The sequence below is a fragment of the Streptomyces sp. NPDC033221 genome, assembly GCF_055577005.1.
This window is the reverse complement of sequence record NZ_JBVIQN010000010.1, coordinates 226055-281707: the sequence shown is the minus strand read 5'-3', so window position 1 is coordinate 281707 and position 55653 is coordinate 226055. Positions and strand designations below refer to the sequence as shown.

The window sequence follows — 55653 nt, the reverse complement described above, 5'->3', positions numbered from 1 at the left end:
GACCTCGTACGACTCGTGAGCGCGGCGGCCACGGAATGCCACCGGGCCCGTTTGCTGCGCGGTCGTCAAGCTCGAAGACAAACGGATCGCGGGTACGGCGGTCAGCCGTTCGCCTTCTCGAACGCCTCACGGATCTCCGCGGGCACACGACCGCGGTCATTGACGTTGTAGCCGTTCTCCTTCGCCCACGCGCGGATCTTCGCGGTGTCCGGGCTGCCGCCGGAAGACGCGCGGGCCTTGCCGCGGCCACCGGAACGGCCACCGGTCTTGCGGCCCGCCTTCACGAACTCGGCCAGCGACTCACGCAGCTTCTGCGCGTTGTCGTCGGACAGGTCGATCTCGTAGGACTTGCCGTCGAGGGCGAACGTCACGGTCTCATGGGCCTCGCCGCCGTTGAGGTCGTCGACAAGAAGAACCTGAACCTTCTGTGCCACCGGTTTCCCTTTCATCGAATGCGGATTACGACGGAAAGCAAACCGCTTTTCCGGGAAAAACACAAACCCCTGGGTAGGGTTCAGTTGCGGCACGGCCGGGGAACCCTTGCTTCCACAGCTATGAGATAGGGGCGCGATTCGGACATAGAACGCTGATCACAGGTGCAGAAGCATCCGGCTGTTGCCCAGGGTGTTGGGCTTCACTCGTTCGAGACCGAGGAACTCGGCAACGCCCTCGTCATAGGAACGCAGCAGCTCGCTGTAGACATCGCCGTCGACGGGCGTCTCACCGATCTCCACGAACCCGTGCTTGGCGAAGAAGTCCACTTCGAAGGTGAGGCAGAAAATGCGCCGCACTCCGAGCCAGCCCGCGGTGCGCACCAGCTTGTCGAGCACGTGGTGGCCGACTCCGGTGCCCTTGAGCCGCGGGTCCACCGCCAATGTGCGGACCTCGGCCAGGTCTTCCCACATGACGTGCAGTGCTCCGCAGCCGACAACCTCGGCGTCCTCGTCCCGCTCGGCCACCCAGAACTCCTGGATGTCCTCGTAAAGCGTGACGGTGGCTTTGTCGAGGAGGATGCCGTCCGGTGAGTAGGCGTCGATGAGCCGGCGTACGGCCGGTACATCGCTGGTCCTGGCACGGCGGACGGTGAGTCCATTTGTCAGCGGCGGCATGACGTGACGCTATCGCCCCGGGTCACCGGGTCCCGTCGCGGGTAGTTCCGCCGCGTCCGCTTCCCCCTCTTCTGCCTGTTCGGGCGGTTCGCGTTCCGCACGCGCGTCCGGTGGCGGGGCCGGTGCGGGTTCCGCCGGTTCGTCTCCTTGCACCATCCGTACGGCATCCCGCAGGGCGTGGCGCTGTTCCGGCGACATCATCCCGAAGAAGGCGACCAGGGCCGCCGCGGGGTTGTCACTCGCGGACCACGCTTCGTTCATCAGTGCGGCCGAGTAGGCGGCACGAGTGGAGACCGCCTCATATCGATAGGCGCGCCCTTCGGCTTCCCGGCGCACCCAGCCCTTCTGATGGAGGTTGTCCAATACGGTCATCACCGTTGTGTAGGCGATCGACCGTTCCTTCTGCAGATCTTCCAGGACTTCCCGAACGGTGACCGGGCGGTTCCACTCCCACACCCGCGTCATGACCGCGTCTTCCAGATCACCCAAGCGTCGTGGCACACCAGCACAATAGTGGGAGATGTCGCGAATGCCGGTTCTTACCCGGTTGATTTACCCCGGAAAAAGGCGATACGGCCCGAGATGCTCAATCTCGGGCCGTACAGACGTGTGTGGTGCGCAAGGCCGACCAGGCCGCCGAACGGATGGACGAACACCGTCGGCACCCGGGGCCGGGCGGCAGCGGCCGGGACGGGCCCGGCCGGCGCCGGTCAGACGCCGTGGGCCTTGGGCTCCTGGCGGGCGCCCTCGGCGCGGGCCAGCGCGGCGTCGACCGCCGCGTCCTCCTTGGACTTGTTCTCGCCACCCTGGCTCTTCACGATCGTCACGATGAGCGCGACGAATGCCACGGCCATCACCACGGGCGGTACCAGCGCTGCGACGTAATCCATGACCAGGGTCCTCCTTCGGGAGTGAGGCTTCCAGAGTACGCAGCACTCACGCGGACCGGGCCGCGGGGGGCTGCACGGGCTTGCGGCGTGGCGGGAAGACCTCGCCGGGCGTCGGGACGGGGCGGTCCGGGCGCGGCGCCTTCGGCTGCGGGCCCGGCGCGGGCCGTCCCGGCCGCGGAGCAGGCTGCGGGGCGGGCTGCGGCTCGTCCGCAGTCCTGCCGCCCGGGAGGGCGCGCAGGCGGGCCCGTACAGAGCGCTCGGCCAGGCTCTCGCAGCGGCGCAGCAGGGCGGTACGGCGCGCGTGCTCGACCGGTCCCTGCTGCTGTACGCACAGGGCGCGCAGGGCGGCGAGATCTGCGGGGACGGGGTCGTAACCGGCCGCCAGGGCCTCCTGGAGCTGCCCCAGATAGCCGCCGGCAGAGCCGGGCAGGGCCGCCCGGTAGCGGGCGAGGTCGGCGAGGAGGAAGGCGCGCAGCCGCCCGCCCTCGCGCACCGCCTCGTCCACCGCCTCGGCCAGCCGCAGATATTCCTGGACCTCTTGGGCACCGTCGGCGTCATAGCCCGTCGGGGCGTCCGGGGCACCGGTCGTGTGGCGCGTCGGCTGGAGAGCGGCGGCGAGCGCGCGCCGCAGGACGCGCAACTCGTCGGCGCTGAAGGCCATACCGCCGCGGGATCCGTATGGCATAGGCATGGAACGACCTTACGTCGCCGACGGACAAAATCCGCTTAACACGATTAGAACGTCGCAAGTGTCGCGGAAGTCGCGTTAGGGAGTAAAAGCCACTTCAGGTCGATTGGGGGGCACAAAGGGGCTAACTGAGCAATTCGCGCTCGGAGTCCGGGGGTGGCGGAGGGGCCGGACGTCCCGGCGGGCCGGGGAGACCGGGCCGGCCGGGGAGTCCGAGGGCTGGGAAGTCCGGGAGTCCGGGCGGACCGGATGGGCTCGGCCTCCGGGCCGGGCGGTCCCGGCGACCGGTCCGCCCGCTCCCCCCCCCCCGCTTCACCCCCGGGTGACGTTCCGCTCGTACACCAGGCGCAGTCCGATCAGCGTGAGCCACGGCTCGTGCTCGTCGATGACCGAGGACTCGCCGAGCACCATGGGCGCCAGCCCGCCGGTGGCGATCACCGTCACGTCGTCCGGGTCGTCCGCCAGCTCCCGCGCCATGCGCTGCACGACGCCGTCGACCTGTCCGGCGAAGCCGTACAGGATGCCGGACTGCATGGCCTCGACGGTGTTCTTGCCGATGACACTGCGCGGCCGGGCCAGTTCGATCTTGCGGAGCTGGGCGCCCTTCACGCCGAGCGCCTCCACCGAGATCTCGATGCCGGGCGCGATCACCCCGCCGACGTACTCGCCGCGCGCGCTGACCGCGTCGAACGTCGTGGCCGTACCGAAGTCGACCACCACGGCCGGGCCGCCGTACAGCTCCACGGCCGCCAGCGCGTTGATGATCCGGTCGGCGCCGACCTCCTTGGGGTTGTCCATGAGGATCGGCACGCCGGTCTTCACGCCGGGCTCGACCAGGATCGCCGGGACGTCCCCGTAGTAGCGCCGGGTGACCTCGCGCAGCTCGTGCAGGACGGACGGGACGGTCGAGCAGATGGCGATGCCCTCGATGCCGTCGCCCAGTTCCTCGCCCAGCAGCGGGTGCATGCCCATCAGGCCCTGGAGCAGCACCGCGAGTTCGTCGGCGGTGCGGCGGGCGTCGGTGGAGATGCGCCAGTGTTCGACGATCTCCTCGCCGTCGAACAGGCCGAGGACGGTGTGGGTGTTGCCTACGTCGATGGTGAGCAGCATTCGCGTCAGCGCTCCTCGCGCAGGTCGAGACCGATGTCGAGGATCGGGGAGGAGTGGGTGAGCGCGCCCACGGCCAGGAAGTCCACCCCGGTCTCGGCGTAGGCGCGGGCGTTGTCGAGGGTGAGCCGTCCGGAGGACTCCAGGATCGCCTTCCCGGCCACCAGCGTCACCGCTTCGCGGGTCTGGTCGGGGGTGAAGTTGTCCAGCAGGATCAGGTCGGCGCCCTCGGCGAGGATCGGCGGGATCTGGTCCAGCCGGTCGACCTCCACCTCGATCGGCACGCCCGGGAACTCGTTCCGTACGGCCTTGAACGCCTCGGCCACACCGCCCGCCGCGACGACGTGGTTGTCCTTGATCAGGGCCGCGTCGGACAGCGACATACGGTGGTTGACGCCGCCGCCGCAGCGCACCGCGAACTTCTCCAGCGCGCGCAGGCCGGGCGTCGTCTTACGGGTGTCGCGGACCTTGGCACCGGTGCCCTCCAGGGCGTCGGCCCAGGCGCGGGTGGCGGTGGCGATGCCGGACAGGCGGCACAGCAGGTTCAGGGCGCTGCGCTCGCCGGTCAGCAGGTCGCGGGTGCGGGTGGTGACGCTGAGCAGCTTCTGGCCGGCCTCGACGCGGTCGCCGTCCTCGACGTGCCGCTCGACCTCGAACTCCGCGGTGCACACGATGGACAGCACCGCCTCGGCGACCCGCAGGCCGGCCACGGTGCCCGCCTGACGGGCGGTGAAGTCGCCGGTGGCGACGGCGTCTTCGGGGACGGTCGCGACGGTGGTGACGTCCACGCCCTGGTCGAGGTCCTCCTCTACGGCCAGGTGGGCGACGTCCTCGACCTGTACGGGGTCCAGGCCGGCGGCGACCAGGAGGGCCGCGAGGTCCGGGTCCAGCCCGCAGGCCAGCGGGTCGAGTTCGTACGCGCCGTCACCGGCGCCGCAGCCGCAGGAGTCGCCGCAGCCGCCTTGCGGAGCCTCGGCATCCTGGCCCGGCCGGCCGATCTGGTGCAGGGGGAGGTCCTCGGAGGTGCTCACTGGTTCGGCTCCGTTTCGGGCGCGGGTGCGGCGGTCGTCGCGGGGAACGCGGCGGTGTCGGTCATGCGGATGTGCAGGGTGTGCGGCGGGCGGTGGGTGACCAGGAAGTGCCGCTGCCAGGTGGTGTCGTCCCGGTCGGCGTGGTCCTCGCGCCAGTGGCAGCCGCGGGTCTCCGCGCGGTCGCGGGCGCTGCCGACCAGGACCCGGGCGACCATCAGGAGGTTGGTGGCCTCCCACGCCTCGACGCCGGGCTCGGCGGGCTTGGAATCGGCAGCCGGGGCCGGGGCGGCGGCGTCGCGCTGGAGCCGGGCCAGGGCGGTGGCGGCCTCGGCGAGGCTGGCGGCGGACCGCAGCACCCCGGCGCCCGCGGCCATGATCCGCTGGATCGCGGGCCGCGCCTCGGGAGCGAGCAGCGCTACGGGCTCGGTGGTGGGCGCGACGGCCGGGCCGGGACGGCGGGCGGGCGCGGCGGTGATGTCGTCCGCGATCCGCTCCGCGAAGACCAGCCCCTCCAGGAGGGAGTTGGAGGCCAGCCGGTTGGCGCCGTGCACGCCGGTGCACGCGACCTCGCCGCACGCGTACAGGCCCGGCACGGTCGTCCGGCCGTACAGGTCGGTCCGTACGCCCCCGGAGGCGTAGTGCGCGGCGGGCGCGACCGGGATGGGCTCGGTGACCGGGTCGATGCCGTGCGTGCGGCAGGCGGCGAGGATGGTCGGGAAGCGCTGCTCCCACATGGCGGCACCGAAGTGCCGGGCGTCCAGGTACATGTGCTCGGCGCCCTGTTCGTGGGCGCGGCGCATGATCGCCTTGGCGACGATGTCGCGCGGGGCCAGCTCGGCGAGTTCGTGCTGCCCGAGCATGAAGCGGACACCGTCGGCGTCCACCAGGTGGGCGCCCTCGCCGCGTACCGCCTCCGAGATCAGCGGCTGCTGGCCCTCCGCGTCCGGGCCCAGGTAGAGCACCGTCGGGTGGAACTGGACGAATTCCAGGTCGGAGATCTCGGCACCGGCGCGCAGCGCGAGGGCGACGCCGTCGCCGGTGGAGACCGCGGGGTTGGTGGTCGCCGAGAAGACCTGTCCCATGCCGCCGGTGGCCAGGACGACCGCGGGGGCGTGCACGGCGCCCACGCCGTCGTGCTGTCCCTCCCCCATCACGTGCAGCGTGACGCCGACCGTGCGGCCCTCGGCGTCCGTGAGCAGGTCGAGGACGAGGGCGTTCTCGATGGTGCGCAGGCCCTGCGAGCGCACGGCGTCCACCAGGGCGCGGGAGATCTCGGCACCGGTCGCGTCGCCGCCCGCGTGCGCTATGCGGCGGCGGTGGTGCCCGCCCTCGCGGGTGAGGGCCATCTCCTCGGTGCCGGGCGCGGTGTCGAAGCGGGCGCCGGTGGCGATGAGGCGGCGGACGGCGTCCGGGCCTTCGGTGACCAGGGTCCGTACGGCGGTCTCGTCACACAGTCCGGCGCCGGCGACGAGGGTGTCCGCCAGGTGCTGCTCGGGGGTGTCGCCGTCCCCGAGCGCGGCTGCGATGCCGCCCTGGGCCCAGCGCGTGGAGCCGTCGTCCAGGCGGGCCTTGGTGACCACGACGGTACGGCGGCCGGCGGCGGCGCAGCGCAGCGCGGCGGTCAGTCCGGCGACCCCGGAGCCGACCACGACGACGTCCGCTTCGATGGACCAGCCGGGGGCGGGGGCTTGGAGGCGGAGGGTGTCGTGGGTGGTGGGGGTTGCGGGAGCTGTGGTGCTGCCGAGGCCGGTCGGGCTGGTGGGGCCGGTAGGGTCGGTGCCGTTCATCGGGGCGCTCCGAACGTGAGGCGGATGTTGTCGATGAGGCGGGTGGTGCCGACCTTGGCGGCGACCGCCAGAACAGCCTCCCCCTCGTAGGCATCCGGTACTTCGGTGAAGTCGGACGGATCGACGAGCGCCACGTAGTCGAGCGCCAGCGGCGGGTCGAGACGGGCGGCTTCCTCCAGGACGGTACGGGCCGCCGCGCGCGCCACCGCGGGGGCGCGCAACGGGGTCGCGACGGCGTGCGCGAGAGCGTGCGCGTCGGCCGCCGCGCGGTCCTCACCGAGGGCGGCGAGTGCCGCGGAACGGTCCTGCGCCCGGTGGGCCGCGTGGGCCGCGTACGAGGCGCGGTCCCGCAGGGCCTCCTCGGCGGCGAGCCGGTCACGGGCCGCGAACAGGGACCGGGACAGGGCCAGGGCGGTACGGCGCTCCGCCGCGGACAGGTAGCGGTTGCGGCTGGACAGCGCCAGGCCGTCGTCCTCGCGGACGGTGGGAACGCCGACGATCCGTACGTCGAAGTTCAGGTCGGCCACCATGCGCTCGATGACGGCCAGTTGCTGCGCGTCCTTCTGCCCGAAGAGGGCCACGTCGGGGCGGGTGAGGTGCAGCAGCTTGCCGACGACGGTCAGTACGCCGTCGAAGTGGCCGGGACGGCTGGCTCCCTCCAGGAGGTCGCCCATGGGGCCGGCGGCTATCCGGACCTGCGGCGCGCCGCCCGGGTAGACCTCACCGGCGGCGGGCGCGAAGACCGCGTCCGCCCCGGCCGCTCCGGCCAGTACGAGGTCCGCGTCGAGGGTGCGCGGATAGCGGTCGAGGTCCTCACCGGCGCCGAACTGGAGCGGGTTGACGAAGACGGTGACGACGACCTGCCCGCCGGGGCCGACCCGGTCACGGGCGGCGCGCACCAGGGACGCGTGCCCCTCGTGCAGGGCCCCCATGGTCATGACGACGGCCCGCTGCCCGGAGGGACCGGACAGGGCACGCAGCTCGGCCGCGGTGTGCACCAGGTGCGTGCGCGGGGCGTTCATCGGCCGCCTTCTTCGGGGTGGTTGCCGGGAGGGTCTTCACGATGATCGCTGGTCGGGTCTTCGGGGCGGTCGCCGGAGGGGCCCTCACGGTGATCGTCGGGAAGGCTTCCGCGAGGAGTGTCGGGCGGGGTGTCCCGGCGGCTCTCGGGAGGGCCGTCCCGGCGTTCTTCGGGAAGGCCGCCCCGATGGTCTTCGGGAAGGCCGTCCCGATGGTCTTCGGAAGAGCTTTCCCGGCGGTCTTCGGAGAGGCGCCCGTGATCTGCGGGAGGGCTCTCACCGTTATCGGTGGGAGGGCTCTCACCGTGCTCGACAGGAGGGCCCTCACGGTGCTCGCCGGGTGCCGATGCCGCACCCCCGGCGCTGTTGCCGACGTTCGCCAGGACGCCCAGCAGGTCTTCCGCCAGCTCCGGCTTCAGCAGGCCGTGCGCCAGGGCGCGGTCGGCCGTCATACGGGCCATGGCGAGATACCCCGCGACGCTCTGCGGCGCGTGCCGGCGCAGCTCGGAGACGTGCGCGGCGACGGTGCCCGCGTCCCCGCGGGCGACCGGGCCGGTCAGGGCGGCGTCACCGGAGCGCAGCGCGTTGTCCAGGGCCGCGCCCAGCAGCGGGCCGAGCATCCGGTCGGGTGCGCCGACACCGGCCTTCTGGAGCAGTTCCATGGCCTGCGCCACCAGCGTGACCAGGTGGTTCGCACCGATGGCGAGGGCCGCGTGGTAGAGCGGGCGGGCGTCCTCCTCGATCCATTCCGGTTCCCCGCCCATCTCGATGACCAGCGCCTCGGCGGCCATCCGCAGCGGTTCGGGCGCCGTGACCCCGAAGGAACAGCCGGCCAGCCGCTGCACGTCGACGCGCGTACCGGTGAAGGTCATGGCGGGGTGCAGGGCGAGCGGCAGGGCGCCGACGCGGGTGGCCGGGTCGAGGACGGCCGTACCGAACCGTCCCGAGGTGTGGACGAGCAGCTGTCCCGGCCGTACGGCACCGGTCTCGGCGAGGCCGGCGACGAGCCCGGCGAGGGCGTCGTCGGGCACGGTGAGCAGCACCAGGTCGGCGCGCCGGAGCACTTCGGACGGGGAGACGATCGGTACGTCGGGGAGCAGCGCCGCCGCGCGCCGTACGGAGGCGTCGGAGACTCCGGACACGGCGACCGGCCGGTGCCCGGCGAGCTGGAGCGAGGCGGCGAGGGCGGGCCCGACGCGGCCCGCGCCGACGACTCCGACGGTGAGCCGGGCGGGGCGGTCCTGGGCCTCGGTGGGTGGGGTTGTGTTCACGCGGCGGTGGCCTTCCGTTCCAGTCCGCGGGGGGTACCGGACGATTCGTTCGCCATGCTACGCGAGTGTTTACGGCGGTCTTCAGAGCCGTACGCAAGGTGAGACAGGTGTCTCGAAGCGCGTCACCGGGCGGGTTCCCGGCGGCTTGCCCCACCGGGTGCTCCGCCGGGTCTTCCACCCTGTCCCCCACGGTTTTCCACAAGGCCGGCGGAGCTGGTCGCGGAGGTTATCCACAGGGGTCGCCGAGACGGGCGCGCCCCGGCATGGTGGAGGTGGGAAAGGAAGCGGAGGCGGAGGACGAACCGGAAGGAGGGTGGGGCAGCGGCGCGGCCGGGGCGGGGCGGGCGGCTGTGCGGGGGTGTGCGGGACGTACCGGCCGTCGGGTGAGGGCTCGGCGTACGGCGCGGCGGAAGCGGGCCAGCGGGCGGTCATGAGGGGCGGTGACGACTGCCTGGAAGCGCAGCCACCGGCGTATCTCACGTACGGCCTGGACGTCTCCGGCGCCGGGGAGGATGGGCGCGCTCTCGCCGTGCTGGGCGGCACGGTAAGCGTCGAGCATGTGCTGCTGGGATGCGTTCATGGACACCACAGTGGGCCCGCCCGGCGACGGGTGGCTCGTCGATTGACGGGAGCCGTCAATCGACGGCCCAGCAGGTCACGGGCTCACGCATGATGAAGACCGGAAGAAGACCAAAACCGGGGGTGGGTGGGGGGGAGGGGCCCCGGGAGGCGAGGGCCCCGGGGGCGCGTCGAGCGTCCGGGGCAGGCGCGGGCCGGGCCGGGAACCGGTCAGGCGAGGGCCGGGCCGGACCGGGAACCAGCCAGGCGCGCGCCGACCTGGGACCAGCCAGGCGCGCGCCAGCCTGGAACCGGTCAGGCGCGCGCCGACCTGGAACCAGCCAGGCGCGAACCAGACCGCCACGCGACCAGGCTGGACCGGACCACGCCCCGGACGGGCGGTGGACCGGACCGGCACGCGGACCGATTGGCATGTGCGGCGCCAGTGCGTACTCGGAGTGGGAACGGGGAGAGACAGATGAGTGTGTGGATCGATGTGGCGGGGTTGCCCGCCGAGCGGATGGTGTTCAGCCCGTCGCCGCTCGCCGAGCTGGGATCCGCGCTGCACGCGCTCGCCGAGCCCGGCCATCACCCGGGGCTGCACGGCTGGACGACCGCGACGGCCGGTGCGCTCAAGCCCGACCTGGCCGACCGGTTGTGCGACGCGGACTTCCTGTGGGGGCCGACCTTCTCCGACGTGTCGATGCCGTTCGCGGCGCTCGCGGACACCGCCGGGCAGCCCGGCGCGACGCTCGCCGAGGATCTGGATCTGCTCGACCGGCTCGACGACGAACTGTTCGTGAACGCCGCGCTGGAGATCAACTGCTCCAGCAGTTACTGCCGCGGCGGCCCGTCGCCGCTGGTGGACGCCGAGGCGCGCCGGCTGGCACTGGAGCGGGCCACCGCGCGCGGCCCCCGGCAGGCCGACTTCGCGCAGCGGCTGCTCGCCGACCCGCCCGCCGTACGGGCCTGGATACGCCGGCTGCTGGAGGACTGCGAGCAGGCGTTCTTCGCGGACGTCTGGCAGCGGGTACGCGTCCAGCTCGCCGCGGACGCGCGGCACAAGGCCGAGGTGCTGCGCCACAAAGGCCTGGCCGAGGCGCTGGCCGAGGTGTCGCCCGCGGTGACGCTGGACGAGCCGCGCTCCCGCGTCGTCGTCGACAAGCTGTCCCACGGCCACGGCACGGCGGTGGATCCGGCCGTCGGCGCCGGGATCACCTTCGTCCCGACCTCGTTCGGCTGGCCGCACCTGAGTGTGCTGCACGCGCGGGGCTGGCGCCCGGTGATCCACTACCCCGTGGCGGCGCCGGAGCTGACCGGCCCCACCTCGGTCGCGCTGGTGGAGTCCCGGCTCGACGCGCTCGCCCACCCGATGCGGATACGGATGTGCCGCTACCTGGCCCGTACGGCCTACACGACCGGCGAACTGGCCTCCGCGCTGGGCATATCGGCGCCGGAGGTGTCCCGGCACCTCGCCGTCCTCAAGAAGGCCGGGCTGCTCCAGACCCGCCGCCGCGGCCGGTACGTGCAGCATCAGCTGGACGTCCGGGTGGTGGCGCGCCTGGGCAGCGACTTCCTGGAGGGTGTGCTGCGCTGACCGGCGGCCGGGACAGCACGTCCGGCCGGGGAGCGGCAGCCAGGGCAAGGCCGCGCCCAGCCGCCCGCGGCAGGTTGCGTCAGTTGTCCAGGAGGAACTTCTTGGCGAGGGCGTCGCCGCGGGTCACGGCGTCGCTGTGGCTCTCGATGGGGGACGCCTGGGTGTTCTTGAACAGGATGTAGGTGACGCCGGACTCCGCGCCGCCGGTGGCCGGGTCGGGGTCGATGCCGAGGCCCTTGGCGGCCGCGTACGACGCCTCGCCGATGATCTTGTTGGGCCCGGTGTCGCCGACGACCGCGTACTCGACCTTGTTCTTGTAGATGATCGCGACGATGCCGCCGCCCTTGATGCCCGCCGACTCGTAGTTCCAGATGCCGCTGACCGAGGGGACGACGACATACGGCAGCTTCTCGGCGTTCAGCGGCTTGCCGTTGGACTGGTGGAAGCGGGTGTCCGCCTGGAACCAGGGGTCGGTGTCCTTGTTGCACTTGGCCGTGACCTGGCCGTCGCAGTCGATGTCCATGTCAGCCTTCCAGAACACGGCGCCCTTCTTGCCGCAGACCGGGACGGTGGCCGAGGTCTCCTCGTCGGTCCGGTACTTGCCGTTGGATATCTGCGAGCAGTCGGTGACCTTGGCGAGCAGGTCCGCGGCGCTGACCGAGCCCTCGGTCACGCCCGGCCGGCTCGCGGCGTCCGCGGCGGCCGTGGCGGGCCGGGCCGTGGTGGGCTGGGCGGTGGCGGGCAGCGCGGCGGCGGCGAGCAGCGCGGTTCCGGCGGCGGTGGCGAGGGCGAAGGTTCGTCTGCGCACAGGAGGGCCCCTCTGTTAGGAAAGTTTCCTTACCGAGCGCGCCCAATCTCCTCCGCTCCCCCACCCCCGTCAACCCCGCGCGACACTCAACTAGGGACTTCCCGCCGCCTGTTGACCTTCGCTCCGGCTCCGGTTCCGGTTCCGGTCTCGTCCCCGGTCAGATCGCCTCCGCCTCGACGACCGAGGTCAGCGACGGGGTCGGCACGATGCGGCACACCTTGAACCCCGAGCGGGTCAGCAGGTCCTCGAACTCGGCGGCGGTACGCTCCCGCCCCCGCAGCATCATGAGCATGACGACGTCCAGCGCGACGGCCGGGTGCGGAGTGCCGTCGGCGTGCAGCACCGCGTCGATCACCAGCAGCCGGGTACCGGGGGTCATGGCCCGGCGCACGGTGCCGAGGATGCGCAGGCAGTCCTCGTCGGGCCAGTCGTGCAGGATGTTCTTGAGCAGGTACAGATCCCCGCCCTCCGGTACGGCCGTGAAGAGGTCCCCGCCCTCCGTACGCCAACGGCCCGCCAGTTCACCGGTGTCGAGCAGATGGTCGGTGACCGTACCGGGCCGGTCGAAGAGCACCCCGGTCAGGCCCGGCGACCGGCGGAGCACCTCGCGGAGCAGCCCGCCCCGGCCCCCGGCCACGTCGACGACCGTACCGCTGTCCGGGAACGGGTAGCTCCCGGCGATCTGCTCGTTGACGCCGTCGGTGAGCGAGGTCAGGGCGGTGTCGAAGAGGCGGCCCGTATCGGGCGCACCGGCCAGGTGCTCGAAGAACGGGGCCCCGTACGCGGCTTCGAAGCCGGGCTGCCCCGTACGCAGGGTGTCCTCCAGCCCCGCGGCGGACCGCTGGTACATGGTGCCGGTGAACAGCAGGACGGCGTCCCTCCGGGAGCCCGGCACGCCCGTACGCAGATCCTCGCTGCCCTCCGTCAGGCCGAAGGTCCCGTCTGCGTCCTCGCGGAACAGGCCGCGCGCGGCGAGCAGCCGCAGCACGCGGTACAGCGGCCCGGCCTGGGTGCCGGACCGCGCGGCCAGTTCCTCGGCGGACCGCGGCCCGTCGGCCAGGAGGTCCGCTATGCCGTGCAGCGCGACGGCGCGCAGGGCGGCCGCGTAGATGTGGCCGTACATGAGGTCGTGCAGCGGTGAGGCGGGGAAGTGCGGGAGGATGCCGGAGGGCGCAGGGGGCACAGGGGAAGCGGGGGGTGCGGGGAACTCGGCGGGCGCGGGGGACGGTTGGGCGGGGCTGGCTGCCATGGGTGTACTCCTGCCGTCGGACGGTCTTTCCACGCCTTTTATTGTCAGAGGTCTGCCCAGTTCAAGGGCGGTTGGGGCAATAAGGGGCGGTGGGGGCAACCGGCCGGGCCGGCTGCCCAGGCGCCGGGAAGCCCCGCCGCCCCCTGAGACGTCGTTCGCGCCCCGAGACGTCGTTACGGCCCAGAAGCGTCGTCACGCTCCCGGGTCGTCGTAACGCACCCAGGTCGTCGCTACGGCCCCGGCACGTCGGCACGCCCCCGGCACGTCGCTACGCCCCCGCGCCGCCACCGGCCCGTACGAGTCCCGTCTCGTACGCGAGCACCACCGCCTGCACCCGGTCCCGCAGCTCCAGCTTTGTGAGGATGCGTCCCACGTGCGTCTTGACCGTGGCCTCCGACAGCACCAGCTGCGCCGCGATCTCACCGTTCGAGAGTCCCTGCGCGACCAGCAGCAGCACCTCCCGCTCGCGTTCGGTGAGGCGGCCGATCTCCGGGCGGACCGGCTCGGCGGCGGTCGTCGGCAGCATCGGCGTGAACCGGTCCAGCAGCCGTCGGGTGGTGGAGGGCGCGACCACCGCGTCCCCGCTCTGCACGGCCCGGATGGCGGCCAGCAGTTCGCTCGGCGGCACGTCCTTCAGCATGAAGCCGCTGGCCCCCGCCTTGAGCGCGGAGAAGGCGTATTCGTCCAGGTCGAAGGTGGTCAGGATGAGTACCTTCGGCGCGTCCTCCTGCTTGCCGCCCGCGCAGATCCGGCGGGTGGTCTCCACCCCGTCCAGGTGCGGCATCCGTACGTCCATGAGGATGACGTCGACCTTGGTGGACCGCAGCACCTCCAGGGCCTCCACCCCGTCACCGGCCTCGGCGACGACCTCCATGTCGGGCTGTGCGGCCAGCACCATGCGGAAACCGGTGCGCAGCAGCACCTGGTCGTCGACGAGCATCACGCGGACAGTCATGGCAGGAGGTCCCTTTCGACGGGGGAGCGGGTGGCGGAGCTTGAACGGCGGAGCAGGTGTGTCGGAGCGGGTTGCGGAGCGGTGGCGAAGCGGCGGTCCCGGCGCCGGGCGGGCGGGCCGGCGGCAGCGCGGCAACAGCGTACGTACGAGGTCCGACCCCGTACGTACGGGGTCGGCGGCACCGAAGCGGACAGTGGACGGGCAGTGCGGGCAGCACCGAAGCGGACGGCGCGGGCGGTGCGGACGGCAAACGAGGACGGCAGCCCACCCCCACCACCCCGCCCCGCCTCACTGCCCCGATTTGAGCGGCAGTACCGCGCTGATCCGGAAGCCTCCCCCCGGCCGCGGCCCCGCGTCCAGGCTGCCGCCGACCATGCCGACGCGTTCGCGCATACCGATGAGTCCGTGGCCGAGGCCGTCCGCCCCACCCCCCTGGTACAGCTCGTGCTGGGCGCCGCGCCCGTCGTCCTCGACCAGCAGGTCCAGCTCGGCGTCCTGATACGCGAGGCGGACCGTGGCGCCGACGTCCGGGCCGCCGTGCTTGCGGGTGTTCGTCAGCGCTTCCTGCACGATGCGGTACGCGGTGAGCTCGACGCTGCTGGGCAGCGGGCGCGGCTCGCCCGCCACCTGGAAGTCGACCGGCAGTCCGGCCCCCCGCACCTGGTCGATCAGGTCGGCCAGCTGCTCGACGCCGGGCTGCGGCACGTACTCGCCGCTCTCGGGCTGTTCGCCGGTGCGCAGCACGCCGAGCAGCCGCCGCATCTCGGCGAGCGCCTGGCGGCCGGTGCCGGAGATCGTCTCCAGGGCCTGTTTGGCCTGCTCGGGCGCGGCGTCCAGGACGTAGGCGGCGCCGTCGGCCTGGACCACCATCACGGACACGTTGTGCGCGACGACGTCGTGCAGTTCGCGGGCGATGCGGGCGCGCTCGGCGGCCACCGCGATCCGTGACTGTGTCTCGCGCTCCTTCTCCAGGCGGGCGGCCTTCTCCTCCAGCTGGGCCCAGTAGGCGCGGCGGGTACGGACCGAGTCGCCGAGCACCCACGCCAGTACGAAGGGGACGGTGAGCAGGCCCATGATGAACAGCCCTTCCCACAGGCTGCGCGGTGGGGCCGCTCCGTTGCCGTAGCGGACGGCGTAGAGCGTCGGGCCGATCAGCGCGCCCGCGAGGGCGGTGCGCGAGGCCCAGCGTTTGGGCCCCGAGGCGACCGTGTAAATGGTCGCGAGCATCGCCAGGTTGGCCGGGTTGGGCTTCACATCGAACGCGATCTGGCACAGTCCGACCAGGATGGACAGCAGCATCATCTGCGCGGGCACCTTGCGCCGCAGGGCGACGGTGAGGCACATCGCGGCGACGACGAGCGCCTCCAGGCCCGTCTTGGTATCGCTCTGCACCCCCGCCGACGCCACCAGCATCAGGCAGTTGAAACCGAACAGGAGGACGGCCCAGAAGGTGTCCACCCCGGTCGGGTGCCTGCGGAAGAAGTCGTAGAGACGCTGCACGTCACCCAGCGTAGGCAGAGCGTATAGGTGTACGGGTCAACCGGAGGGGCGATCCTGGGGGACGGGAGTACTCCGCAAGGTGGAGACGGGCCTGGCACCGGGGTGTCGGGCCCGGATCGGCAGCCCCGTGCGGGCCGGGCTCTCCGGCGCATCCGGGTGGCCGGGCCCGCGTACCGTGGTGCGGTGACACACGACTGGAGCGGCTGGCGGGACGCGACGGAACGGGCCCTGTACGGCCCCGGCGGCTTCTACACCAGCGGCGACGGGCCAGGACCGGCCGGCCACTTCCGTACCTCCGTGCACGTCTCGTCCCAGTACGCCGAGGCGCTCGCCGCCCTGCTGTGCCGCGTCGATACGGCCCTGGACCGTCCGGCGGAACTGGCGCTGGTGGATGTGGGCACCGGGCGTGGCGAGCTGCTGACCGGAGTGTTGGCGGCACTCCCCGAGCCGGTGCGCGCTCGCGTGCGCCCCTGGGCCGTCGAACGCGCCCCCCGGCCCGCCGGGCTGGACGACCGGATCGGCTGGCTCGCCGACCTGCCCGCACCCGGCTCCCTGACCGGCTTGCTCTTCGCCAACGAGTGGCTCGACAACGTCCCCGTCGACGTCGCCGAGACCGACGGGGACGGCGTGCCACGGCAGGTGCTGGTCCGCCCGGACGGCACCGAACGGCTCGGCGACCCGGTCACCGGCGCGGACGCCGAGTGGCTCGCCCGGTGGTGGCCCCTGGGGGCCGCCGCCCCGGACTCCCCCTTCCCCGGGGTACGCGCCGAGATCGGCCACCCGCGCGACGCCGCCTGGGCCCGCGCGGTCGGCACCTTGCGCGCCGGTCTCGCCGCCACCGCCGATTACGCGCACACCCGCGACACCCGCCCGCCCTACGGCACCCTCACCGGCTTCCGGGAAGGCCGTGAGGTCCGCCCCGTACCGGACGGCAGCTGCGACATCACCGCCCACGTCGCCCTGGACGCCTGCGCGGGCCCCGGCGCCGAACGCTTCACGCAGCGGCAGGCACTGCACGCCCTCGGCGTCGACGGCAGCCGCCCGCCCCTCTCCCTCGCGTCCAGCGACCCCGCCGCCTACGTACGGGCCCTCGGCTCGGCGGGCGCAGCGGCGGAGCTGACCGACCCGGCGGGCCTGGGCTCCTTCGGCTGGCTCCTGCAGCCGGTCGGCGACGGCTGTACGGGCCTGCTCACCACCTGACCCGCGGCCACGCCGCCGCGGCCTCCGGTCCGCGCCGCCGTCACCGCCGACCGTTGTCTTCGTCCCGCGCCGCCGTCACCGCCGACCGCTGACCGCCGCCCGCCCCCACCGGACCGAACTGCAAGACTGTCTCCATGACGGAGACCACGGTCGGCATCGGCGGCGCGGCGGAGAGCACCGACATGGTGCTGAACATCGGCCCGCAGCACCCCTCCACGCACGGCGTGCTGCGGCTGCGCCTCGTCCTGGACGGCGAGCGCATCCAGCACGCCGAACCCGTGATCGGCTACATGCACCGCGGCGCCGAGAAGCTCTTCGAGGCGCGCGACTACCGCCAGATCATCATGCTCGCCAACCGGCACGACTGGCTGTCCGCCTTCTCCAACGAGCTGGGCGTCGTCCTGGGCGTGGAGCGGATGCTCGGCATGGAGGTCCCCGAGCGCGCCGTGTGGACACGTACGCTGCTCGCCGAGCTGAACCGGGTCCTCAACCACCTGATGTTCCTCGGCTCCTACCCCCTGGAACTGGGCGGCATCACACCCGTCTTCCACGCCTTCCGCGAGCGCGAAGAGCTGCAGAACGTGATGGAGGAGATCTCCGGCGGCCGGATGCACTACATGTTCAACCGCGTCGGCGGCCTCAAGGAGGACCTCCCGGCCGGCTGGCTCGGCCGCGCCCGGCACGCCGTCTCCGAGGTCCGCTCCCGGATGGACATCTTCGACCGGCTGGTCCTCGGCAACGAGATCTTCCGCGGCCGCACCCGCGGCATCGGCGTCCTGAGCCGCGAGGCGGTGCACGGGTACGGCGTCTCCGGGCCGATCGGCCGCGCCTCCGGTGTCGACTTCGACCTGCGCCGCGACGAGCCGTACCTCGCGTACGCCGAACTCCAGGACACGCTGAAGGTGGTGACCCGCGAGGAGGGCGACTGCCTGGCCCGCTTCGAATGCCTCCTGGACCAGACCCACAATTCCCTGGACCTGGCCGACGCCTGCCTGGACCGGATCGCCGGCCTGCCGCCCGGCCCGATCAACCAGCGCCTCCCGAAGGTCCTCAAGGCCCCCGAGGGCGCGACCTACGCCTGGACCGAGAACCCGCTCGGCATCAACGGTTACTACCTGGTGTCCAAGGGTGAGAAGACCCCGTACCGCCTCAAGCTCCGCTCGGCGTCGTACAACAACATCCAGGCGCTGACCGAACTGCTGCCGGGGACGCTGGTCGCCGACATGGTCGCCATCCTCGGGTCGCTGTTCTTCGTGGTCGGCGACATCGACAAGTAGCGGGGCGGGGCCGGGAGCCCGGGGGCTACGTACGGGCCGCGAGCCCGGAGACTGCACAAGGGCCGTACGCCCGGGCTACGTGCGCGGCTTCGGGCCCTTCCGGTGCCATGCCGTGATGCCCAGCTTGCCGGTGGACCCGAGGTCGATCAGCTCGCGGACCAGCTGCGGACGGCTGCCGCCCGCGGCCGGGGTGAGGGCCAGGAACGCCCCGTTCACGGCGGGTTTCGTCACGTCCGTCACGCGGTTGCGCCACATCAGTACGGCACTGGCGTGCTCACCCGGTTCTAGCGTGAGCGGCTCGGGGCCGACATCGTCCACGATGTCCGAGCCGTGGCTGATCTTCACGGCCAGCGGCTTGCGGTCCTCGTCGAGCACCTGGACGCCCGCGTAACCGTTGACCTGGTACGGCCGCTTGCCGCAGTTGGTCAGGGTGATGCCCATCGCGCGGGTGCCCATGGCGGCGTTCACCTGGGAGCCCTTGATGACGACGCCGTCCTCGGGGCAGTCGGGCGCGGTCCTGGACGGCTTGGCCTCGGGCGACGCCTTCGACCGGGCCTGCGGCGCGGAGTCCGCCGAACAGCCGGCCGCGGTGAGCGCCGCGACGCCGAGCACGGCCGCCAGCGCCGTCCGCGTCACCGCTCCGGTCGCTCTTGTGGTGACTGCTCCGGCCACTGCCCACCCCGCGTTCGGCCCGGCACCCGCGCCGCCCCGTACGGCGTACGCCAGGTGCTGATCAAGTCGGCCGCCAGCGTACCCGCACGGGAACGGCGCCGGCCGCGACGTGCGCGCCGCCCCGGCCCCCCTCACGCCCCGAAAAGCGCCCGGCACTCCCCCGTCCACCCCTCCACCCGGACCGGCACCGTGCGGTGCGCCTCCCACCCCGCCCGGCCCAGCCGCAGCCGCTGCAGCGTCCGCACCTGCCCGCGTACCGCGGCGACCTGCACTCCGTCCGGTACGTACCCGAGCTTGCGCGAGACGGCCAGGGACCGGGCGTTGTCCGTCATCGCGGCGGAGGTCACGGCGTGCGCGCCGAGCTGTTCGAAGGCGAAGTGCAGGACAGCGGCCCGCATCTCCGTACCGATGCCCTGCCCCTGGTGGGCCAGTCCCAGCCAGGACCCGGTCTCCACTTCCCTCGTCACCCCGAACGCGGTGCCGACCATGTCCTGACGCCCCACCACCTGCCCCTCCTTCGGCCGCTCCGGCCGGCCCTCTCGCCGTCCCTCCCGGACCACGGCGAGGCTGAACGTCCAGCTCTCCGGACTCCACTGCGCGACCGTGGCGAGTACGTGCTGGAACGTCGCGCGCCCGCGTTCTTCGGGTGCCGCGTCCGTCCAGGGCACGGTGAACGGCATCTCAGCCGCGTCGTGCACGCCGTCGGCGGCGACCGTGGCCAGCTCGTCGAGCAGGGCGAGGTCCGGCAGGCGCAGTTCGAGGCGCGGTGTCCGGATGCGGAGCCCGTAGAGGGGCCAGTAGAGGGGCCGGTGATGTCGGCGAGGCTGTTCCATGACGAGATGCTGCCGAACACGCGCCGCGCCCGTCGACCGGATTACGGCGGCACCGTCAGCCTGCCTTAATCCCGGTCTGAGCTTGCCCTGAGCTTGCCCGCAGCAGACTGCCGACCTGCCCTCAGCCCGCCCTCAGCCTGCCTTCAACCCCTGCAAATGCCGCCGCAGCACGGCCCGCTGCACCTCCGGAGTGACGTACTCCGGTTCCAGCATCGCCCTCAGATTGAGCCCGTCCAGCAAGGCCGACAGTCGCAGGCATTCCAGGTCCACGTCCAGGTCGGCCGGCAGGCCGCCGGCTTCCTGTGCCCCGCGCAGCACCCGTGCCAGCAGGGTCCGCAGGCCGGCCTCCATCTCCACCGCGCACGCCCGCAGCTCCGGGCGGAGCCGGGCCGCGCCGCAGAACGCCGCCCAGAGGACCGCCTCCTGGCGCCGCTCCTCGTCCAGGGCCAGGAACTCGCCGATCAGCTCCTCCGCCCGCGCCGGGTGCTCGCGCCGCGCGGCCGGGTCGAGCAGGCGGTCCACATGGGTCCGTACCCGCCGGTCGATGCGCGCGCTCAGCTCCCGCATGGTGAAGAGCAGCAGCTCGTCGTGGTCGCGGAAGTAGTGCCGCACCGATCCGACGGCCAGCCGGGCCTCGTCGGCGACGTTGCGCAGCGAGGCGCCCTCCACCCCTTCCCGTCCGATGACGCGCAGGACGGCGTCGGCGACGGCCTGGCGGCGGGCTTCGGGGTCGACGATCTTCGGCATCTTGCCATTGTGGCACGCCCGAGCTAAATTGTTTTTGGCACGGGTGAGCTAAATAATGCTCGCGCCCATCACCGCACTGCGCACAGGGGGAATCGTGAACGGCTGGCTGCTCGCGGCGATCATCGTCGCCGTACTCGTCATCGTGATCGCCAAGCGACTGATGGGCGAGCCGGTCAACGCCCGCGACCTGTTCGCCGGTCCGGCCGTCCTCACCGGCCTCGGCGTCCTCTTCGTCGCGAAGGCCGACGGCGTGACCGGGACCGACATCGCCTGGGTGGTCCCCGGCGCCCTGCTCGGTCTCGGACTCGGCGCCGTACGCGGCGCCCTGGTGTGCCTCTTCGAGAAGGACGGCGCCCTGTGGCAGCGCTACACCGGCCGCACGTTCCTCGTCGTCGTCGCGTCACTGCTGGTCTCGGCCGGGTACGAGGTCCTCGCCGAGCACATGGGGATGCACCCGTACGCGCGCCCCACCCAGCTCACCATCGGGGTCAGCTTTTTGGGCGAGTCCCTGCTGATCTACTACCGCACGCGGAAGGCGGGCACTCCCTTCGCGCCGGAGCGGGAGCCCCTCGCCTTCCTCGGCCGCCGCTTCCGGTGAGCCGTACGCGGCGGGCCGCATCCCAGATACGGGCCGCACGTAATGAGCCACCCGCGACGGGCCGCCCCGTAAAGGACCGCCCGGCGAGTCAGGCGGCCCCGAGGAGGGCCGTCGCCACCGCCTTGGCGCGGTGGGCGGGCGCCGCCGAGCGTTCGCGCAGGGCGGTGACCTGGGCGCCGTCGATCAACAGCGCGAGCTGTTCGGCCAGCTCCTGCGTACCGTGCGTGTATCCGGCCTCGGCGAGCAGTTCGGCGACGTACGTGATCATCGTGCGCTTGTGGGCGGCGGCGGCGCGGTGCGCGGCGCTGGCCGGGTCCGCGATCTCGACCATCGTGTTGATGGCGGCGCAGCCACGGTAATCGTCGGACGTGAAGCGTTCGGCGAGGGCGTCGAAGAGGGCGAGCGGCGTGCCGCCGCGCTCGGCGACCGCGGTGCGCAGCCAGTCGGACCAGCGCCGGCCATACCCGTCGATCATGGCGACGACCAGGTCGTCCTTGCTCGCGAAGTGCCGGTAGAACGAGGCCCGGCCCACCCCGGAGGTGGCGAGCAGCCGCTCCACGCCGACGGCGCGGATGCCTTCGGCGTAGAAGAGGTCCTCGGCTGCCCTGACGAGGCGTTCCCGGGCGTTGGTCGGCATACGGCCACGATAGCCAACCTTGACTCCACATGGAACCGATCGGTACCGTTTCGCCACCCAGTAGACGGTACTGATCGGTACCATTCCCGGAGCCGGAGACCGCATGTCCCACAGCAGCGCGTCCGACCAGCCGCCGCCCCTGTCACCGCCGACGCTCGTGGAGCCGTCGCCGCATCCGGCCTTACCAGCGGGTGCGGCAGCGCCCGCCGCCTCCGGCCCGGGAAGCTGGCGCCTCCACGGAGCCGTACTCGCCCTCGGGACGTTCGTCGTCGGCACCGACGCCTTCGTGATCGCCGGCGTCCTCCCCGACATCGCCGCCGACCTGCACATCGGCCTCGGTGCCGCCGGACAGCTCGTCACCGTGTTCGCCATCGCCTACGCGGTGCTCTCGCCCCTCCTCGCGGCGTTCACCGCCGGCTGGTCCCGGCGTACGGTCCTGGTCACCGCGCTGATCGTCTTCGCGGTCGGCAACGCGGCCACCGCCCTCGCCCCCGCCTACCCGGCCGCCCTGGCCGCCCGTGTCGTCGCGGCGGCCGGTGCCGCGCTCTACGCGCCGAACGCCTCGGCCACCGCCGCCGCCCTCGCGGGCGAGGCGTCACGCGGACGCGCCTTCGCCCTGGTGAACACCGGGCTGACCTCCGCCCTGATCCTCGGGGCGCCCCTCGGCACCGCCGTCGGCGGCGCGTACGGCTGGCGCACCACGATGTGGCTGGTCACCGTCCTGCCGCTGCTCGTCGTACCGCTGCTCGCCGCCCGGCTGCCCCGCATCCACACCGACACGCCCCGCGGCCTGCGCCGCCGCCTCGCCCCGCTGGCCGACCGCGGCGTCCTGTACACGCTCGTCATCACCGTCGTGGTGTTCGTCGGTATCTACATCCCCTTCGAGTACATCAGCGCGGTCTACGGGCCCGCGCTCGGCCACGGCGGTACGGGCAGCGGTGCCGGGGGCGGCGGAGGGGCCAGTGGCGGGCTGACGGCCGTCCTGCTCCTGGTCTTCGGCGTCACGGGTACGGCGGGGAACCTCGTCACCGGGCGCCTCGCCGACCGCTTCGGCCCGCGGCGGGTGGTTCTCGGCGCCGCGCTCGCGCTCACCGTGGTCTTCGCACTCGTACCGCTGAGCCGGGACCGGCTGCCCGCCGCGCTGGTCGCTGTGGCGGTCTCCGGCTGGGTGTCGTTCTCGGTGACCACACCGCAGCAGCACCGGATCGCCTCGCTCGCCCCACAGGCCCAGTCCGTGGTCGTCTCCCTCAACGCGGCCGCCATCTACCTCGCCGTATCTCTGGCGGGCGGCCTGGGCGGCATCGGCCTGGAGACGCTGGGCGCGGCCCGGCTGCCGTGGCTGGCCGCCGGATTCGCCCTGGCCGCCGCCGCGCTGACAGCCGTACACCGGCCGAAGGCGGAACGGACGGCGGAAGCACGACGGACGGAGGAAATGCGACGGGCGGCGAAGACGGCGGGGACGCCTTAGACACAACGATGCGCCCGGCAGTGAGCCTGCCGCTGCCTGTCGAAGGGCAGGGCCGCCACCACCGGGCGCATGGCCGCGGAGACGAACTTTCAGGAGGAGACCGCGCTGCGCAGCTCCGCCAGGTCGATCTGCTCGGTCTCGTCGTGCGCGGTCAGATCGATGACCTCACCGTCACCGGCATCCGCGGCACCGTCCACGTTCGCGTCCTCGGCGGACTTGCCCTCGCTGGACTTCGCCGCGCCGGACTTGCCTTCACCGGACTTCGCCGCGCCAGGCTTGCCGCCGCCGGACTTCGCCGCACCGGACTTGCCCTCGCCGGACGTTGCCTCGTCCGTGGTACCGGCCCGGCCGAGCGCCGACTGTTCGGCGACCGCCTCGTCCCCCACCACGTCGGCGAGGTCCTCTTCCAACTGCCGGGCCGGCTTCGGCCGCCGCGTCACGGTCGACGGCACGCCCGCACCGGGACCGGCCTGCGACGCCGTACCCCGTACGGAGCCGCTGCCGGTACCAGTGCCGGTGCCGGTGCCGGTGCCGGTGCCGCCGGCCGTACCGAAGAAGTCGAAGCCGCCCTGCGCACGGGAGGCGGGCAGCCGCTGGGCCCGTACGGGCGCGGAGACGGCCGCGGCAGCCGGAACCGGGCGCAGACCGGACACCTTCCGCCCACCCTGCCGCTCCGCTTCCTGTCCGGCGACCGCGTCGGCCGCGTTGACGGTGTCGGCGGTCTCGGTCGTCTCAGCGGTGTCGGCGGTGTCCGGCTTGCTCACGGCACCGGACTTACCGGCAGCGTCCGCCCCGGCACCCAGCGCCGGACCGCCAGACCTCGAACCGCCAGCCCTCGAACCGCCGCCCTTCGGCCCCCCGCCCTTGGGACCGCCCGACTTCAAGGCGGCGGCCGTACGGGCCCGGCCTTCCGCGGCCGGGCGCTCCGTGGCCGCCACGGGATTCCCCTGGCCGTCCTCACCGTCCAGGGCCCGCGCGCTCTCGGCCTGGCGGGCCGCGTTGCGCGACAGCTGCCGCAGCGCTTCCGCGGCCCGGTGGTACATCACCTCGGTGAGCGCGCCCGGCCCGCTGCCGTCCGGGGTGTCCTCGGCGCCGGCCGTCAGTTCCCTGGCGGGCGTGCCGGTCTCGATGGCGAGCAGGCGGCGGCCTTCCAGGGCGCTGGCCCGCTCGGTCTCGGCGGTGGCGTAGCGGCGCAGCAGCTCGGCGTGCTCGCTGCGCAGCCGGGCCAGCTCGGCCCGCTTGGACCGCAGCTTGGTGTCCAGCTTGCCGCGTATCTCGCGGGACTCCTCAAGGTCCGTTTCGAGCTCGGCTATGCGTTCGTCGGTCTTCCACTCGTCCCGGACCCGGGCGTTGTTCAGCTCGGCGACGCTCTTGCCCGCCGTACGGTCCCAGGTGCGCAGCAGCACCGAACCGGTGACCGCGGCAGCGGCCGCGCCCGTGGCGAGCACGCGCTGTACCAGGTCATCACCGACGAACCAGGCACCCGAGGCGCAGACGATGGACGCACCGGCGACCGTCACTGGGGGAAGAAGCCGGTGCAGGGGTGGCGAATGGCGGTGGCGTCCTCGTGGCATGGCCTGAAACTTACCGTGCGTGCGGGGCCTATGGGGCCCCGCCCGTCGCTTCGTTTCCCGGTGGTTACTTCTTTGCCAGTCCCTTCGACTCCAGATATGCGCTCGCGACATCCGCGGGCTTCTGCCGTTCCGCGTCGACCTTGCGGTTCAGGTCGATCAGATCGGCGGTCGTCAGCTTGTCCGTGAGCTTGCCGAGAGCCGCCTCGATCTCCTTGTCGCCGGCGCTCTTGGCATTCACCACGGGCAGCACATTGTCGGCATTCTGCAGCTTCTTGTCGTCCTTCAGCAGCACCAGGCCGAAGTTGCCGAGCGTGGCGTCCGTCGTCGTGGTCAGCACCATCTGGTCCGTGCCGTCCTTGACGGCCTGCTTGGCCTGCGTGGTGCCCACGCCCTTCGGGTCGATGCCTGTCACGTCTATGCCGTACACCTTCTCCAGGCCCGGCTTGCAGTACGGCCGCGTCTCGCACTCCTCGCCCGCCGCCAGCTTGATCTTCTGCTCGGACCGGCCGAGGTCGGAGAGCGTCTTGAGGTGGTGGCGGTCGGCGAATTCCTTGGTCACCGCGAACGCGTTCTGGTCCGTCGCCTCCCCGGCCGGCAGCACCTTCAGTCCGCGGGGCGTGGCGAGCGCCTTCAACGCCTCGACCGTCTTGCCGATGTCACTGGAGGCGACGGGCTTCGGGTTGGGCCCGTTCTTCTTGGCGTTGAGGAATTCGGCGAGGGTCGAGGCGTATTCCGGTACGACGTCGATCTGGCCCTTCTCCAGCGCCGGCTCGTACAGCTCGCGATTGGCCAGCGTCTGGACGGTGGCGTGGTATCCCGCGTCGTTAAGGATCTTGGAATAGATCTCCGCGAGCACCTTCGACTCGGTGAAACCGGCCGAACCGATGACGAGGTCCCCCTTGCCGCCACCGCTCTTGGCGCCGCCCTTCTCCTCCAGGCTCTTGCCCCCGCACGCGGCCAGCCCGCCCGCCAGCGCGAGCACGGCTCCCGCGGCGAGCGCGGCCCGCGCCGTACGGGACGGCGCACGGCCGTGCCGGGGGTGCTGACTGGGGCTCTGGCTGTTCGGGTCCTGCTTCATACCGGTTCACCGTCCAAGAAGGAAAAGGAAGAAGTCCATGTGCGGGATCTGTGGGCCCTGCGGGATCTCCGTAAGCTCTGCGGGCTCTGCGGGCTCTGCGGGACCTGCGGGCCATGCGGGACCTGCGGGCCATGCGGGCCATGCGGGCCATGCGGGCCATGCGAACCCTGTGGGCCATGTGAGCCATGTGGGCTACGCCGGGCTCCCGGCCGCCGGAGCCGCGTCATCCGCCGGCATACGGGACTTCCGCGCCCGGCCGTCCCCCCGGCCCCGGCCCCGACCCCGACCCCGTCGCATCGGGTCGAAGGCGCGGTCCGTCAGCACCAGCAGCCCTTCGACCACCAGCGCCAGTACGGCGACCAGTACGGCGCCCGCCACCACCTGCGGCGTGTTGTAGTTGCCGAAGCCGGCAGTGATGATGCGGCCGAGGCCGCCACCGCCCGCGAGTGCGGCCAGGGTCGCCGTGGCCACGACCTGGACGCCGGCCGACCGCAGACCCGTCATGATCAACGGGTAGGCGAGCGGCAGCTCGACCCGCAGCAGCAGCTGCCGGCCGGACATGCCCATCCCGCGTGCCGCCTCGACCACGTCCCGGTCGGCCTCCCGCATTCCCACGTACGCGTTGGTCAGCAGCGGCGGCACCGCGAACAGCACCAGCGCGATGACCGTCGGCCAGTCCCCCGCCGTACCCAGCGGACTGAGCGTCAGCAGGACCAGTACGGCGAACGTCGGCACCGCGCGCCCCACGTTGGAAATGTTGACCGCCAGCGCCCCGCCCTTGCCGATGTGGCCCAGATACAGGGCGACCGGCAGGGCTATCAGACAGGAGATCGCCAGGCACATCGCGCTGAGGTAGACGTGTTCACCGAGCCGGTGCCACACCCCTTTCTCCCCGGCCCAGTTGGCCGAGGCCGCCAGCCAGTCCCAAGCTCCCGTTATCGCGTCCATCACCTCAGGCCACCGCCTTCTTCGCCCGGCCGGCCGCCCGCCGCTCAGCGCGCCGGGCCCGGGACCGCGCCCGCGCCTGCGCCCTGGTCCACGGCGTCAGCAGCCGCTGGAGGCCGATCAGCAGGACGTCGGCGACCACCGCCAGCAGCACGCACAGCACCGAGGCCGTCAGCACCTCCGCCTTGAAGAAGCCCTCCATGCCGCTGGATATGAGGTTCCCGAGGCCGCCGTAGCCGACCACGGCGCCGATGGTCGTCATGGCCACCGTCGAGACCGTCGCGATGCGCAGCCCGGCCGTCAACGCGGGCAGCGCCAGCGGGAGTTCGACGCCGAACAGCAGCTTCACGGGGCCGTAGCCCATGCCGCGGGCGGCCTCGCGGACCTCCTGCGGCACCGACTCCAGCCCGGCCAGTATGTTGCGCACCAGGATCGTCAGCGAATACAGCACCAGGCCCGTGACGACCACGGCGGCCGAGACGCCGAAGACCGGTGTCAGCAGGGCGAACATCGCCAGCGACGGGACGGTGTACACCATCGTCGTCAGTCCGAGGACCGGCCCCGCGGCGGCCCGCCAGCGACGCGCCGTGAGCGCCAGCGGGAAGGCGATCAGCAGGCCGAGGACGACGGACACCAGTGTGATGCCCACGTGCTGGACGGTCGCGTCCAGCAACTCCTGGCTGCGTGTCCGGACATACTCACCGCAGATCCAGTCGTTCGCCTCCAGGCAGCTCTGCGCACTCACCCGCGGTCACCTCCCCGCCCTGTCGCTCACATTTTCGGTGACTGTCTGCGACCCTATCCCCCACCACTGACAATCCGACCGGCCCGCCATCCAGTCGTCACAAAACACCGGCGGCAGGACGGATTCCGCGGGTAGGAGCCGGGGAGCACAGCGCGCCTACCCGGCCGGCGACCGTCCACACTGGGGAACCACCATGATCCGTTTCGAGCACGTCACCAAGAGCTACGCCGACGGCACCACCGCCGTCGACGACCTCTCGTTCGAGGTCGGGGAGGGCGAGCTGGTCACGCTCGTCGGGCCGTCGGGCTGCGGCAAGACCACGACGATGAAGATGGTCAACCGGCTCATCGAACCGACCAGCGGCCACATCTACCTCGATGGTGCCGACATATCGACCATCGACCCCGTCGAACTGCGCCGCCGCATCGGTTACGTCATCCAGCAGGTCGGCCTCTTCCCGCACAAGACCGTGCTGGACAACACCGCGACCGTTCCGCACCTGCTGGGCTGGCCGCGCAAGAAGGCCAGGGACCGCGCCGCCGAACTCCTCGACCTGGTCGGTCTGGACCCCGCGCAGTACGGGGACCGCTACCCCGACCAGCTCTCCGGCGGGCAGCGGCAGCGCGTCGGCGTCGCCCGCGCGCTCGCCGCCGACCCGCCCGTCCTGCTGATGGACGAGCCGTTCGGCGCGGTCGACCCGGTCGTGCGCGAGCACCTCCAGACGGAGTTCCTGCGGCTGCAGTCCACGCTCCACAAGACGGTGCTCTTCGTCACCCACGACATCGAGGAAGCTGTACGGCTCGGCGACCGCATCGCCGTCTACGGGACGGGCCGTGTCGAGCAGTTCGACACTCCGGCGACGGTGCTGGGGGCGCCGGCCACCCCGTACGTCGCGGAGTTCGTCGGCGCCGACCGCGGCCTCAAGCGGCTTTCGGTGACGCCGATCGAGACCGGTGATCTGGAGCAGCCGCCGGTGGTCCGGCTCGACGACGACGCGGCGCGGGCCGCGGCACGGCTGGCCGAGGAAGGAGCGGCGTGGGCCGTGGTGCTCGACGCGGAGGGGAACCTGCACGGATGGGTCTCGGCGGCGGGCCTGGGGGCCGCGGACGCCGACGCCGACAAGGACGCCGGGAAGGCCGGTGCCGGACGTGAGGTGCGGGACCACGCGCGGCGCATGGACGCGTGGCTGCCGCTCGGGGCGCCCCTGAAGCAGGCGTTCAGCACGATGCTCCAGCACGACGCCGGCTGGATCGCGGTGCTGGAGGAGGAACGATTCCTCGGAGTGCTGACCCCGGCGGGGCTCCACGCGGCGCTGCGGCGGTCCACGGCGGCCGACGCGGGGCGCTTGGAGCGCGGGGAGGTCGTGGTGGAGAGCGTGCCGAGCGCGTAGCCGAGCGGGGCGCGGAAGTCGGCGCGAGGGGCGTTCGGCCGCCGTCCGGGTGCGGGTCCGCTCCGGCTGGGGTGACATACCGCGGCCTGGCGGCCACTCGCCCTCAAACGCCGGACAGGCTGAAGTCAGACCGCGCCCCCTAAGCCGGGCTGGCGCCCCCCGCCTCGTCATCGTCCTCCGGCAGCTTGCACACCCGTTCCAGGTACAGGGCCGCCGCCACCACCGCCGCGCCGGCCAGGACCGAGAATCCCGCGTAGATGGCCTGGTCGCGGCGGGGGTCGACGTCGAGTCCCGCGGTCAGCAGGAAGACGCCGACGCCGCCGTACAGCCCGGACACCAGGGCGGCCACCAGGGCGCTCGCCTGGCCGAAGACGACGGCGCGGGCGGCGACCAGGGGGTCGACGCCCTTGGCGCCGGGGCGGCGTTCGCGCTGGGCGTTCAGGCGGGAGCGCAGGGACAGGGCGGTGGCGGTCAGTACGGCGGCGATCAGGGCCAGCACGATGGGGGCCGCCAGTGGCACGCTGGGCAGCGTGCCGAGGGAGTCCCACAGCCGGGCGCCGGCCCAGGCCAGCACCCCGGCCGCCAGGAACAGCCCGACCAGCACCTTGATGTGTAGCTGCTTCACCGAGCGTTCGCCCCTTGTGCCCTCGTCCTCGTACGTGTGATGCGGAATGCGGATGTACGCATGGTTCGCGGAGTTCGTGTGCCGTCGTGGTCCGGTATGCCGTACGGCGCCGGCGTCCGAAGACGTACCCGCCCGCACCTACCGGCCCAACGTCTACTCGGGCAGCCGCAGTTCCAGGTCCACCCGCGGCACGACGCCCTCACGGCCGACCGCCGACAGCAGCTCCACCACCGCGCCGCGGCCCGGAACCTCCGCCTCCGGGTCGACGTCGTGCCACGGCACCAGCACGAAGGCGCGCTCGTGGGCCCGCGGGTGGGGCAGGGTCAGCAGCGGGTCCTCGGAGACGACGTCCTGGTACGCCAGGATGTCGACGTCGATCGTGCGCGGGCCCCAGCGCTCGTCGCGGACGCGCTCGAAGGCCTCCTCGATGGCGTGGCCGCGCTCCAGCAGCGAGGCGGGCGGCAGCGTCGTCTTGATGAGCACCACGGCGTTGAAGTACGTCGGCTGCGAGCCGGGGTCGACGCCCCAGGGCTCGGTTTCGTACACCGGCGAGACGGCCTTGACGCGGACGCCCGGGGTGTCCTCCAGCGCGTCGATGGCGCCCTGAAGGGTCTCCAGGCGGTTGCCCAGGTTGCTGCCGAGGGAGATCACGGCGCGTTTCGGGTTGGAGAGCGTCACGTCCGCGGCGTCCACCCGCTCCACCACGGACGTGGGCACCGGCTGTACGGTCGGGTCACTGCTGGTCATACTCGGCTCCGGGTGATGGTGATGGTCACGTCGTCAAAGGGGACGGTGATCGGGGCGTCCGGTTTGTGGACGACCACCTCCACCTCCTGCACCCCCTCATGCTTGAGGCACTGGCCGGCGATGCGCTCCGCGAGCGTCTCGATGAGGTCGACGGGCTCGCCCTCGACGACGGCCACGACCTCCTCCGCCACGACGCCGTAATGCACGGTCTTCGCGAGGTCGTCGGTCGCCGCCGCCGGGCGGGTGTCCAGGCCCAGCACCAGGTCCACGATGAAGGTCTGGCCCTCTTCGCGTTCCCGGGGGAAGACCCCGTGGTGCCCTCGGGCCTTCAGCCCACGCAGCGCGACACGATCCACGCGAATCACACTCCCACTGGTCCCATTGGCACCTCTGGTACCACTGATCGTCGGAATTGCGGGCGGGAACCAGGAACTCCTCCGGCACGCCGCCCCATCATCGAATCTACCTGCGAGCACCGACAGCACGTGCCCACGGGGGCCATGGACAAGGCCCCCGTACGGCTGCTAGGCGGCTCCGCCGGGGCGCTCGGAGCCGGTGTCCGCGCGGCCACTACCCGCGGACCTGCGGTTCCACCCCTACCCGTACCGCACTTGGCTCGAACGGGTGCGCCGGAGTCGACCTCGCTGACGCTTCCCGCTGACGCGCCCCGGGGCGTCCCCGCAGGCCACCGACCTGGCGGCGGTCACCACACGTCCACCGGCCGCTCACACGCCGCCCGCGGAATCTCCCGAAGACTTCACGCGAGCTTCACGTTCAGACTCCGCCGCCCACGCCTCCGGCGCCCGGCCCGTCCTCGTCACCGGCTTCGCCGGCGTCACCGTCCCCGTCGTCGTCCTGGTCAGCCAGCACGGGAGAGCCGTGGTGCGACCAGACCCGCCAGCCCTCCTCCGTACGCCGGAAGACGTTGGTCGCGACGACCAGCTGGCCGATCAGCGGCCCGACCGAACCGTCGTCCTCGGCGGGCCCGCCGCTGAGGATGTTCTCGGTGCAGGTGACCAGCGCGGTGTCCCCGAGGACGTCGATCTCCACATCCGTCAGGAAGAACTGGATGTACTCGGTGTTCGCCATGATCAGGGCGTACGAGCGCAGCACCTCGCCGCGCCCGCGCAGCACCGGCCAGCCCGGGTGCACCACGCTCACCTGGCCGTCCATCCACATCTCGGACATGGCCGCGTGGTCGCCGCGCTCCATGGCCTCGTACAGGTCGGTGTTCGCCTGCTCGACCAGCTCGATGTCGGTACGTGGACTCACACCGCTCCCGTCGCGTCCGCCGCACCAGCGGCGCCCGTCACACTCGTCCCGTCCGTCTTCGGCGCCGCGCCTTCCACGGCCCGGGCCACCCGTACCGCGTCCGCGCTCGCGCGCACCTCGTGCACCCGCACCGCCCAGGCTCCCTCCCGCGCGACGATCGCCGACACCGCGGCCGTCGCCGCGTCCCGCTCACGGGCGGGCGGCGGAGCGGCCTGCGCGTCCCCTGCCAGCACCCTGCCCAGGAAACGTTTGCGCGAAGCGGCCACCAGCAGCGGACGGCCCAGTTCCCGCAGCCGCGCCAGGTGCGCGATCAGCGCCAGGTCGTGCCCGGCCTCCTTGGCGAAGCCCAGCCCGGGGTCCACGACGATGCGCTCGGGGTCGATGCCGCCGCCGACCGCCCGGTCCAGGCTCTGGCGCAGCTCGCCGAGCACCTCCGTGACGACGTCCCCGTACACGGCCCGGTTGTTCATGTCGATGGACCGGCCGCGCCAGTGCATGACCACGAAGGGCACCCCGGCCGCCGCGACCACCGGCACCATCGCCGGGTCGGCGGCGCCCGCGCTGACGTCGTTGACCAGCCGCGCGCCGGCCGCCACGGCCTGCTCGGCCACCGAGGCGCGCATGGTGTCCACCGACACCGTCGCGCCGGCGGCGCACAGCTCCCGTACGACGGGCACGACCCGGCGCAGCTCCTCCGCCTCGTCCACCCGGGCAGCGCCCGGACGCGTCGACTCGCCGCCCACGTCCACCAGGTCGGCGCCCTGCGCCACCAGGTCCAGGCCGTGCTTGACGGCCAGCTCGGTGTCGAACCACTGCCCGCCGTCGGAGAACGAATCGGGCGTCACGTTCACCACGCCCATCACCGCGCAGCGGCCCCAGTCCGGAAGTCCGGCCACCCGGCCGCGCAAGGTACTCATGTCCCCACCCTAGGCGTCTGCGGTACGGGCGCCGCCCACCCCCGGGAGGGGCGGACGACGCACCGGGAACGGAGCGTCGCTACGCCGCCGGTTCGACCTGTTCCGCGCCGATCGGGGCCGGGGTGTGTGCGCACGGCCGCGGCTCGGCGGCCTTCCTGCGGCGCAGCGCTCGGGGCAGGCCCAGCTCCAGGTAGCCCTCGGCCTGGAGTGCGGCCAGGCCGATGCGGGGGATGTCCCGGCTGTTGCGGAAGACCACGAAGCGCGGCTCCCAGCGCGGGCGGAACTTGTCGTTGAACTTGTACAGCGACTCGATCTGGTACCAGCGGGACAGGAAGATCAGCATGCCGCGCCAGATCCGGATGACCGGGCCCGCGCCCAGCTTCTCGCCGCGCTCCAGGGAGGAGCGGAAGACCGCGAAGTTCAGCGACACCTGCTTGATCTTCAGGTCGGGGGCGGCCTGCAGGGAGGCGACGATCAGCAGCTCGTTCATGCCGGGGTCGGCGGAGCGGTCGCGGCGCATCAGCTCCAGCGAGATGCCGTCCTTGCCCCACGGCACGTAGTGCTGCATCGCCTTCAGGTCGCCGAACGGGCCCGGCTCCTCGCCCTCGGCCGGCGCCAGGTGGGCGGTGGCGATCACCGCGTCGCCGTCCCGCTCGGCGTCGATCCGGCCCAGCGCCATGGAGAAGCCGCGCTCGGTGTCGGTGTCACGCCAGGCGTCGGCGGCCTTCTGGACGCGCGCCAGCTCCTCCGGCTCCAGGTCCCGCACCCGCCGTACCCGGGTCTCGTACCCGTTGCGCTCGATGCGCTTGACCATCTGCCGTACGTTGCGCATCGAGCGACCGGTGAGGGTGAAGTCCGCCACGTCGACGATCGCCTCGTCGCCCAGCTCCAGCGCGTCCATGCCGGTCTCGCGGGTCCAGACCTGGCCGCCGGTCTCGCTGCAGCCGGTGACGGCCGGGGTCCAGGAGTGCGCCCTGGCCTCTTCCATGAAGCGCTCGATGGCGCCCGGCCAGGCCTCCACGTCGCCGATCGGGTCACCGCTGGCGAGCATCACGCCCGATATGACCCGGTAGCAGACGGCGGCCTTGCCGGTCGGCGAGAAGACCACGCCCTTGTCGCGGCGGAGCGCGAAGTAGCCGAGGGAGTCGCGGCCGCCGTGCCTGGCGAGCAGCTCGCGCAGTTGCTCCTCGTCCTGGTCGGTGAGCCGGGCGGCCGGGTGCTCGGGGCGGAAGGCCAGGTAGGCGGTGGTGGCGACGGTCAGCAGGCCGAGTGCGCCGAGTGAGTAGCCGACGGTGTAATCGACATTGTTCGCGTACCGGACCGGGCCCTCGAATCCGAAGAGTCCCCACATGACGTGTTTGAACCGTTCCCACACCGACGGGTCACCGATGATCCGGTGCGGGTGGGAGTTCACGATGACCAGGCCGAGGCCGAAGCTGATGCCGCCGAGGGCGACGAAGTTCAGCAGGGCCTTCACCCGGCTGCGCGGGTCGGGCAGCGCCTCGAAGGCGCGCCGGTGCCACACCAGGAAGGCCAGCAGGGCCAGCGAAAGCGCCGCGCCCACGATGGAGTGACGGTAGACGAGCTGCGCCGCGATGCCCACGGGCAGCAGCGACACGGCCGCCACCCAGGCCCGGCGCTTACGCCGTTTGAGCCCGTGGGCGAGCATCAGCAGCAGGATGCCGACGACGATGGAGGAGGCCGCTGCCAGCGCGCTCACGGCGCCCGGCAGGACCTCCGCCAGGGCATGGAGCCTGCTGTGCCGGAAGCGGGGAAACAGCCCGGCCACCAGGTTCAGCAGTCCGACGACCGCTCCGGCCGTCCCCACCAGTGGCGGCACCTTTTCCGGGCGGGGGCCGCGCAGCCAGCGTGGCGGACGCCACGCAACCGTCCCGGACTTTTCGCCATCTAGCCTGTCAGACATTACTTTCCCGTCGCCCCGGTCGAGAGAACGTGCGAGTCTTAGTCGCAGCATCTGGACTTTTGCGCCCTGTATGACGGCGTTTCAGGGCTCGGGGTTCCACCTGCGGCCTGACTGACCGGCCGCCCGGAAGAAAGCACCACATGGGTCTCACCAGCAAAAAAGTGCTGCTCCTGGCCGTCCTTTTCGCGGTAGCGCTCTTTGTCCTCACCATCTGGCTCTGGCCGCGCCTGTCCAAGCACAACTGGCGCACCGTCCTCGGCCGCATCGGTCTGCTGCTGGCGACCCAGCTGTCGATCTTCGCCTCGATCGGCCTCTTCGCGAACAATTCGTTCGGTTTCTACGCATCATGGGCGGACCTGTTCGGCAAGGAGCAGGAGCCGGGCGTGGTGACGAATTACGAGACCGGCCCGGACGGCACCAAGCTGAAGAAGCTCGGCAGCGAGCACGTCGGGGTGCCGGGCGGTTCCAAGCCGCACGTGGGCGGCCGAATAGACAAGGTCGTCCTCAAGGGCGAGAAATCCAAGATCAACAGCCCGGCGTTCGTCTACCTGCCGCCGCAGTACTTCCAGCCCAAGTACGCGAAGAAGCGTTTCCCCGCCTCCGTGGTCCTGACCGGCTACCCGGGCACCGCGCAGGCCCTCTACAAGAAGCTGCACTTCCCGCAGACCCAGCACGACCTGGTCCGCAAGAACAAGAGCCAGCCGACGATACTGGTCATGATGCGGCCGACCGTCGTGCCGGGCCGGGACACGGAGTGCGTGGACGTCCCGAACGGCCCGCAGGCCGAGACCTTCTTCACCCACGACGTGCGGCACGACATAGCCAGCCACTACCGGGTCGGCACCGACGCCAAGAACTGGGGCATCATCGGCGACTCCACGGGCGGCTACTGCGCCCTGAAGATGACGATGCGCCACCCGAAGACCTTCTCCACCGGCGTGGCCCTCTCCGGCGATTACAAGGCCGCCCACGACGCGGAGACCGGCGACCTGTTCGGCGGCAGCAAGCAGCTGGAGCGGGAGAACAACCTGCTGTGGAGGCAGCAGAACCTGCCCGCGGCACCGGTGAACCTCCTCGTCACCTCCAGCAAGCAGGGCGAGCCCAACTACAAGGACACGCTGAAGTTCATCCAGCAGACCAAGTCCCCCGGCCGGATCGCGGCGATCATCCTCGACAGCGGCGGCCACAACTTCAACACCTGGCGCCGTGAGATACCCGCCGCCTTGGAGTGGATGGGCGGCCACCTCAAGGCGTGACGGAACTCCGCCCCAGGGGGCGAGGCACGGAGCGGGGGGGGGGGGGGGGGGGGGGGAGGGGGGGGGGGGGAGGGGGGGGGGGGGGGGAGGGGGGGGGGGGGGGGGGGGGGGGGGGGGCGGGCGGGGCCCGGTGGACATCCACCGGGCCCCGCCCGCTCCGTACGGCGTCCCAAAACGGCTCAGGCGGGCTCAGGCCCGCCGGCAGGCGCTCCAGGCCGCCGCAGGACGTCAGCGCGCCAGTATCAGGCTCATCGCCTCGGAGCGGGTCGTGGAGTCCCGCAGCTGGCCGCGTACGGCCGAGGTGGTCGTCTTGGCGCCCGGCTTGCGTATGCCGCGCACCGACATGCACATGTGCTCGGCCTCGATCACCACGATGGCGCCGCGGGCCTCCAGGATGCGCATCAGGGAGTCCGCGATCTGCGTGGTGAGGCGTTCCTGCACCTGCGGGCGGCGGGCGAAGACCTCGACCAGGCGGGCCAGCTTGGACAGCCCGGTGATCTTGCCGCTGTCCGCCGGGATGTAGCCGACGTGCGCGACGCCGTGGAAGGGCAGCAGGTGGTGCTCGCACAGCGAGACGATCTCGATGTCCTTGACCAGCACCATCTCGTCGTGGCCGAGGTCGAAGGTGGTCGTCAGGACGTCCTCGGGCTCCTGCCGCAGCCCGGCCAGGATCTCCTTGTAGGCCCGCGCCACCCGGGCCGGCGTCTCCAGGAGGCCCTCCCGGTCCGGGTCCTCACCGACAGCGATCAGCAGTTCGCGTACGGCGTTCTCGGCGCGCTTCTCGTCGAACTCGCCGATCTTGCCGTCGCCGTCCAGCGTCACCGGATCGGTCATCTCGTGCCTCGTTCCTGTTGCGCCCGCTCCACACGCGGAGTACCACACGTCCAGGCTAGAACCCGTGAGGCGCCGCATTCATTCCGGGGCCGGTGTGGATCCCGTAACGAATCCGGCAAACCGGGCCACCCCGCCACGGAAAAACCGGGCCCGTACGGAAGCTTCCGTACGGGCCCGGTTCTCGCGTTTCACCGCTGCCGAGCGGTCAGCCCTCGGGGTTCTGGTCCTCGGGGGCCTCGGCCTTCTCCGTCGAGACGGCCGGCGTCGAGGGGGCCGCGCCGTTGGCCGGCGCGAGCTCCTTCGGGGACAGCACCGGCGGGCGCGTCGACGGCGTACGCCGCGAGGAGCCGGTCCACGCGGGGCGGGCCGGGCGCTTGACGATGTGCTTGAAGACCTCGGCGACCTCTTCCTTGTTCAGCGTCTCCTTCTCCAGGAGCTGCAGAACCAGGTTGTCGAGGACGTCGCGGTTTTCGACCAGGATCTCCCACGCCTCGTTGTGCGCGGTCTCGATGAGCTTCTTGACCTCTTCGTCGACCAGCGCGGCGACCTCTTCGGAGTAGTCGCGCTGGTGACCCATCTCACGGCCGAGGAACGGCTCGGCATTGTCGGAGCCGAACTTGATCGCGCCGAGCCGCTCGGTCATGCCGTACTGCGTGACCATGGCACGGGCCGTCGCGGTCGCCTTCTCGATGTCGTTCGCGGCGCCGGTGGTCGGGTCGTGGAAGACCAGTTCCTCCGCCGCCCGGCCACCGAGCATGTACGCCAGCTGGTCGAGCATCTCGTTGCGCGTGGTCGAGTACTTGTCCTCCTCCGGCAGCACCATGGTGTAACCCAGGGCCCGCCCGCGGGACAAGATCGTGATCTTGTGGACCGGATCGGAGTTCGGGGAAGCCGCCGCGACCAGGGCGTGTCCGCCCTCGTGGTACGCGGTGATCTTCTTCTCCTTCTCGGACATGATGCGGGTCCGCTTCTGCGGCCCGGCCACCACGCGGTCGATCGCCTCGTCCAGGAACTTGTTGTCGATCAGCTTGGCGTCACTGCGGGCCGTCAGCAGGGCGGCCTCGTTCAGCACGTTCGACAGGTCGGCACCGGTGAAGCCGGGGGTGCGCTTGGCGACGGCCGACAGGTCGACGTCCGGCGCGACCGGCTTGCCCTTCTGGTGGACCTTGAGGATCTCCAGGCGGCCCTGCATGTCCGGACGGTCGACGGCGATCTGCCGGTCGAAGCGGCCGGGGCGCAGCAGCGCCGGGTCCAGGATGTCCGGGCGGTTCGTGGCGGCGATCAGGATGACGCCGCCCTTGACGTCGAAGCCGTCCATCTCGACGAGGAGCTGGTTCAGCGTCTGCTCACGCTCGTCGTGACCGCCGCCGAGGCCCGCGCCGCGGTGCCGGCCGACGGCGTCGATCTCGTCGACGAAGACGATCGCCGGGGCGTTCGCCTTGGCCTGCTCGAACAGGTCACGGACCCGGGAGGCACCGACACCGACGAACATTTCGACGAAGTCGGAACCGGAGATCGAGTAGAACGGGACGCCCGCCTCGCCGGCCACGGCGCGCGCGAGCAGCGTCTTGCCCGTACCGGGCGGGCCGTACAGCAGCACACCCTTGGGAATCTTGGCGCCGACGGCCTGGAACTTGGCCGGCTCCTGGAGGAACTCCTTGATCTCGTGGAGCTCCTCGACGGCCTCGTCCGACCCCGCGACGTCCGAGAACGTCGTCTTCGGCGTGTCCTTGGTGATCAGCTTGGCCTTGGACTTCCCGAAGTTCATGACCCGGGAGCCGCCGCCCTGCATCTGATTCATCAGGAACAGGAAGACCACGACGATCAGCACGAACGGCAGCAGCGAGAGCAGTACGCCGACGAACGGGTTCTGCTTCGACGGGGAGACGGTGTAACCGTCCTTGATCTCGCCGGTCTGGTACTTGGCCTGCAGGTTCTTGGCCAGGTCGACGCCCTGGTCGCCGATGTAGCTCGCCTGCAGCTTGTTGGAGCCGTCGACCTTGTTGTCGCCGGACAGCTCGACCTTGATCTTGTTCTCGTCGCCGGTCGTCAGCTCGGCGGATTTCACCTTGTTGTCAGTGATCGCCTTGACGACCTGACCGGTGTCCACCGTCTTGTAGCCGCCGGACGAGCCGACGACCTGCATCAACACGACCACGGCGAGGACGGCCAGCACGATCCACATGACCGGCCCACGGAAGTATCGCTTCACGTCCATCCATACGGAGCCGTCTAGGCCCCGTCCCTCCTGCCACAGTGAGGCACAACAGCCCTGTGGAGGGCTGGTCGTGCGTACGGTGTATTACTGGCCCGAAAAAAGACTGACCTTCGGACGGTACCCCAGCATTGTCACCCGACGACGCCGCCCACGGTTAACAATGCAGCTTCGGATGCCGTTCTCCCTGCTCCAACGGCGGGGGACCCCACGGGGTTCCCGCCGCCGGACTCCGGTCGGTCCCGGGCCCCGGCCGCACCGGGTGCGGCCGGACGGGCCGGCGCCGCTCAGCCGCCGTAGACGTGCGGCGCGAGCGTGCCCACGAACGGCAGGTTGCGGTACTTCTCCGCGAAGTCCAGGCCATAGCCCACGACGAACTCGTTGGGGATGTCGAAGCCGATCCACTTCACGTCGATGGCGACCTTCGCCGCGTCGGGCTTGCGCAGCAGCGTGCAGACCTCCAGGCTGGCGGGCTCACGCGAGCCGAGGTTCGACAGCAGCCAGGACAGCGTCAGGCCGGAGTCGATGATGTCCTCGACGATCAGGACGTGCTTGCCCTTGATGTCGGTGTCGAGGTCCTTGAGGATGCGCACCACTCCGGAGGACTGGGTGCCCGCGCCGTACGACGACACGGCCATCCAGTCCATCGTGACGGGGGTGGACAGTGCGCGGGCCAGGTCCGCCATGACCATCACGGCGCCCTTGAGTACGCCGACGAGGAGCAGGTCCTTGCCCGCGTACTCCGCGTCGATCTTCGCGGCCAGCTCTGCCAGCTTCGCGTCGATCTCTTCCTTGCTGATGAGCACCGACTGAAGGTCGGAACCCATGTCCTTGTCGTCCACCCGTGCCACTCTCGCTCGGTTCGGTGTCGTGAGACTCGTGAAGCGGGGCGGTGCCCTTCGGTGTCCTGCGGCTCAGCCCTGCCGGATCACCAGTCTGCCACCCTGCCGTCGCACACCCACCCGCCCGGGGAGGTTGACGGTCCCCTGACCCCGCCAGCCGGTGATCAGCCGGTCCACTTCCTCGATGTGCCGGGCGAAGAGCGAACCGGCCGGAGCGCCCGCCGCGATGGCGGCCCGGCGCAGCACCCGGCGGCGGACGGCCGCGGGCAGCGCGTACAGCCGGGTGACGTCGAGGGTGCCGCGCTCGTCCAGGACCGTGCGCTCGGCCTCGGCGGCCCAGGAGTCCAGGGCGTCGGCGTCGTCACGGGAGAGCTGCGCCGTACGGGCCAGGGCCTCCACGACGCCCTTGCCGAGCGCCTTCTCCAGCGCGGGCAGGCCCTCGTGGCGCAACCGGGAGCGGGTGTAGAGCGGGTCGGTGTTGTGCGGGTCCTCCCACACGGGCAGCGACTGGATCAGACACGCCTTGCGGGCGGTCTGCCGGTCGACCTCCAGGAACGGGCGGCGGTAGCGGCCGCCGCGGCCGGTCTTCGCCGCCATGCCGGACAGCGAACGGGTGCCGGAACCACGGGCGAGCCCCAGCAGGACCGTCTCTGCCTGGTCGTCACGGGTGTGGCCGAGGAGGACGGCGGCGGCGCCGTGCCGTTCGGCGGCGGCGTCCAGGGCGGCGTAGCGGGCGTCCCGGGCGGCGGCCTCGGGCCCGCCGGCCCGGCCCACCTCGACGGCCACCGCGTCGACCGGGTCCAGACCGAGGGAGCGCATCCGCAGGACGACCTCGGCGGCGCGGACGTCGGAGCCGTCCTGCAGGCCGTGGTCGACGGTGATGCCGCCGGCCCGTACGCCCAGCCGGGGCGCCTCGAAGGCCAGTGCGGAGGCGAGTGCCATGGAGTCGGCGCCGCCGGAGCACGCGACGAGCACCAGCGGGGGCCCGTCCGCCGCGGCGGACACCGGCGGCGCCCCGGCGGATCGTGCGGGGCCCGCGGGGACCGGCTGGTGCGCGGGGGACGCAGCGGCCGGGGAGTGCGAGGAGTGGTGGTTCAGTACGTCGTGAAGTACGCGGCGGACCGCCACGCGTATCGCGGCGACCGCTGGATGGGGACCCATGTCCGTTTCCAATCGTCAGCTGGGGGGCCTCGGGCCGTCTACGGCTTTTCGTCACACAGAGTGCCTAGATGGTGACAGAGACGAGCTGTTCCCCGAGCATTGCACGCCCATCCTGCGGTCACGGTCCCTCAGAAGAGTGATTGAGGGGAGCGTTCACCTGCCTCGCGGTGCGCCCGGCTCACAACTCCGCCCCACCGGGCTCCGCCCCCTAGCGGTGCACCCGCGCGACCCAGTCCGCCGGTTTGGCGATCTCCTGTTTCGTCGGCAGCGTGTTCGGCGACGTCCACACCCGGTTGAAGCCGTCCATGCCGACCTCGTCCACCACCGCCCGCACGAACCGCTCGCCGTCCCGGTACTGCCGCAGCTTCGCGTCCAGCCCCAGCAGCTTGCGCAGTGCCTGGTCCAGGCGGCCCGCGCCGCTGGCCCGCCGCTTCTGGAACTTCTCCCGGATCTCCGCCACGGACGGCACCACGTCCGGCCCGACACCGTCCATCACATAGTCGGCGTGGCCCTCCAGGAGCGACATCACCGCGGTCAGCCGGGCCAGGATCTCCCGCTGCGCCGGGGTCTGCACCAGGTCGACGAAGCTGCGGCCCCCGTCGTCGCCCTCCTCGCCCTCCGGCCGGCCGCCGGTCAGCGACTGGGCGGCCTCCCGCAGCCGCTCCAGCAACGTGCCCGGGTCGATCTCGGTCTCGCCGAGGAAGGACTGGATCTCGCCCTCGATGTGGTCGCGCAGCCAGGGCACGGCCGTGAACTGCGTACGGTGCGTCTCCTCGTGCAGGCAGACCCACATACGGAAGTCGTGCGGATCCACCTCCAGCTCCCGCTCCACGTGCACGATGTTCGGCGCGACGAGCAGCAGCCGGCCGCCCTGCGCCGCGGCCGGCAGGTCACGGGAGGCCGGCGCGAAGGTCTCGTACTGGCCGAGGACCCGCGACGCCAGGAACGACAGCAGCATCCCCAGCTCCACGCCGGTCACCTTGCCGCCGACGGCCCCCAGCACCGCGCCGCCCGGCACGGAGGAACGCCGCTCCTCCATCTTCTGGAGCAGCGGTTTGAGCAGCGCCCGGAAACCGGCCACGTTCGCCTTGATCCAGCCCGGCCGGTCCACCACCAGCACCGGGGTGTCGTGCCCCTGCTGTGCCTGCTCCCCCTCCGTCTCCGGTTGCACCATGCGGGTGAACGCCCGCACATGCTCCTCGGAGGACTTCGCGTGCCGCCGCAACTCGGCGACGATCGCCCGCGCCTCGTCCCGGCTCACCTCTGGCCCCGGCCGTACGAACCGGGTCGCGGTCGCTACCGCGAGGTTCCAGTCGACCATCTCCACACCACCGATGCTCGTCATGGGTTCACGGTACGTGGGCGCATCCGCTTGGGGTAGCGCGGCGCCCTTCGGGCGCGGTTTCCCGGACCGCGGTGACGGTTCGCATATGGCTGCGGGTCCGTTGTGCCTGCGGCGGGCGGTGGCCGCTGCGCGGGGCGGTCTGGTTCGGGGACGGGCCTGCGCGGCAGGCCGCTCCGGCCCGTCCCCTTCCGTGGGAAGGGTGGGGAAGGAGGGTTGGTGGAAGCTGGTGTGGGTGGTGTGGTGCTGGTGGGTTGGAGGCTTAACGGCAGCCGCAGTTGGCCACGGTGGATGCCAGGTGGTCCAGGGCTTGTTGGGCGGCCTGGGGGTCGGTGGTGTTGTTGGTCATGAAGGCGAAGGCCAGGAGGCGGCCGTCGGTGTCGACGACCGTGCCGGCCAGGGTGTTCACGCCGGTGAGGGTGCCGGTCTTGGCCCGTACGGTGCCCGCGCCGGCCTTTTCGTCCGCGTAGCGGCTGCTGAGGGTGCCGGTGAAGCCGGCGACCGGCAGGCCGGTGGCGATGGAGCGGAGTTCGGGGTGGTCGGCGGAGGTCGCCAGGACGAGCAGGCGGGAGAGCAGGGCCGCCGAGACCTTGTCGTCGCGGTCCAGGCCGCTGCCGTCCTCGAAGACGGCGTCGGTCAGCGGCAGTTTCAGCTTCGCCAGCGTCTTGTGCACGGCCCTGCCCGCGCCTTCGAAGCCGGCCGGTTCCCCGGTGGCCAGGGCCGTCTGGCGGGCCAGCGCCTCGGCGATGTCGTTGTCGCTGTGGGTCAGCATCCGCTCGACGAGGCCGGAGAGCGGCAGGGAGCGGGTGGTGGCGAGGCGGCGGGCCTTGGCGGGGGCCGTGGTCTTGGCCGGAGTGCCTTCGACCGTGACGCCTCGTTCGGTGAGCAGCGTGGCGAAGGTACGGGCCGCGGAGGCGGCCGGGTCGCCGTCGCGGGGTGCCGGTCCGGAGCGGGTGTCGTCGAGGCGTCCCTCGTCGGCCATGAGGGGGCTGACGGGGGCGATGTTCTCGTTGGGACTTATGGGGTGGAGGAGCGGGCCCGTATACGCCGAGGTGTCGTAACCGAGCCGGACCGTGTCCGCACCGTGCTTCTTGAGCGCGCGGGCCGTGTCGTCGGCCAGCGCGCGCAGGCTGGCGGGCTGGTCCTGGGCGTCCTGCTCCGGGGCGCGGGCGGTGAGGGTGGGGTCGCCGCCGCCGACCAGGACGATCCCGCCGGCGTTCTCGACGACGGTGGTGTCGATGCGGTGCTCGGGGCCGAGCGCGGACAGCGCGGCGGTGGCGGTGGCGAGCTTGACCGTGGAGGCGGGGGTGGCGTTACGGGCCGGTTCGACGCCGAAGAGTTCACGGCCGGTCGCGGCGTCCACGACGGAGGCGGTACGCAGCGAGCCGAGCGCCGGGTCCTTCATGAGCGGCGCGAGGGCGTTCTTGATGCCCTCGCCACTGGGCGCGGGCGCGGCGCCGTGCGCGGGGTTGCCGAGGGCGGCCAGGACGGGCGGCGCGCTGGGCTTGCGAGCGCCGCCGCCCGGAACGTGATGCTCGCCACGCGTACCGCCGGGCGCCGCGGCGCGGGCACGCTCGGCCGTACGCTGACCGGAGTCCCACGGACCGGCCGCCACCGCCGTTCCGGCCGCCACCAGCAGGCCCAGAACGGTGGAGCTGGCCGTCAGCCGTACGGTCTGCCGCTGCTGCTTGGAGGCGGACCACCAGGCGGTACGGGCGGAATCCGTGGCGGACCGGTAGGCCGTACGCGCCGAGCCGCCCGCCGAACGGGTCATGGACACGGCGGCGGAACCCGCCGACCGCGCCGAACCCGCCGCCGTCCTGGCGGAACGTTGCGCCAACCGCTGCGCGGCCTGCCACCTGACCTGCCACGACCTGGTCTCCGGCACCTAGGACCAGCCCCTTTCGCCACCACACACCTGCGTGGGGGACACTTAATCACCAGACGTATGTGTTGATCATGGAGGAGCCACCCGTGGAGTTCGACGTCACCATCGAGATCCCGAAGGGTTCGCGGAACAAGTACGAGGTGGACCACGAGACCGGACGGATCCGCCTGGACCGTCGACTCTTCACCTCGACCAGCTACCCGGCCGACTACGGCTTCGTCGAGAACACCCTCGGCGAGGACGGCGACCCGCTGGACGCGCTGGTCATCCTGGACGAGCCGACGTTCCCCGGATGCCTGATCAAGTGCCGCGCCATCGGCATGTTCCGGATGACCGACGAGGCCGGCGGCGACGACAAGCTGCTGTGCGTCCCGGCGTCCGACCCGCGCGTGGAGCACCTGCGCGACATCCACCACGTGTCGGAGTTCGACCGCCTGGAGATCCAGCACTTCTTCGAGGTGTACAAGGACCTGGAGCCCGGCAAGTCCGTCGAAGGCGCGGACTGGGTCGGCCGCGCCGAGGCCGAGGCCGAGATCGAGGCGTCCTTCAAGCGCCTGGAGGCGCAGGGCGGCGCCCACCACTGACGGGATTTTTGACCGTACGCGAACGGGCGGCACCCCTGCTTGGGGTGCCGCCCGTCGTCGTGACACGGCTCGGCAGGGCCGCCGGTGCGCGGCCTTCCGTCAGAAGCCTCGCGTCCGCTTCGCCGCGCGCCGTTCGCCCGGCTCTTCCTGAGTCGCGCCAGGGGCCCTCATGAAGAGGCGGGCGATCTCGCCTCCGAGGTTCACGCCGACGGCGATGGCCAGGGCCAGGGAGGCGGCCTTGATGAGGGACGAGACGCCGGGGCCGATGTCGCCCTGGGCGAAGTTGAGCAGGCCGAAGTAGGTGGCGCTACCGGGCAGCAGCGGCCCGATCGCGGCCGTCACGTACGGCAGCGCGGAAGCGTACCGGTAGCGGCTCAGGAGCTGGCCGAAGAGGCCGACGATGCCGGCCGCGATGGCCGTGGCGGGCACCGCGTTCATGTTGCTGACGTTGGCGAGCGCGCCGTACACGACCCAGGCGACCCCGCCGTTGAGCGTGGCGAACAGGACGGTGTGACGTTCCTGCTGCAGCAGTACGCAGAAGGCCAGGGCCAGCAGCATCGCGGCCACGATCTGCACCGGCGGATCGTTGAACAGCGCGAATCCGGCCGCCGGATAGAGATACTCCGGGTTGAGCTGGAGCCCGATGTAGAGCGCGGCGAGCACGCCGATGACGATGCCGACGATGAGGTAGCCGACTTCCAGCAGGCGTGCCGACGCGGTGATGTAATACCCCGTCAGGCCGTCCTGTACGGCGGCCACCAGCGCCCGTCCCGGGATCAGCGCGAACAGCCCACCGGTGATCACCGCGGACGCCTGGACGGCGACGTGCGAGAAGCTCAGGGCGACCCCTATGGCGGCCGGCGGCATGGCCGCGACCACGAACTGGTAGAACTCCGGCAGCCCGCGGCTGGACGCCAGCCAGGCCAGCCGGTCGCCGAGCATCGAGCCGATCGCCGCCGCGATGAAGACGATCATCCCGCCCCCGACCAGCATGCTCGCGGCGCCGGACAGCAGCCCGGAGGCGAGGGTGAGTGCCCAGCTCGGGTAGGGGTGCCGGTTACGGCGTATCTCGGCCAGGCCGCGGTACGCCTCCTCCAGGGTGATGCCCTCGGAGGTGATGTCGTCGACGAGGCGGAAGACCGCGGAGAGCCGGGTGTAGTCCACGCCGCGCCGCCGTACCGTACGGCTGGCCGTCACCGGGTCGTCGACCAGCGACGGCTGGTAGGAGATCGACAGCAGCGTGAAGGTGACGGTGGGCTCGACCCGCTCCAGCCCGTAGGCGTGCGCGACGCCGAACATCGCGGCTTCCACGTCCTCCGCGCCCTCGCCGCCCGCCAGCAGGATCTCGCCGATACGCAGCGTCAGGTCCAGCACGCGCGGTACGGCGGGTCCGCTCTCCTCGGCGCGCTCCGCCCGCTCGGGGACGGGCCGCTCGCCGACCGGCATCCGCAGCATGGTGCGCATCCGGTCCTGCCAGGGCGTCTGCTTGGTCAGGCTGATGACGGGGATACCGTGCGGCGGGGTGAAGGCGGGCCAGCCAGCCGGGGTCCGGTCGGGCAGCTGCTGCTGGCCGGTGGTACTGCCGGTGCCGGCGGGCGGGGTGAAGGCGGACCCCTCCGGTTCGGCCGGCGCCTCGGCCTTCAGCCCCTCGGGCAGGGCGAACTCGGAGGTGGGGTGCTCCTCCTCGGGGGTCTGCGGGTACGGCATGCCGGGCGGCGGGGTGAAGGCGCTGCGCGCCTCGTCCGACTGGAGTTTGCGCTCCTCGGACTGATCCGCTCCGCCGTTCGTACCGTTACTGGCGCCGTGTGCACCTTTGACGCCGTTCACGCTGTTCTTCCCGTTCGTGCCGTTGGTTCCGCGCTGGCCCCGCTGTGCGTCCGACGCCACGTCTCTTCGCTCCTCGTACGCCTCCTGCCGACCGTCAAGGACACGATGCCTGATGGTCGGCAGGGGCGCGCGTGGCGGGGCCCTTACTGAGGTTCATATGAGCTGCGAGTGTCCCCTGCGTCTCAGGGGAAACCCGTGAATCCCGGCCCGGCGGTCATCAGTGGCGTCGCGCGGCGGCCACCGGCACCCCGTGTGCGCAGGTCACCGGCACCGCCGTACACAGAATCCCGTAGCGCGCACACCGGCGGTACCGCCGATCGGGCTCAGCGCTGGGTGCTGAATGCCGGGTGTCCGGGTGCTGGGTGCTGGGTGCTCAGCGTTTGGCGTGCCGGCCGCGGCGGCCGTCGTTGCCGGGCTGGCGGGGCGGCTGGACGGCGCCCGCCGGGCCGTACGACTCCTGAGCCGCGGCCTTCTTGCTCTTGCCGCGGGCGCGCAGGTACTCGATGGCGATCGGGACGACCGAGATCAGCACGATCGCGACAAGGATCAGCTCGATGTGCTTGTGGACGAACTCGATGTTGCCCAGGGAGGCGCCGAGCAGAGTGACACCCGCGCCCCACAGGGTGCCGCCGATGACGTTGAAGGTGATGAACGAGCGGTAGTTCATCTTGCTCACGCCCGCGATGATGGGCGTGAAGGTCCGTACGATCGGCACGAAACGGGCCAGGATCAGCGACTTCGGTCCGTGCTTCTCGAAGAACTCGTGCGCCTTCTCCACGTTCTCCTGCTTGAACAGCTTGGAGTCCGGGCGCTTGAAGAGCGACGGCCCGACCTTGCGGCCGAAGAGATAACCGGCCTGGTCACCGAGGACCGCCGCCAGCACGATCAGCAGGCACACCAGCCACAGCGGCTTGTCCAGCTTGTCGGTCGTCACCAGCAGGCCGGTGGTGAACAGGAGCGAGTCGCCCGGCAGGAAGAAGCCGATCAGCAGGCCGGACTCCGCGAAGACGATGATCAGCACGCCGATCAGCCCGAACGTGCCGATCAGGTAGTCCGGGTCCAGCCACTGGGGGCCGAGCGCGAGAGTATTCACGGGGTGAAGGCTCCTGGGTCGAGGGCGCCGGATCGTGCGGTACGACGGGGATGCAGGCGCAGTGTGCGGCCCAAAGCTATCAACGCCGGACGACGGGACGTGGTTCCAGCCGCCCCCTACGGCCCTCACCACCCCTCGGCACGGCCCGCCGGATCCCCCGCCTCCACTCTTCCCCCATGAGACGCTCCCCTCCAGGAGCCCGCCCGCCGGGCGGCTCACCGCACGGAGGGACAGGACACACGATGGGCATCGAGGAGTTCGGTGGCGGCCAGGCCGCGCAGGCCGACGTGCTGGTGGTGACGACCAACGACGTACCCGGATACGAGGTGCAGCGGGTCATCGGCGAGGTCTTCGGCCTGACGGTCCGCTCCCGCCACCTGGGCAGCCAGATCGGGGCCGGGCTAAAGTCGATGATCGGCGGCGAGCTGAAGGGCCTGACGAAGACGCTGGTGGAGACCCGTAACCAGGCCATGGAACGGCTGGTGGAACAGGCGCGGGCACGCGGCGCGAACGCCGTGCTGATGTTCCGCTTCGACGTGACGGAGGCGGCGGACGTGGGCACGGAGGTCTGCGCGTACGGCACCGCCGTCGTCATCGCCCCGAAGGGCGCCTGACAAGGCCGCCCGAGGAACCCGCCGCACGGCCGTACGGGCGAGGGGGCGCGCACCCCTTGCCCGTACGGACTCAGCTGTTGCGGACCGCGTTGGCCAGCATCGCGTCGCGCAGGTAGACGGCCAGACCGGGCCGGATCGCCTCATAGGTGGCGGTGAAACGCTCGTCCGCGACGTACATCTCGCCGAGACAGGTGTGCATCTCGTACGAGCAGTCGTAGTACCCGGACGAGATGAACCGGCGGTGCTCCTCGGCCACGTCCATCGCCTCGGCCGAGTCGGCGGGCAGCCCGCGCTCCATCGCCCCGGCCATCTTGCGGTGCACGGCGTCGAACTCCTCCGTCAGCCGCTTCCAGTCCTCCTTGGTGTACGAGGCCGTCCGCCGCTGCGACTCCTTGTACGCATCGGTGTCCCCCCAGCGCTCGCGCACCTCGTCGACGTACTCGTCCGGGTCGAAGTCCCCGAACACCTCGAACTTCTCCTCCGGGGTCAGATTGACGCCCATCTTGCGTGCCTCCATCGCGTGTTCGACGGCGGCGGCCATCGCCTGGAGCTTGCCGATCCGCGCACTCAGCAATTCGTGCTGCCGCCGCAGATGCTCCTGCGGGTCGGCGTCCGGATCGTCCAGGAGGGCCGCCACCTCGTCGAGCGGGAAGCCGAGCTCCCGGTAGAACATGATCTGCTGGAGCCGGTCGAGATCGGCGTCGCCGTAGCGCCGGTGGCCCGCGTGGTTGCGCTCCCCCGGCACCAGCAGCCCGATCTCGTCGTAATGGTGCAATGTGCGCACCGTCACACCGGCAAACCCAGCGACCTGCCCCACCGAATAGCCCGCCATCCCGCCCTCCATCCCTCTCGGTACGCACTCCACGATGAGTCCTCACGCCACGTGAGGTGCAAGTCCGTATACCGGAAACCTGTGGGACGCACGGGACACGAGTGGCATCCTGCCGCCATGCTGGGGATAACCGACCTTCCAACCTACCTGGCGGGCCTCGCGCTCATCATTCTGCTGCCGGGCCCGAACTCGCTGTACGTCGTCTCCGTGGCCGCCCGCCGCGGCCCGCGCGTCGCCTACCGCGCGGCGGCCGGCGTACTGTGCGGCGACACCGTGCTCATGACGCTGTCCGCGGGCGGCGTGGCCTCACTCCTCCAGGCCAGCCCGGTCCTCTTCACGATCGTCAAATTCGCCGGCGCGGGCTACCTGACCTGGCTCGCGGTCGGGATGCTGCGCGGCGCGTGGTCACTGGGGCGCAACCGGGAGACCGCGAAGTCCCTCCGCAAGAAGACCACGGACGGCGCCCAGCCCGCCCAGGAACGCCCGTACCGCCGCGCCCTGGTGATCAGCCTCCTCAACCCGAAGGCGATCCTCTTCTTCATCTCCTTCTTCGTCCAGTTCGTCGACCCGCACTACGCCCACCCCGTCCTCTCCTTCCTCACCCTCGGCGCCTGGGCCCAACTCTTCAGCCTCACCTACCTCTCCCTCCTCATCTTCACCGGCACCTACCTCGCCGCCACCTTCCGCCGCCGCAAGCGCCTGACGGCGGGGCTGTCGGCGGGGGCGGGGGCGGCGTTCCTCGGATTTGCGGCGAAGCTTTCGCTGGCGAGTGCGGGATGACGGTCGTACACGGCGATACGTGCGGGGCAGAACGTACGCGAGGCCGGGCGCGCTAACCCCGCGTGGCACCCACCGGCCAGATGACCTCGACCGGCACGCCCACCCGCCGGGCGTACGCCACCACGTCGGCCGTCCCGCCATGGCCCCTGGCCGGTTTTCCGTCCCATACGGCGAGCGCCCGGTCGACCATGCCCACGAGCATCTCGCTGCCCGCCATATGTGCCTCCGGGCATGAATCCAGCAAGCCGGTCCGGTGAATCTCCACTGCCTGTCCCAGGAGGGCGTCGTACGTGGCGTGGTGGCCGCCAGGAAGCCCGGCACGGTAGCCCTCCGCTGGGATAACGGCCTCGATGCGCCCGCCCAGAGCGATCACGATCTCCGCGAACCACGCGTCGGGGCCATCCGCGAGACAGGAGACGCCACGCAGGCCCGCGGGTTCGTGCCGCCGCAGCCGCGCCTCCATTTCGACGCGTACGGCCTTCTCGACGGTCCCGGAGAGCCCTCTGTGACCAGTGATTCCCACGCGCACGGTACGGCCCCTCTCACATCTCCCAAGCCAGACTGGGTACGACGTCCGCCCGCCCCCTGTGGTCGAGCGCGAACCACACGCCCTTGCAGGTTCGCCGTTCGCTGTTGGGCCGGTAGACGCCCCATCGTGACGCGAGTGCCTCGATCAGCCTCAGTCCGCGCCCCGACTCATCCGGAGCGGGCAGCCGCAAGAGCCGGCTGCCCGGCGCGTCGTCCCACACGGTCACGTGTACGCGGCTGTGCTGCACGGAGACGTCCAGGCGCACGACGCATACCGTCGTGTGCCGGTACGCGTTCGTGACGAGTTCGCTCACCATCACGCGTACGTCGTCAATCACTTCGCCGTGCCCTGTCAGAGCGAGCAGGTCGGCGATCACAGCCCGGGCGATCTTCGGTGCGGTATCGCCGCTGGGCAGCTCGAAACGGAACTTGCGGCGGTCTTCGAGGGGTTCGATGGGCCGTGCTGGTGCGAAAGTCATCGCTACGTCTCCCAACGCGGTCGTACGCGATGCCCGCCGCCGTGGCTCCGGCCCCCGTGCCCGCGTCAAGGCTCGGGCATGGGGCTGCACTTCGGATATACCGGCGTGCGGCGCTTGATGGGACGACAGTAGCGGTTGGCGTCTCACTAGTTGTACGTAATCTCTCAACCGATGCGACTCAGTAGCTCCCTGCGGGTACCCGGGCCACACTGAGACCCGACAGAAGGGGAGTGGATGCCACCCAGGAAAGCGCCGACAGCACGCCAGCGGCGCGTGGGCACCGAGTTGCGGAAGATGCGGGAGCACGCAGGCCTCACGCCGGCCGAGGCCGCAGCCCTGCTCGGTACCGACCGGACCACCATCAGCAACACCGAATCCGGCCGCTTCGGAGTGAGCCGGGGCCGGGTGCGCGCGTGGGCGACGCACTACGCATGTCCCGACACCGCATACATCGACAGCCTTGCCGCCATGGCGGAGGAACGCGTCAACGGCTGGTGGGAGGACTACCGGGGAGACCTTTCGAGCGGCGCGCTCGACCTGGCCGAGCTCGAACACCACGCCGTCGCGCTGCGCGCGGTGCAGATCATGCACATGCCCGGCCTGCTCCAGTCCGAGGACTACGCCCGCGCCGTCTTCGCCGAAGCCGTGCCGTCTCTGGCCCCCGCCGCCCTCCGCCGTCGACTGTCACACCGGTTGCGGCGCCGCGACGTACTGGACCGCCCGACACCTCCGGCCTGCACGTTCCTGATCCACGAAGCCGCGTTGCGGATGGAGTTCGGCGGCCGGGCAATTGCCCGCGCGCAGCGGGAGTACCTGCTCAAAGAGATGGAGCGGGACAACGTCGAGGTCCGCGTCATTCCGTTCGGGGCGGGGTTTCCGAACGCTGGAAGTTCGACGCTCTACGCGCACGGCCCCGTGCCGCAGCTCGACACCGTGCAGACAGACACACCGACGGGGCCTGCATTCCTGGACGCAGAGACACGGCTCGCAAACTATCGGGCGGTCCTCGATCGCACTCAAGAACGATCCCTTACACCTGCGGAGTCGTTCGACTTCGTTCACCAAGTGGCACAACAAGCATGAAGGCTGGGAACAGTGGACATTCAGTGGCGGAAGTCGTCCATGTCGACCGACGCAGAGGGAAACTGCGTAGAAATTGCGGCACTCGAAGGTCATATCCTGATACGCGAGAGCGATGACCCGCAGGCCATTATCAAGACAACTCAGGCCAAGCTGCGCGCGTTCCTCTCCGATGCCAAGGGCGGCAAGTTCGACACCTTGGCATGACTCCGACCACCGGCCCCTCCATCCATGCAGATGGAGGGGGCTCGCACCTGCGGTAGCAAGGCATGTCAGCTCAGGTCTCACACTTTAGGCGTCCAACTATTGAGACGGCCCTTCGTGAGGCGCTACGTTCAAGTGCCGTAGGACCTGATCGCCGATATCGAACTTCTCGTCAGCGAACTGGTCACCAACGCATACCGCCATGGCACCGAGCCGGGAGACCGCATCGCCATGGCCATGGAGGTGTCGCCGGGCAGAGTGCGAGTTGAGGTGCACGACCCGGTCCGGCGCCGACCTCGCATCGAACCGCTCAGCCAGTCACGGCAGCGCGGCCGCGGCATGGTCATCGTGAATGCACTCGCCGATCGGTGGGGCGTCGCCCACCGACCGCTCGGAAAAATCGTGTGGGGTGGGCTGACGTGGTGGCTCGCACGCGGCGGAGCCGTCACGGCACGGGACATCTCCCGGAACGGCGCCGCACCCTCGCGCGGCCACCCCGGCGCCGCCCGGCCGGGCAGGTTGCCGGGCGGCGCCTGGGGCCGCCCGGCTGGTGCCGGGCCGCCCCGTACCGGTTCAGACCGCGGAGGCCTCGATGAGGACGAAGGGGTCCGGGGCCGGCAGGGGGGTGAGGCCGGTGATTTTGAAGCCGGCCTTGGTGCACAGGGCCTCGAAGTCGGCGCGGGTGCGTTCCCGGCCGCCCACGTTGACCAGCATGTTGAGGTCGCTCATGTAGGGGAGGGCGGACTCGCCGGGCCGGACGGTGTCGGTGAGGACCGGTTCGATGATCAGGAGGCGGCCGTCGGCGGGCATCACCCGGCGGATGCGGCCCAGGATGTCGGCGCACTGGTCGTCGTTCCAGTCGTGGATGACGCTCTTGAGGAGGTAGAGGTCGCCGCCTGCCGGTGCGGCGGTGAAGAAGTCACCGGTCTCCAGGGTGACGCGGTCGGCGACGCCTGCGGCGGCCAGTTTCGCGGGGGCCTGGGCGTGGCCCTCGGCGGAGTCGTAGATGATGCCGCGGGGTGCGGGGTGGGCCCGGAGGATGGCGGCGAGCAGGGTGCCGTCGCCGCCGCCCACGTCGACGATGGTGGTGAAGCGGCCGAAGTCGTAGTGGGGCGGGACGTCCTGGGCGGCGATCCGGGTGCCCTGGCCCATCGCGGTGTTGAAGACCTGCGACAGTTCCGGTTCGGTCTTGAGGTGGCTGAAGAAGTCCGTACCGAAGATCGCGTCGAAGGCGGGTTCGCCGCTGCGGACGCTGTCCTCCATGCGCTCCCGAGCGCGGGTCATGACCGGTTCGCTGAAGATCCGGGCCAGTGCCGCCATGGAGTCCGGGGTGTCGGTGCGCAGCAGCGCGCCGGCGGCGGTGGCTTCGAAGACGCCGGGTTCGTGTTCGGTGAGCAGGTCCAGCGCGGCGAGCGCGCGCAGCAGGCGCAGTGTGGCCTGTGGGTGGGCGCCGCACGCGGACGCCACGTCGGCTGCCGTACGGGTGCCGTCGCCGATGCGGTCCAGTACGCCCATCCGGACGGCGGCTCCCACGGCGTACGTGGCGAGCTGTCCGAACAGCAGCCGGGTGACGGTGCCGCGAGCCGCGCGTTCCAGTGTCGCCCGTTCTTCGTTCGCTTCCACGTCCGCTCCTTCGGGTCGCCTCGGACGCCGTTCCCGCGCCGGACCGATGGCCCGGGTGACGGCATGGCGGAGCCGGCGGATACGTTCCCCCGTCCCGCGTAAGTTAGGTAAGCCTAAGTTGCGTGGCGACCTGGCGCAATACGCAGGCAACACAGAGGAGGGCCAGGGTCGTTGACGCTTCACTCACTGGACGTCACGGTGGAGGGAGGCATCCTCCGCACCCCGGCTCGCGTGCAGCCGGACGTGGTCGCGAGCGCGCCGAATGACCCTTATGACCGTATCGTCACCTCCGTAGGAGGTATCGCCATGACCCAGCCCAGCGCCCCGGCCGTCCGCCTCGCCGTCGTCTACTACTCCTCGACCGGTACGGTCACCGAACTCGCCAAGGCCATCGCGGACGCCGCAGAGAAGGCCGGCGCCGAGGTGCGGCTGCGCAAGGCCGCCGAACTGGCGCCGCAGGCCGCCGTCGAGTCCAACCCCGCCTGGGCCGAAAACCTCCGCGCGACCGCGGACATCGCCGAGGCCGCCCCCGACGACATGCTCTGGGCGGACGCCGTGATCTTCGGCTCCCCCACCCGGTACGGCAACGTCGCCTCGCAGCTCAAGCAGTTCATCGACACCCTCGGCGGACTGTGGCAGCAGGGCAAGCTGGCCGACAAGATCTACAGCGGCTTCACCGCCTCGGCGACCAAGCACGGCGGCCAGGAGTCCACCCTGCTCGCGCTGTACAACACGATCCACCACTTCGGCGGCATCCTCGTGGCCCCCGGCTACACCGACCCCGCCAAGTTCGCCGACGGCAATCCGTACGGCACCTCGCACGTCGGCGGCCCCGAGACGCCCCTCGACGACGAGGCCCGCACCGCCGCCGGCATCCAGGCGCGACGCGTCGTGAAGTTCACCCGTGCCCTGAAAGCAGGGCTTCCCGCGTCCGGGTGAGGGTACGCGGCCACCATGCCACTCCACGAGGGCTCAGACGCCAAGGACAGCCGGCGGCATCTGTCGGTCAACCCCTTCTACGGTGAGGCCGACCCGGTCGCGGGGATGACCGCGGCCCCGCCCCGGCACACCCTGCCCGACGGCCCCACCGCCCCCCGCGCGGCCTACCAGCTCGTCCACGACGAACTGATGCTGGACGGCAACTCCCGGCTGAACCTGGCGACTTTCGTCACCACCTGGATGGAGCCGCACGCCGATGTGCTGATGGCGGAGTGCCGCGACAAGAACATGATCGACAAGGACGAGTATCCGCGCACCGCCGACCTGGAACAGCGGTGCGTGGCCATGCTGGCCGACCTGTGGCACGCGCCCGACCCGTCCGCCGCCGTCGGCTGCTCGACGACCGGTTCCAGCGAGGCGTGCATGCTCGCCGGGATGGCCCTCAAGCGCCGCTGGTCCCGGGCGAACGCCGACCGCTATCCGGCGGGCGCCCGGCCCAACCTGGTCATGGGCGCGAACGTGCAGGTCTGCTGGGAGAAGTTCTGCGCGTTCTGGGAGGTCGAGGCCCGGCAGGTGCCCATGCGCGGCGACCGCTTCCACCTGGACGGGGAGTCCGCCGCCGCCCTCTGCGACGAGAACACCATCGGCGTCGTGGCCGTCCTCGGCTCGACCTTCGACGGTTCGTACGAGCCGGTGGCGGAGATCTGCGCGGCCCTGGACGGCCTCCGGGACCGCACCGGCCTGGACATTCCCGTGCACGTCGACGCGGCCTCCGGCGGCATGATCGCGCCGTTCCTGGACCGGGACCTGGAGTGGGACTTCCGGCTGCCGCGCGTGGCCTCCATCAACACCTCCGGCCACAAGTACGGGCTCGTCTACCCCGGAGTCGGCTGGGCCCTGTGGCGCGACCAGCGGGCGCTGCCGGAGGAACTGGTCTTCCACGTCGACTACCTGGGCGGCGACATGCCGACCTTCGCCCTCAACTTCTCCCGGCCCGGCGCCCAGGTCGCCGCCCAGTACTACACGTTCCTCCGGCTGGGCCGGGAGGGCTTCCGCGCCGTACAGCAGGCCACCCGCGACGTGGCCCGCTCGCTCGCCGACCGGATCGGCGCGCTGGGCGACTTCCGCCTGCTGACCCGCGGCGACGAACTGCCGGTCTTCGCCTTCACCACGGCCGACGGCGTACGGAACTTCGACGTCTTCGACGTGTCCCGCCGGATGCGGGAGCGCGGCTGGCTCCTCCCGGCGTACGCCTTCCCGCCCGGACGCGACGATCTCTCCGTTCTGCGGATCGTGTGCCGGAACGGGTTCTCG

At 71.4% G+C, this 55653-nt stretch carries 55 protein-coding genes and 2 pseudogenes (2 of these 57 only partly in view); 16 read left to right on the top strand and 41 right to left on the bottom strand.

Annotated features, from left to right (window positions below; translation table 11 throughout):
* On the top strand, positions 1–171 hold the end of the coding sequence (locus ACZ53K_RS16620; protein ID WP_468836513.1) for an SCO3374 family protein. It extends 531 nt beyond the left edge of the window; only the last 171 of its 702 coding nucleotides appear in the window; its start codon lies beyond the left edge, outside the window; the stop codon is at positions 169–171.
* Here the strand turns inward: ACZ53K_RS16620 and ACZ53K_RS16615 are convergent.
* From ACZ53K_RS16615 to ACZ53K_RS16565, 11 genes and pseudogenes are all read right to left on the bottom strand, one after another.
* Positions 102–434 (bottom strand): histone-like nucleoid-structuring protein Lsr2, encoded by a 333-nt coding sequence (locus tag ACZ53K_RS16615; protein WP_073760606.1) that lies wholly within the window; start codon positions 432–434, stop codon positions 102–104. The genes ACZ53K_RS16620 and ACZ53K_RS16615 overlap by 70 nt on opposite strands.
* 156 nt (positions 435–590) lie before the next feature.
* A complete protein-coding gene (locus tag ACZ53K_RS16610) occupies positions 591–1109 on the bottom strand; it encodes an amino-acid N-acetyltransferase (RefSeq protein WP_468836510.1) in 519 nt (172 codons plus the stop codon).
* 9 nt (positions 1110–1118) lie between these two features.
* Entirely contained in the window at positions 1119–1574 is a 456-nt protein-coding gene (locus tag ACZ53K_RS16605; protein WP_468836545.1) for a BlaI/MecI/CopY family transcriptional regulator, read from the bottom strand.
* Positions 1575–1819: 245 nt separating this feature from the next.
* Positions 1820–1999 (bottom strand): hypothetical protein, encoded by a 180-nt coding sequence (locus ACZ53K_RS16600; protein ID WP_468836507.1) that lies wholly within the window; start codon positions 1997–1999, stop codon positions 1820–1822.
* A 46-nt stretch (positions 2000–2045) separates the two neighbouring features.
* Positions 2046–2690: a hypothetical protein gene (locus tag ACZ53K_RS16595; RefSeq protein ID WP_468836506.1), complete on the bottom strand. Its 645-nt coding sequence runs from the start codon at positions 2688–2690 to the stop codon at positions 2046–2048.
* A 309-nt stretch (positions 2691–2999) separates the two neighbouring features.
* Entirely contained in the window at positions 3000–3797 is a 798-nt protein-coding gene (locus ACZ53K_RS16590; RefSeq protein ID WP_030025335.1) for a type III pantothenate kinase, read from the bottom strand.
* Positions 3798–3802: 5 nt separating this feature from the next.
* A complete protein-coding gene (gene nadC / locus ACZ53K_RS16585; protein WP_468836504.1) occupies positions 3803–4825 on the bottom strand; it encodes a carboxylating nicotinate-nucleotide diphosphorylase in 1023 nt (340 codons plus the stop codon).
* The gene (locus ACZ53K_RS16580; protein WP_468836503.1) at positions 4822–6612 is read right to left on the bottom strand and encodes an L-aspartate oxidase; all 1791 of its coding nucleotides are present in this window, start codon (positions 6610–6612) and stop codon (positions 4822–4824) included. The genes nadC and ACZ53K_RS16580 overlap by 4 nt, the downstream gene beginning before the upstream one ends.
* On the bottom strand, positions 6609–7634 hold the full coding sequence (panC, locus tag ACZ53K_RS16575) for a pantoate--beta-alanine ligase (protein WP_468836501.1): 1026 nt from the start codon (positions 7632–7634) through the stop codon (positions 6609–6611). The genes ACZ53K_RS16580 and panC overlap by 4 nt, the downstream gene beginning before the upstream one ends.
* A gap of 323 nt (positions 7635–7957) precedes the next feature.
* Positions 7958–8902, bottom strand: a pseudogene (locus ACZ53K_RS16570) (Rossmann-like and DUF2520 domain-containing protein); the annotation flags it as partial.
* 226 nt (positions 8903–9128) lie between these two features.
* Complete coding sequence (locus ACZ53K_RS16565) at positions 9129–9482, bottom strand: hypothetical protein (RefSeq protein ID WP_468836500.1); 354 nt, start codon at positions 9480–9482, stop codon at positions 9129–9131.
* 462 nt (positions 9483–9944) lie between these two features.
* On the opposite strand from ACZ53K_RS16565, the gene ACZ53K_RS16560 reads away from it, so the two are divergent.
* Complete coding sequence (locus tag ACZ53K_RS16560) at positions 9945–11057, top strand: DUF5937 family protein (protein WP_468836543.1); 1113 nt, start codon at positions 9945–9947, stop codon at positions 11055–11057.
* 79 nt (positions 11058–11136) lie between these two features.
* Here the strand turns inward: ACZ53K_RS16560 and ACZ53K_RS16555 are convergent, their stop codons facing one another.
* From ACZ53K_RS16555 to ACZ53K_RS16540, 4 genes are all read right to left on the bottom strand, one after another.
* The gene (locus ACZ53K_RS16555; protein ID WP_468836498.1) at positions 11137–11865 is read right to left on the bottom strand and encodes a glycoside hydrolase family 75 protein; all 729 of its coding nucleotides are present in this window, start codon (positions 11863–11865) and stop codon (positions 11137–11139) included.
* A 157-nt stretch (positions 11866–12022) separates the two neighbouring features.
* Positions 12023–13114 (bottom strand): methyltransferase, encoded by a 1092-nt coding sequence (locus ACZ53K_RS16550; protein ID WP_468836496.1) that lies wholly within the window; start codon positions 13112–13114, stop codon positions 12023–12025.
* A 268-nt stretch (positions 13115–13382) separates the two neighbouring features.
* Positions 13383–14069 carry a response regulator gene (locus ACZ53K_RS16545; protein ID WP_468836495.1) on the bottom strand — a complete coding sequence of 229 codons (687 nt, stop codon included), beginning with the start codon at positions 14067–14069 and terminating at the stop codon, positions 13383–13385.
* Between the two features lie 288 nt (positions 14070–14357).
* Entirely contained in the window at positions 14358–15569 is a 1212-nt protein-coding gene (locus ACZ53K_RS16540) for a sensor histidine kinase (RefSeq protein WP_468836494.1), read from the bottom strand.
* Between the two features lie 183 nt (positions 15570–15752).
* Here ACZ53K_RS16540 and ACZ53K_RS16535 point away from each other — a divergent pair, with 183 nt between their 5' ends.
* On the top strand, positions 15753–16769 hold the full coding sequence (locus ACZ53K_RS16535) for an SAM-dependent methyltransferase (protein ID WP_468836492.1): 1017 nt from the start codon (positions 15753–15755) through the stop codon (positions 16767–16769).
* Positions 16770–16903: 134 nt separating this feature from the next.
* Positions 16904–18046: an NADH-quinone oxidoreductase subunit D gene (locus tag ACZ53K_RS16530; RefSeq protein WP_468836491.1), complete on the top strand. Its 1143-nt coding sequence runs from the start codon at positions 16904–16906 to the stop codon at positions 18044–18046.
* Positions 18047–18121: 75 nt separating this feature from the next.
* On the opposite strand, the gene ACZ53K_RS16525 is transcribed toward ACZ53K_RS16530, so the two are convergent.
* The 3 genes from ACZ53K_RS16525 to ACZ53K_RS16515 all read right to left on the bottom strand — a co-directional run bounded on the left by ACZ53K_RS16525 (position 18122) and on the right by ACZ53K_RS16515 (position 20298).
* On the bottom strand, positions 18122–18682 hold the full coding sequence (locus tag ACZ53K_RS16525; protein WP_468836489.1) for a DUF4232 domain-containing protein: 561 nt from the start codon (positions 18680–18682) through the stop codon (positions 18122–18124).
* A 167-nt stretch (positions 18683–18849) separates the two neighbouring features.
* Complete coding sequence (locus ACZ53K_RS16520; protein WP_468836487.1) at positions 18850–19551, bottom strand: GNAT family N-acetyltransferase; 702 nt, start codon at positions 19549–19551, stop codon at positions 18850–18852.
* A 132-nt stretch (positions 19552–19683) separates the two neighbouring features.
* Complete coding sequence (locus tag ACZ53K_RS16515; RefSeq protein ID WP_468836486.1) at positions 19684–20298, bottom strand: TetR/AcrR family transcriptional regulator; 615 nt, start codon at positions 20296–20298, stop codon at positions 19684–19686.
* A gap of 55 nt (positions 20299–20353) precedes the next feature.
* Here ACZ53K_RS16515 and ACZ53K_RS16510 point away from each other — a divergent pair, with 55 nt between their 5' ends.
* On the top strand, positions 20354–20896 hold the full coding sequence (locus ACZ53K_RS16510) for a DUF1453 domain-containing protein (protein ID WP_468836484.1): 543 nt from the start codon (positions 20354–20356) through the stop codon (positions 20894–20896).
* A gap of 88 nt (positions 20897–20984) precedes the next feature.
* On the opposite strand, the gene ACZ53K_RS16505 is transcribed toward ACZ53K_RS16510, so the two are convergent.
* Entirely contained in the window at positions 20985–21533 is a 549-nt protein-coding gene (locus tag ACZ53K_RS16505) for a TetR/AcrR family transcriptional regulator (RefSeq protein ID WP_468836482.1), read from the bottom strand.
* 103 nt (positions 21534–21636) lie between these two features.
* On the opposite strand from ACZ53K_RS16505, the gene ACZ53K_RS16500 reads away from it, so the two are divergent.
* Positions 21637–23001 (top strand): MFS transporter, encoded by a 1365-nt coding sequence (locus ACZ53K_RS16500; protein WP_468836480.1) that lies wholly within the window; start codon positions 21637–21639, stop codon positions 22999–23001.
* Between the two features lie 89 nt (positions 23002–23090).
* Here the strand turns inward: ACZ53K_RS16500 and ACZ53K_RS16495 are convergent, their stop codons facing one another.
* The 4 genes from ACZ53K_RS16495 to ACZ53K_RS16480 form a co-directional block, all read right to left on the bottom strand.
* On the bottom strand, positions 23091–24575 hold the full coding sequence (locus ACZ53K_RS16495) for a hypothetical protein (protein ID WP_468836478.1): 1485 nt from the start codon (positions 24573–24575) through the stop codon (positions 23091–23093).
* A 64-nt stretch (positions 24576–24639) separates the two neighbouring features.
* Positions 24640–25653, bottom strand: a complete 1014-nt coding sequence (locus tag ACZ53K_RS16490; protein WP_468836477.1) for an ABC transporter substrate-binding protein — start codon at positions 25651–25653, stop codon at positions 24640–24642.
* 192 nt (positions 25654–25845) lie between these two features.
* Complete coding sequence (locus ACZ53K_RS16485; RefSeq protein ID WP_468836475.1) at positions 25846–26601, bottom strand: ABC transporter permease; 756 nt, start codon at positions 26599–26601, stop codon at positions 25846–25848.
* Between the two features lie 4 nt (positions 26602–26605).
* Positions 26606–27343 carry an ABC transporter permease gene (locus tag ACZ53K_RS16480; protein WP_468836474.1) on the bottom strand — a complete coding sequence of 246 codons (738 nt, stop codon included), beginning with the start codon at positions 27341–27343 and terminating at the stop codon, positions 26606–26608.
* Positions 27344–27536: 193 nt separating this feature from the next.
* On the opposite strand from ACZ53K_RS16480, the gene ACZ53K_RS16475 reads away from it, so the two are divergent.
* Positions 27537–28733 carry an ABC transporter ATP-binding protein gene (locus ACZ53K_RS16475; RefSeq protein ID WP_468836472.1) on the top strand — a complete coding sequence of 399 codons (1197 nt, stop codon included), beginning with the start codon at positions 27537–27539 and terminating at the stop codon, positions 28731–28733.
* A 139-nt stretch (positions 28734–28872) separates the two neighbouring features.
* Here ACZ53K_RS16475 and ACZ53K_RS16470 read toward each other — a convergent pair whose 3' ends face one another.
* From ACZ53K_RS16470 to ACZ53K_RS16445, 6 genes are all read right to left on the bottom strand, one after another.
* Positions 28873–29358, bottom strand: a complete 486-nt coding sequence (locus ACZ53K_RS16470; protein WP_468836471.1) for a DUF3180 domain-containing protein — start codon at positions 29356–29358, stop codon at positions 28873–28875.
* A 153-nt stretch (positions 29359–29511) separates the two neighbouring features.
* Positions 29512–30105 (bottom strand): 2-amino-4-hydroxy-6-hydroxymethyldihydropteridine diphosphokinase, encoded by a 594-nt coding sequence (gene folK, locus ACZ53K_RS16465; RefSeq protein ID WP_468836470.1) that lies wholly within the window; start codon positions 30103–30105, stop codon positions 29512–29514.
* Positions 30102–30461, bottom strand: coding sequence for a dihydroneopterin aldolase (gene folB / locus ACZ53K_RS16460; RefSeq protein WP_030019216.1), 360 nt, complete (start codon positions 30459–30461; stop codon positions 30102–30104). The genes folK and folB overlap by 4 nt, the downstream gene beginning before the upstream one ends.
* Before the next feature lie 418 nt (positions 30462–30879).
* Positions 30880–31377, bottom strand: coding sequence for a nuclear transport factor 2 family protein (locus ACZ53K_RS16455; RefSeq protein ID WP_468836468.1), 498 nt, complete (start codon positions 31375–31377; stop codon positions 30880–30882).
* Positions 31374–32294 (bottom strand): dihydropteroate synthase, encoded by a 921-nt coding sequence (gene folP, locus ACZ53K_RS16450; RefSeq protein ID WP_468836466.1) that lies wholly within the window; start codon positions 32292–32294, stop codon positions 31374–31376. The genes ACZ53K_RS16455 and folP overlap by 4 nt, the downstream gene beginning before the upstream one ends.
* 79 nt (positions 32295–32373) lie before the next feature.
* Positions 32374–34218, bottom strand: a complete 1845-nt coding sequence (locus ACZ53K_RS16445) for a phosphatidylglycerol lysyltransferase domain-containing protein (RefSeq protein ID WP_468836464.1) — start codon at positions 34216–34218, stop codon at positions 32374–32376.
* Positions 34219–34358: 140 nt separating this feature from the next.
* Between ACZ53K_RS16445 and ACZ53K_RS16440 the strand changes: the two genes are divergently transcribed.
* Entirely contained in the window at positions 34359–35474 is a 1116-nt protein-coding gene (locus ACZ53K_RS16440) for an alpha/beta hydrolase (protein ID WP_468836463.1), read from the top strand.
* 228 nt (positions 35475–35702) lie between these two features.
* On the opposite strand, the gene folE is transcribed toward ACZ53K_RS16440, so the two are convergent.
* The 6 genes from folE to dacB form a co-directional block, all read right to left on the bottom strand.
* Positions 35703–36308, bottom strand: coding sequence for a GTP cyclohydrolase I FolE (gene folE, locus ACZ53K_RS16435; protein ID WP_031005586.1), 606 nt, complete (start codon positions 36306–36308; stop codon positions 35703–35705).
* A 205-nt stretch (positions 36309–36513) separates the two neighbouring features.
* Positions 36514–38526, bottom strand: coding sequence for an ATP-dependent zinc metalloprotease FtsH (ftsH, locus tag ACZ53K_RS16430; RefSeq protein WP_468836461.1), 2013 nt, complete (start codon positions 38524–38526; stop codon positions 36514–36516).
* Positions 38527–38810: 284 nt separating this feature from the next.
* Positions 38811–39350 (bottom strand): hypoxanthine phosphoribosyltransferase, encoded by a 540-nt coding sequence (gene hpt / locus ACZ53K_RS16425; protein WP_468836540.1) that lies wholly within the window; start codon positions 39348–39350, stop codon positions 38811–38813.
* A gap of 87 nt (positions 39351–39437) precedes the next feature.
* Entirely contained in the window at positions 39438–40526 is a 1089-nt protein-coding gene (gene tilS, locus ACZ53K_RS16420; RefSeq protein ID WP_468836460.1) for a tRNA lysidine(34) synthetase TilS, read from the bottom strand.
* A gap of 208 nt (positions 40527–40734) precedes the next feature.
* Positions 40735–41871 carry a zinc-dependent metalloprotease gene (locus ACZ53K_RS16415; protein ID WP_468836458.1) on the bottom strand — a complete coding sequence of 379 codons (1137 nt, stop codon included), beginning with the start codon at positions 41869–41871 and terminating at the stop codon, positions 40735–40737.
* Between the two features lie 259 nt (positions 41872–42130).
* Positions 42131–43642 (bottom strand): D-alanyl-D-alanine carboxypeptidase/D-alanyl-D-alanine endopeptidase, encoded by a 1512-nt coding sequence (dacB, locus tag ACZ53K_RS16410; protein ID WP_468836538.1) that lies wholly within the window; start codon positions 43640–43642, stop codon positions 42131–42133.
* 200 nt (positions 43643–43842) lie between these two features.
* Here dacB and ACZ53K_RS16405 point away from each other — a divergent pair, with 200 nt between their 5' ends.
* Positions 43843–44340 carry an inorganic diphosphatase gene (locus ACZ53K_RS16405; RefSeq protein WP_004571927.1) on the top strand — a complete coding sequence of 166 codons (498 nt, stop codon included), beginning with the start codon at positions 43843–43845 and terminating at the stop codon, positions 44338–44340.
* Positions 44341–44439: 99 nt separating this feature from the next.
* Here ACZ53K_RS16405 and ACZ53K_RS16400 read toward each other — a convergent pair whose 3' ends face one another.
* Together ACZ53K_RS16400 and ACZ53K_RS16395 are read right to left on the bottom strand one after the other, a co-directional pair.
* Positions 44440–46227: a threonine/serine exporter family protein gene (locus ACZ53K_RS16400; protein ID WP_468836456.1), complete on the bottom strand. Its 1788-nt coding sequence runs from the start codon at positions 46225–46227 to the stop codon at positions 44440–44442.
* Between the two features lie 313 nt (positions 46228–46540).
* On the bottom strand, positions 46541–47260 hold the full coding sequence (locus ACZ53K_RS16395) for a DedA family protein (protein ID WP_468836453.1): 720 nt from the start codon (positions 47258–47260) through the stop codon (positions 46541–46543).
* A 242-nt stretch (positions 47261–47502) separates the two neighbouring features.
* Between ACZ53K_RS16395 and ACZ53K_RS16390 the strand changes: the two genes are divergently transcribed.
* Positions 47503–47874, top strand: a complete 372-nt coding sequence (locus tag ACZ53K_RS16390) for a YbjQ family protein (RefSeq protein ID WP_468836451.1) — start codon at positions 47503–47505, stop codon at positions 47872–47874.
* Between the two features lie 70 nt (positions 47875–47944).
* Here ACZ53K_RS16390 and ACZ53K_RS16385 read toward each other — a convergent pair whose 3' ends face one another.
* Positions 47945–48706 (bottom strand): MerR family transcriptional regulator, encoded by a 762-nt coding sequence (locus ACZ53K_RS16385; protein WP_468836448.1) that lies wholly within the window; start codon positions 48704–48706, stop codon positions 47945–47947.
* 117 nt (positions 48707–48823) lie between these two features.
* Here ACZ53K_RS16385 and leuE point away from each other — a divergent pair, with 117 nt between their 5' ends.
* Positions 48824–49486: a leucine efflux protein LeuE gene (leuE, locus tag ACZ53K_RS16380; protein WP_468836446.1), complete on the top strand. Its 663-nt coding sequence runs from the start codon at positions 48824–48826 to the stop codon at positions 49484–49486.
* A 52-nt stretch (positions 49487–49538) separates the two neighbouring features.
* Here the strand turns inward: leuE and ACZ53K_RS16375 are convergent, their stop codons facing one another.
* The gene (locus ACZ53K_RS16375; protein WP_468836443.1) at positions 49539–50015 is read right to left on the bottom strand and encodes a hypothetical protein; all 477 of its coding nucleotides are present in this window, start codon (positions 50013–50015) and stop codon (positions 49539–49541) included.
* A gap of 13 nt (positions 50016–50028) precedes the next feature.
* Entirely contained in the window at positions 50029–50493 is a 465-nt protein-coding gene (locus ACZ53K_RS16370) for an ATP-binding protein (RefSeq protein ID WP_468836440.1), read from the bottom strand.
* A 234-nt stretch (positions 50494–50727) separates the two neighbouring features.
* Between ACZ53K_RS16370 and ACZ53K_RS16365 the strand changes: the two genes are divergently transcribed.
* From ACZ53K_RS16365 to ACZ53K_RS16355, 3 genes and pseudogenes are all read left to right on the top strand, one after another.
* Positions 50728–51576, top strand: coding sequence for a helix-turn-helix domain-containing protein (locus tag ACZ53K_RS16365; protein ID WP_468836438.1), 849 nt, complete (start codon positions 50728–50730; stop codon positions 51574–51576).
* Between the two features lie 12 nt (positions 51577–51588).
* A complete protein-coding gene (locus tag ACZ53K_RS16360) occupies positions 51589–51780 on the top strand; it encodes a DUF397 domain-containing protein (protein WP_468836436.1) in 192 nt (63 codons plus the stop codon).
* Between the two features lie 144 nt (positions 51781–51924).
* A pseudogene (locus tag ACZ53K_RS16355) lies at positions 51925–52173 on the top strand (ATP-binding protein); the annotation flags it as partial.
* Positions 52174–52350: 177 nt separating this feature from the next.
* On the opposite strand, the gene ACZ53K_RS16350 reads toward ACZ53K_RS16355, so the two are convergent.
* A complete protein-coding gene (locus tag ACZ53K_RS16350) occupies positions 52351–53400 on the bottom strand; it encodes a methyltransferase (protein ID WP_468836433.1) in 1050 nt (349 codons plus the stop codon).
* A 306-nt stretch (positions 53401–53706) separates the two neighbouring features.
* Here ACZ53K_RS16350 and wrbA point away from each other — a divergent pair, with 306 nt between their 5' ends.
* Both wrbA and ACZ53K_RS16340 read left to right on the top strand, forming a co-directional pair.
* Entirely contained in the window at positions 53707–54339 is a 633-nt protein-coding gene (gene wrbA / locus ACZ53K_RS16345) for an NAD(P)H:quinone oxidoreductase (RefSeq protein WP_468836431.1), read from the top strand.
* Between the two features lie 15 nt (positions 54340–54354).
* Positions 54355–55653, top strand: partial view of a glutamate decarboxylase gene (locus ACZ53K_RS16340; protein WP_468836429.1) — the 5' portion only. Its footprint extends 114 nt past the window's final position; the window shows 1299 of its 1413 coding nt (coding positions 1–1299); it begins with the start codon at positions 54355–54357; its stop codon lies off the right edge, out of view.

What these genes read in the sequence shown, in the direction of transcription:
- ACZ53K_RS16610 (WP_468836510.1), bottom strand. Translation starts at nt 1,109, where the DNA reads ATGCCGCCGCTGACAAATGGACTCACCGTCCGCCGTGCCAGGACCAGC.
- ACZ53K_RS16605 (WP_468836545.1), bottom strand. Translation starts at nt 1,574, where the DNA reads ATGACGCGGGTGTGGGAGTGGAACCGCCCGGTCACCGTTCGGGAAGTC.
- ACZ53K_RS16600 (WP_468836507.1), bottom strand. Translation starts at nt 1,999, where the DNA reads ATGGATTACGTCGCAGCGCTGGTACCGCCCGTGGTGATGGCCGTGGCA.
- ACZ53K_RS16595 (WP_468836506.1), bottom strand. Translation starts at nt 2,690, where the DNA reads ATGCCTATGCCATACGGATCCCGCGGCGGTATGGCCTTCAGCGCCGAC.
- ACZ53K_RS16590 (WP_030025335.1), bottom strand. Translation starts at nt 3,797, where the DNA reads ATGCTGCTCACCATCGACGTAGGCAACACCCACACCGTCCTCGGCCTG.
- ACZ53K_RS16580 (WP_468836503.1), bottom strand. Translation starts at nt 6,612, where the DNA reads ATGAACGGCACCGACCCTACCGGCCCCACCAGCCCGACCGGCCTCGGC.
- panC (WP_468836501.1), bottom strand. Translation starts at nt 7,634, where the DNA reads ATGAACGCCCCGCGCACGCACCTGGTGCACACCGCGGCCGAGCTGCGT.
- ACZ53K_RS16565 (WP_468836500.1), bottom strand. Translation starts at nt 9,482, where the DNA reads ATGAACGCATCCCAGCAGCACATGCTCGACGCTTACCGTGCCGCCCAG.
- ACZ53K_RS16550 (WP_468836496.1), bottom strand. Translation starts at nt 13,114, where the DNA reads ATGGCAGCCAGCCCCGCCCAACCGTCCCCCGCGCCCGCCGAGTTCCCC.
- ACZ53K_RS16545 (WP_468836495.1), bottom strand. Translation starts at nt 14,069, where the DNA reads ATGACTGTCCGCGTGATGCTCGTCGACGACCAGGTGCTGCTGCGCACC.
- ACZ53K_RS16530 (WP_468836491.1), top strand. Translation starts at nt 16,904, where the DNA reads ATGACGGAGACCACGGTCGGCATCGGCGGCGCGGCGGAGAGCACCGAC.
- ACZ53K_RS16520 (WP_468836487.1), bottom strand. Translation starts at nt 19,551, where the DNA reads ATGGAACAGCCTCGCCGACATCACCGGCCCCTCTACTGGCCCCTCTAC.
- ACZ53K_RS16515 (WP_468836486.1), bottom strand. Translation starts at nt 20,298, where the DNA reads ATGCCGAAGATCGTCGACCCCGAAGCCCGCCGCCAGGCCGTCGCCGAC.
- ACZ53K_RS16510 (WP_468836484.1), top strand. Translation starts at nt 20,354, where the DNA reads ATGCTCGCGCCCATCACCGCACTGCGCACAGGGGGAATCGTGAACGGC.
- ACZ53K_RS16505 (WP_468836482.1), bottom strand. Translation starts at nt 21,533, where the DNA reads ATGCCGACCAACGCCCGGGAACGCCTCGTCAGGGCAGCCGAGGACCTC.
- ACZ53K_RS16500 (WP_468836480.1), top strand. Translation starts at nt 21,637, where the DNA reads ATGTCCCACAGCAGCGCGTCCGACCAGCCGCCGCCCCTGTCACCGCCG.
- ACZ53K_RS16495 (WP_468836478.1), bottom strand. Translation starts at nt 24,575, where the DNA reads ATGCCACGAGGACGCCACCGCCATTCGCCACCCCTGCACCGGCTTCTT.
- ACZ53K_RS16490 (WP_468836477.1), bottom strand. Translation starts at nt 25,653, where the DNA reads ATGAAGCAGGACCCGAACAGCCAGAGCCCCAGTCAGCACCCCCGGCAC.
- ACZ53K_RS16485 (WP_468836475.1), bottom strand. Translation starts at nt 26,601, where the DNA reads ATGGACGCGATAACGGGAGCTTGGGACTGGCTGGCGGCCTCGGCCAAC.
- ACZ53K_RS16475 (WP_468836472.1), top strand. Translation starts at nt 27,537, where the DNA reads ATGATCCGTTTCGAGCACGTCACCAAGAGCTACGCCGACGGCACCACC.
- folK (WP_468836470.1), bottom strand. Translation starts at nt 30,105, where the DNA reads ATGACCAGCAGTGACCCGACCGTACAGCCGGTGCCCACGTCCGTGGTG.
- folP (WP_468836466.1), bottom strand. Translation starts at nt 32,294, where the DNA reads ATGAGTACCTTGCGCGGCCGGGTGGCCGGACTTCCGGACTGGGGCCGC.
- ACZ53K_RS16445 (WP_468836464.1), bottom strand. Translation starts at nt 34,218, where the DNA reads ATGTCTGACAGGCTAGATGGCGAAAAGTCCGGGACGGTTGCGTGGCGT.
- ACZ53K_RS16440 (WP_468836463.1), top strand. Translation starts at nt 34,359, where the DNA reads ATGGGTCTCACCAGCAAAAAAGTGCTGCTCCTGGCCGTCCTTTTCGCG.
- folE (WP_031005586.1), bottom strand. Translation starts at nt 36,308, where the DNA reads ATGACCGATCCGGTGACGCTGGACGGCGACGGCAAGATCGGCGAGTTC.
- ftsH (WP_468836461.1), bottom strand. Translation starts at nt 38,526, where the DNA reads ATGGACGTGAAGCGATACTTCCGTGGGCCGGTCATGTGGATCGTGCTG.
- hpt (WP_468836540.1), bottom strand. Translation starts at nt 39,350, where the DNA reads ATGGGTTCCGACCTTCAGTCGGTGCTCATCAGCAAGGAAGAGATCGAC.
- tilS (WP_468836460.1), bottom strand. Translation starts at nt 40,526, where the DNA reads ATGGGTCCCCATCCAGCGGTCGCCGCGATACGCGTGGCGGTCCGCCGC.
- ACZ53K_RS16415 (WP_468836458.1), bottom strand. Translation starts at nt 41,871, where the DNA reads ATGACGAGCATCGGTGGTGTGGAGATGGTCGACTGGAACCTCGCGGTA.
- dacB (WP_468836538.1), bottom strand. Translation starts at nt 43,642, where the DNA reads ATGACCCGTTCGGCGGGCGGCTCGGCGCGTACGGCCTACCGGTCCGCC.
- ACZ53K_RS16390 (WP_468836451.1), top strand. Translation starts at nt 47,503, where the DNA reads ATGGGCATCGAGGAGTTCGGTGGCGGCCAGGCCGCGCAGGCCGACGTG.
- ACZ53K_RS16385 (WP_468836448.1), bottom strand. Translation starts at nt 48,706, where the DNA reads ATGGCGGGCTATTCGGTGGGGCAGGTCGCTGGGTTTGCCGGTGTGACG.
- leuE (WP_468836446.1), top strand. Translation starts at nt 48,824, where the DNA reads ATGCTGGGGATAACCGACCTTCCAACCTACCTGGCGGGCCTCGCGCTC.
- ACZ53K_RS16370 (WP_468836440.1), bottom strand. Translation starts at nt 50,493, where the DNA reads ATGACTTTCGCACCAGCACGGCCCATCGAACCCCTCGAAGACCGCCGC.
- ACZ53K_RS16365 (WP_468836438.1), top strand. Translation starts at nt 50,728, where the DNA reads ATGCCACCCAGGAAAGCGCCGACAGCACGCCAGCGGCGCGTGGGCACC.
- wrbA (WP_468836431.1), top strand. Translation starts at nt 53,707, where the DNA reads ATGACCCAGCCCAGCGCCCCGGCCGTCCGCCTCGCCGTCGTCTACTAC.